This window comes from Acidithrix ferrooxidans (assembly GCF_000949295.1).
GTDB lineage: Bacteria > Actinomycetota > Acidimicrobiia > Acidimicrobiales > Acidimicrobiaceae > Acidithrix > Acidithrix ferrooxidans.
Genome location: NZ_JXYS01000061.1, coordinates 1 through 57,671 on the forward strand (window position 1 = coordinate 1; position 57,671 = coordinate 57,671).

A 57,671-nucleotide genomic window follows, 5' to 3' on the forward strand; every position below is an offset into this window, starting at 1 on the left:
TGCGTATCTGGCAATAATAGGATCTGATTCAAAGAGTGAGGTTACTCCAGAGAGTCCCAGGTAATAGCATTGGCCAGAGCTGGCCACAATGACTTATCCAGGTCCAGTTCGGTCAAGGTCATTACTATACGTTGACGGGGACCTTTTTCACAGCGGTAGGACTCAACGAGTTGGTACTTACTGTAGCTAACGCCGGTCTTTTTATTAACTGTTGGAGTTTCACGGATAAACACAACAAGACAATAGCACCATGTCAGAGCTAATGCAAGTCATAATCAAAACTACTCAAAAATTAGGACACTACATTCGCGACCCAAAAAGACCTAATACCCATCTACCAGGGCATCTATAAATCACCCAAGTCGAAAATCCTCAAAAATCAACTCAAAAAGGCCAATTGGGGCGATTTTTCGGGAAATCAGCGAAAGAAGGGCTAAGACCATAGGACTCAATCAGTGCGATGTTGTCATAAGTTGCTATCCCTCTATCCATGATAACCGTTGGGAGATCTTCGCTAAAGAGTCCCTGTCTTAGGTGACTAGAGATACTAGATAAGACATCACCAAGGGTTTCAGGCTCTGACTGGTTACCAGGATATATGTGGCTATAGATCGGTAGTCCACGATCATCCACCAAAAGGGCAAGACTTACTAAAGTACAGTCGAAGCGCTTCTCTTTGGAGTGGCCATATTGGGCTAGATCATTACCAAGTGTTCGTCCCTCAAAATAGGCATTGGTAAGATCAAATAAAAAGAGACGCTTATTAGTTGGGTAAAGCTCATTCTCGGCTTTGATAAGTGCCATCTCGATTGAGTCTTTGGCTTCGTAGATAGCATCAGCTATCTCATAAATAGCATCTTTACCGATATTGCTAAGGTCTTGGTCTACCAATTCATAGAGTGCAGAGTCCTCTTTTAGGAAGCGATGTGTTTCAAGATCAGAAGAAGGAGCAACCAAACGAGCACATATTACAGCTTTAGCAATTGCTGTCTCTTTTTCACTAAGGCCACAACGTAGTAGTTGCTCTTTGATCTTCAATCTGTCATAGAAGCTACTAGCTATTAGTTCAGGACCTAAGCGCCTAATATCAGATGCCTCTAGAGATGATATATTGACATTTAGGAACTCGGAATCTTTTGTGATTACTTCACGATCAGAGCGAAGTGTTTGAGTAACAGAAAAGCTAGATAGAACTTTATCGGCTATCGACTTTAGTTCTAGATCACCTTCAAACAGAGACTCAGAGCCAGCTAGTCTCATCGTCAATATCTGAGCTAGCTTCTTGTAGTCCTTAGGATCAATCTCAAGTCGTCCTAGATCCATAACTATCTCTTGGCGTACTTTGTCTCCTTCGCGATAAGACCTAACTAACTGATGCTTTATATATTTAGTTCCAGTTGCCTTATTCTTAGTGGTCTTCGCGCGAATGAACATATAACAAGTATACCAGATGAATTACCTTGTAGGTCAATATTCGCAGCTAACTCTCAGCTTAGGGCACTACATTCGCCACTTGAGAAAACCGAACTTCATCTACCAGCATCTCCAAATAAGGGTTACCCCCAAATAGGGGCTAAAAGGGGGCTTAAACGGGGTCTTGGGGGCAATTCAGCCGAAACTGGGGCTAGCTTCCGTATCCGCCATAATCTCCGAAACTTCACCCATGGCCGTTGAAGCTCGTTCTGCAGAGGCAAGTCCGACTTTAGCTGCATCCTCCGCCCCCTTCGCGCCCGTTGCGGCCTCCTGGGCACCTCTGGCCACTTCATCAATTGCGATACTCATCTGATCAGTAGCATTTATTATCTCAGAGACTTCATTCCGTGCATCTAGCCGATAACTACTCGAATCTAGGACAGCCATGAACCCCTCCAGTCGGGAATTCCCGAACATTACGATCAAACATATTTCCCTCGGTTAATTTTCGACCTAATCCCTGGTCACCTTGAATGCATTCTTAGATGATCTACTATTGGTACGAAAAATTATCAAATCACGAAATATTGCCGCTCTTGCGCTCAGAAACAGGTTGTGTCTTCCGCGAAATCCCAACCGAAACGACCGTTCATAACTCGTAATACTCATCTCTAGGCAGCGATTATCCAGAGTTAGCAATCCAACGCAGTCAAAAAGTCCCGCCCTCGAGAGACAACATAGGGACGAACCCCAAAGAGATAAAGGTCACGTCAGTTTGTGGGTAAGAGATTAAGAGCCAGCGGTTATTAGTCACTTCGCCAAAGAGGCAACAGATCTAAAAGTAGAAACTAGGCGGAGCGGCTCATTCGCAAACCATATGATTTTACAATCACATAGATAAAGATCATTTGCTAAAGGGTCTTCTAAAACCCAATGAGCCATAGATCCTTTTATCGCTATCTGACCAGTTCAGATCACAATCGCGCGTTCGTCCAAATTCTCCTTGGGCCAACCTGGCAGTGCTAGGGTCAATAAAAACGTAAGTACAAATACAGCGATTTCAAAGCTCAAAGTATCTCTCAGGCTAACCAAAAAGTCCCCTTGTGCTGCATTTTGAGCCGCATTGAGAAACATTGAAACTAACTGTTTCTTCTCTTTAGGAGCAATCGGTGCTATTTGGATTGCACCACCAACTTCTATGCAACTGTGTGGAAGTGCGCTCGGATTCTTCTCCGTTGCGCGGTCGTGAATGCATGTCACAAAGAGGTTGGTACCGACCTTTACCAGTGGAGCTGGAAGTCCAAGTGATGTCAGTTCTGCCGTGATTGGCGGTAATTGCGCTCGAGCAGCTTGATTGGCGTTCGCACCTAGAAATCCAAAAAATATAATTGCAATAAGAGCCACTCCGAGTGCCCCACCGATCTGCTGTACCGTAGAGAGACTCCCAGACGCACTACCAATTGCCTCCTCTGGGACTCGAGCGAGCACCAAAGAGGAGGCTGGCCCTACGAAGAGTCCCACCCCAATTCCAGCTATAAAGAGAGGAACGATCAACTTAAATCCGCTAAGTTGAGCACCGACATGATACAACAGACGAATCAATAGCCACATTGAAATAGCCAAAATCAGCGATCCCGCGAGCATCAAAATTCTCGCATCTTTCGACCTAGTCCGAGTTGTCAAGAACGAAGAAAGAACAGACCCAATCGCAAAAGGAGCGGTCGTTAGCCCTGCTGCTAGAGGCGAGAACCCATTCCCCTCTTGAAGAAAGATAGAAAATGCGAAAAAGAAAGGCGCAATACCAAGGAAAAATATCAGGAATAAAATCAACCCCACCCCAAGGGAACGGGTACGAATTGCCTCAATTGACACAAGCGTAACGTTTCCATGGCGATATCGCAAATATTGATGGACTCCAAAGCCCCCAATAACAAAGACCGATCCAATCAACATCGCAACCATCGAATTCGGCCAAGAAGAAGCCCTGCCCTCAATAAGTGGATAAAGTGCCATCACCAAGCCAGCGGTAATCAAAAATGCTCCCATGGAATCCACACTCGAGGAGGTCGAGGATTTTGATTCACCAAGCAAAAATAGAGCCCCGACGAACGCAGCCACGCCAATTGGAACGTTCACATAGAAGATTAGGCGCCAATCAAGATTGGCGATATTCGCCTTTATAAGTAGTCCACCGATTAAAGGACCTGCGATAGTTGCAAGCCCAATCGTGGCTCCGTATATTCCAAAGACCTTACTTCTTTGACTTGACGGAAAAGTCACCTGGATAATCGATAATACCTGGGGAAACATCAATCCAGAAAAGAATCCTTGCACCACGCGACCAAAGACCAAAACGCTAACGTATGGCGCTGCCCCACAAAGGCCAGAGGCTATTGCAAAGCCAGCCATGCCAATCAAAAAGAGACGTCGCCTCCCAAAAACATCCCCGAGACGACTAGCCGTCATCAAAGTCGCTGCAAAGCTAAGTTGGTATCCTGCTACAACCGCCTCAACCGATCCAAACGAAGCATGCAAGTGACTTTGTATCGAAGGAATGGCAACATTTACGATGCTCACATCCAAAAGTTGCATAAAAGTTGCCGCCAAAATAATCGGCAAAATTGCTAGAGAAGTACGCCCTAATGGCCCCTTTTCTACTTCAACTCCCAACTCAACTCCAGTCATCACCTTGACTACCATTGACAAAACTAGCATCTTTGATTTAGTCGCAATATTCATTAAACGAATTAATCTGTGACGTAGCAATGAGTTGGACTCTTGCGAATTCGCAAAAAGTAAAGCCCCTGAGTCAAGTCGAATCTTTCATAGCCCAAGAGATCCACCTTTAAAAAGATGCAACCTAAGAATATGACAGATAGCTAAGAGCAAATGAAAACATCAAAGAGGACGACCAACCAAAACCAAGGGCGGAATAGGTCGAAATAACGCCATTGCAAAACTAGCTACAACGACACATGAGCAAAGGCGCAACTACTGACCCGAAATCCTGCTGGGAAACCCAGCGATTCCAACGGCCGAAAGCCAACAGAGAAAAGCCTGCGAATTTAGGGCAAATCTACGAAAGTCCTTGGTTCAAAGGTGATATGCGTATTCAATGAATTCCCAGTCGGTTACGTAGCGACTAAATCGCTCAATTTCATCGCGCTTTAGGCAGATAAAGGCATCAACAAACCCATCGCCTAGAAGTTCGACTAGTTCTTCGTCATCGCGAAGTGCCTCAATTGCATCTCTTAAGGTTCTAGGCAAAGCAATAAGGTCCCTCGGATCTCCTGTTCTTACTTCTGGGAGCGTTAGCTCCTCTTTGATTCCCAGATATGCCCCAGCAAGGAGTCCTGCGATCGCCAAATAAGGATTTGCAGATGCATCGCCAAGGCGAAGCTCCATCCTTGTCGAAAGCCCTCGCTGTGACGGAATTCGAATCATAGCACCCCGGTCGTTCAAACCCCAATCCACCAACCATGGAGCAAATGTTCCTGGAGCAAAGCGTTTATATGAATTAATAGTCGGGCTGCACAGGGCGGTGACGGCTCGGGCATGACGTAAAACTCCAGCGATTGCACTCCTTGCGAGATCCGAGAGTCCATCGGGACCCCCTTTATCCTCGAAAAGGGGACGTCCGAGGTCATCCAAAATGGAAAAATGCAGATGAAAACCAGATCCACTCTCGCCGTTGAATGGCTTAGCCATAAATGTCGCCAGCTTGTTAGTTTGACGGCCCATCTCCTTTATGGCAGATTTGAATCTAAAAGCACGATCAGCCGCTTCGGTAGCTATGCAATGCCAAAGATTTATCTCAAATTGTCCCGATGAAAACTCGTGATTGGCACCAAAAGCACCTATCTCGAACCCCTCTAGCATCCTAAGGCTATTCAATAGAAAATTCTCCGGATCTCCCTTTAGGCCCGAAGAATAAATATTCCCACCGCCCGACCCATATCTTTGCCACCCAGAATTGCCATCGGGCTCTAGAAGATAAAATTCGAGCTCTGGGCCAACAAGAGGCACTAGTCCCATCGCAGTTAATTTTCCTTGGACCCTTCGCAAAACCTCTCGTGGATCTTCTGCAACTGCTGTCCCATCGAGATTGTGTAGGTCTAATATTCCATGGGCAACACCTGCCTCCCAGGGGACAGCCTTCAATGTACCTATATCCAAATAGCCCAGGATGTCGCCTGCCGTTTTCACAGCTTCGATCCGGCTTTGGCCCATTGCGGCCCCATCGGTCCTTCGATAGATCTCAGACGAAAATGGTACGCCATTTGAAAGTACGCTCACCATGGACGATACAAGTATGTCCCGACTTCTCTCAACTCCCGTCAAGTCACAAAAGGCCAATCTAAGCACGTCGATCCGATTATCTTTTAGGCGAACCACAAGCTCGCTGAGTGCACTAAGATCGATCTGACCCACATATCCTCCACTTCCAAAGTCGCCCTTGGCGGGGAAAACCCCCAAATTTTTCTTTCCCAGACAAAGATCAAAGAGACACTCAAACCATAGGAGTAATACCTTGTTGGACGTAAAGACTTACTCCAACGACAACACCAACTATACAGGGCGCCTTGTGAAACAATTGGCCGACTTTATCGATCCAAATCAAGTCAATAATGAGGGTGATACCAACTGAGAAGTTAACTATGTGCGACTACCATATAAGTGTGACAGGCCATTACACGCTCGCAGAGACAGAAAAGACCATGGAAGCCCGATTGAGCGGCCTGCCGATTGACTTTGTAGCGCAAAGTGCCATTGCAAACCTCTATCGTGCCGCTAACTCAACTCGGAAATATTTCACAAACACGGTTCTGCGACCAATTGGACTTTCGTGGACAGGTTTCGTCGTACTCTGGGTAGTTTGGATCTGGGACGGAATCGAAGTACGCCATGCCGCCGAGGAAGCTGGCATTTCAAAATCTACTCTTTCTGGCGTTATAAAGACGATGGAAGCACGCGGGTTCATTGAGCGAATTACCGATCAGACAGACCGTAGACTCGTTCACCTCAAGGTCACCGAATCAGGCACCGAGATGATGACTGATCTCTTTCCCAAATTTAACCAGCAAGAGACCTTCGCAGTCTCGTGTCTCTCACGCTCAAGTATTGAAAGCTTTGCAACAAATCTCAGGCAGATCATCTCGCACCTAGAAGCACAGATGGTCGACGTCGACGTCTACAACCACAGCGAAGAACTTTAGGCTAACAACTAGAAACCAAGCCATTTATTTTAGATAACTACCCATAGCAATTAGCCATAAAAGCTTGAAATTAAACTGGCCTCTTAAACCTCAAAAACCTTCAATACTAGTTCGCCAACCCTATCATCTCCCATACTTTCCAATTTGACTACCAAACAATGTGTGATAGGATGCTCCATCACCCGTCTGCAGAAGAACCATAATTGGTTGCTATAGTGTTATATGTCGGTTGAGCTCATGTGAGACTCTGGACATCCTCATTTTTTCCGCTTCGTATCGGAATCGGCGAGGCCTTGTCCCCAATGCCGAACTGAAAAAAACGAAGAACAAGGAAAACAAATATTTTGACCACCTTTGAATCACTAGGTGTGGCTAGCCACATCTCTAATCGCCTGTCCGAAAACGGTATGTCAACGCCAACTGAGATCCAAGCAATCACGATCAAAGACGCCTTGGAAGGCAAAGACATATGCGCAATGGCAGGTACGGGTTCGGGAAAGACTTTGGCCTTTCTCATTCCAATCCTACAAAACTGTGAACAAGCCAAGCCTATGAGCCCTACCGCTCTTATCTTGGTGCCGACTCGCGAACTTGCAACACAAGTTCGAGACGTCTTTATGACCCTCCTTACTCAACCTAGAAAAGGCCAGCCAAGAATTGCGGCCATCTACGGTGGCAGTTCAATGGAACGACAGATCCGCGACCTCACCCGAGGCGTAGAAGTTGTAGTTGCCACACCTGGACGACTAATCGACCTTATGGATCGACGTAGGATCAATCTTGAGAACATTAAAACCGTAATCATCGACGAAGCCGACCGTATGGCCGATATGGGTTTTCTTCCACCTGTAGTTGAGATACTCTCGAAGACAGCTGCAGATCGCCAGACAATGCTATTCTCAGCTACCTTAGACGGTGATGTTGAAACTCTAATCAAGCGCCACATGAGCGATCCAATTCGCCATGAGACGACCACTAAGGTTCGAAGCATCGACAATATGTCCCACTTCTTCCTTGTGACCCGAGAGACCGATAAGCTCGAAATTCTAAAGAAGATCACCGCAGGGGCTAGAAAAACAATCGTCTTTGTTCGTACTCGTGACAACGCAGATACCCTTGCCGGTCATCTCTACGACGACGGAATTCAAGTAGACGCCCTTCATGGTAATATGCGACAGAATGCACGTGAACGCGTTCTTTCGAAATTCACCAAGGGAAGAACCTCTGTGCTTGTCGCAACTGACGTAGCAGCAAGAGGTATAGACGTTGTCGGATTGGATCTAGTTGTTCACTACGAACTTCCAGATGACCACAAGGCTTACATCCACCGTTCAGGACGAACGGCCCGTGCGGGTTCCAATGGAGCTGTCGTAACGCTTCTAGGTAGATCACAGATGAGAACCGTCCAAGGTTTGCAGAAGAACCTGGGCCTTCCTCAGCAGATGTTCAGAGGCAATCCCGAAGAGCCAACTCTTGGAAATATCCCACTCTTGGAAGAATTCAATGGCGAGGTAATGGAGTTGGACGAAAGTCGCGCACGAAGTGGTACTGGGATGAACTCAGGACGACGTGGATTTGGATCATCTTATGGCGGAAACTCCTCACGTCCATCGAGAAGTTATCGTTCATCTTCCTCTGGATCATCGGGATCAGGAAGATCCGATGAATCTCGTTCCTACGATAGAAGCAGCAGCTTCGGACGGCCAAGTGACGCAAGCGGAACTGAAAGCCGTGGATACGGTGGACGGGGCGGATATGACCGCGAGCCACGACGAGGCTATAGAAGCGCTGGCTAACTAAACCTTTTATTTGAAGTAACTTCAGATCGACGAGCGACCCTTTGGGTCGCTCGTTTTGCTTACATCGCCTTTGTTGGAGGTCATCAAGGTGTAGGTGACAACTAATATTGCTTTAGCAAAACTCAAAGACTAGGAAATCTTGAACCAAAACAGCACCTATCAAGACAACTTCGAACCTACGCCAACCTCTAAGAATTGGAAGACGCTGATAGTCGTGTTGAGCGGTACCTTCATGGCTGTAATTGATTCAACCATCGTGAATGTCGCACTCCCATCGATTGCAAACAATCTCCATGCAACGTCTAGCGATATAGAGTGGATCGTATCGGGATACCTATTGGCATTCGGGCTTATCCTGGTGCCGGCTGGTCGTTTTGGAGATCGCATTGGCCACAAGCCAATCTTCCTAACAGGTATCAGCCTCTTTACAATCGCTAGTGTCGTATGTGGAACTGCAATAAATCCAACCGAACTAGTTATCGCCAGAGTAATTCAAGGCCTTGCAGCTGGGCTCTTTGGCCCTTCAGTCCAAGCGACAATTCAACTTCTATTTATAGGCAGGGCCCGAAGCAGAGCTTTTGGAATTCTAGGAACGATGATTGGGGTTTCATCGGCACTCGGTCCGATTCTGGGTGGAGTAATTCTATCCTTAGCGGGTTCAGCCTTGGGTTGGCGCCTTGTCTTCTTTGTAAACCTCATCATCGGCGCTATAGCCATCCCCATGGCGGTTGTGCTCATCCCTAACAATAGACCCAAAATCACCCATAAGCTTGATCCATTTGGTCTGGCTTTAATCACCGTTGGACTGGCGGCCATCTTCATACCATTGATAGAAGGACAAAGTATCGGATGGCCTCTGTGGACTTATCTTTCGATAGCCTTCGGAGCCATAATATTTATATCTCTGACCAAATGGGAGCAATTCGCATCCAGAACGGGCCGTGAACCCATTGTTGATCCCAAACTAGCACGCCAACGGCCCTTTTCGGGAGGGGTTGCTATAGCGATGGCCTATTTCGGGGCTTTCTCTTCTCTTTTCATTATCATCTCTCTCATTTGGCAGGTAGGTCTAGGGCGCTCACCCCTTGCCTCGGGTCTTACCGTCGCCCCTTTCGCCTTGGGAACCTTAATCTCTGGATCAATTTCTGATAAATTCTCAGCGCGACTAAAACGTAGAGTTTTGACTCTAGCTGCCTCGATGTTAGCGACCTCGGTAGTTTCTATTGCGCTTATATTCCACTCATCTAATTCAAATATCTTATCCATCACGCTGGTTATTCCACTCTTCATAGGGGGCTTTGGAAATGGAATCTTTATCGCTCCGAACCAAGACTTCCTTTTGAGATCAATCCCACGAAGCCAAGCTGGCACCGCAGCCGGTCTTCTTCAGACTGCTCAAAGAATCGGCAGTGCATTTGGCGTCGCACTGACTGGAACCGTATTTTTCACCGTGCTCGCAGGCCAACTCCCCCACACCAAGAACGGAATTATCTCTCAAGATAGATATATTCATGCTGGAGCGATTGCCTTCTTAGTCAACATAGCTCTAGTCATAGCAGTGCTCGCCCTAATAACAATCCTTCCAAGAAACCCAGAGGTCTCTAGCACCAATTGACACCAAATCAAATCTAAGACAGAAATTACAAGCCATATGCAAAAGTCACCTTATCCTCTAGATGTCTGCTTTTTTTGATCGCGACAATCTAGTGTTTCCTTTGGAAATCGCTCTTTCTTGTCATTTTCCAAAGGATTCTCAATCAATAGAACTTGACATCCCGCTCAGCCCGATAGCCTTGCTGAATCCCAATTTAGAGAATCTTTGGCACATCATTTCGAATTCTCCCAATCACTCCAATAGAGGTGAAAAAGCAACCCTTGAGAAAAAGTCGCTTAGACCTGCGCTTGCTTGACAGAAAGTGAGAACTTTAGGGAGCCAAGAACTCTTGCACACTTTTGGCCCCGGCGTGTGCTTGGTCACACTCAAAAAAATCAAATCCTCGGTCGCATATCGCTCCGAGGCTCATATGCCTGATATTCAAGTCCGATGACACAAAAAGAGATCAAGCGTAAAACAACCTAAAGCCTAAATTGTTGCCTTCCGGGCGCATAACCGTAATCAACTTAGGTCAAAGATCTATCCCGATCACTGTGATAGAGTTGGTGTGATATAACGTCGGCCTATATACCTTTGAACTCTTTTAGGTGGTAAAGACAACATGCTCTCAAATGAAGCTAATATGTTCAGAGATCTTCTTCTACAAATGAAACACTCCGATCATCCACCTCAAAGCGTTGAAGAGATACGTGTCATGACCGACTCCGTTAGCGATTTTAGCCCCGTGCCTGATGGTGTGGTCATCACCGAAGCAGAGATCCAAGGGGTAGTCGTTGAATACATCGATCCACTCAATCGCTCTGGTAAAAATGTTATACTCTACTTTCATGGAGGAGGATACTCGGCCGGCTCACTAAAAAGTCATCGTTCACTAGGGGCACGCCTAGCCTTAGCCTCCGAATCCAAGGTAGTAATGGCTGACTACCGACTAGCACCGGAAAACCCCTTTCCGGCGGCATTAGAAGACTCATTGAAGGTCTACTTGGGACTGTTATCAAATGGTGTCGACCCTCAAAATATCGTCATAGGAGGCGATTCAGCTGGTGGGGGACTGAGCCTTGCAACCGAAGTCGCAATTCGCGATGGAGGCCACAGCCTCCCAGGTAAAAGCTTCCTTTTTAGTCCTTGGACCGACTTAACCGCATCTGGCGACTCTCTCCGCCTGCGAAACGATATTGATCCAATGCTCGATGCTAAAGGGATGAAACCAGCCATTCAGATCTACCTAAATGGAGCCGATGCCAGCGATCACCGCGCATCTCCCCTCCTTGGTGACCTTTCGGGCTTACCTCCACACCTTGTCTTCGTTGGAACCGATGAAATTCTCTTCGATGATTCATTCCGACTTATAGAAAAATTCCACGATTGCAACGTAGAAGCAACCCTAGAGGTTGGCGAAGGGCTCTGGCACGTATGGCCAAGCTTTCCAATGCCCGAGGCAGATCTCGCCTTGGAAAGAGTCGGAGAGTTCATCCTTGGGTGATCGCCCGATCGCAAAATATCTTGTGATAAAATTCGCCTACTTGGACCCTCAAGGTTCAACAAAGGCTTAAACAACACCCTATTTTAACGAAAGCCACTGTTGTTCAAGGTAATTTGGCCCGGACCAGAGGGTAAGTTTAGGCCATTCCACAAACTAAAAACAAGAAGAATCTAAAAAACTAGTTAGCACTTGAAATTGCAATCACTCCAGAAGAGCAATCAAATAAATAACAAGGCCGATACTTACGAAATAGCTAAATAACTCATCAATCTCAGAATCGATGAAACTCATGCTAAGTAGGCAAGATCGAAGTTAAAGTCGAATCTATATATACAATCACAGCAGGAGAACCTCCGCTGATCTCAGCCAACATCACAAGCGGCTAGACGATTCCCCAGAAATGTCCGCTTATATCTGACTCTTAGGGAAAACCATGATAGTAGTCGACTTGGCCGAGCTATAGAGAAGCGCCTTGAATCGTAGATTCAAAAATACCGATAAGAGCGATCGAACCACCTAAAACTAAGATCCTCTACTCTTCATACCTCGCATAGGTTGAAGTACAAAACTCATATCTTGTATAGTAAGTTTGATTGCCACATCAGAGCGGCAGAAGTGACCATGGCCAGAGCTGAGCCATCTCACGTATGAAAAACTCCGACTCAGCTGATAACTCGGGGATGTGATCCAAACCATCCACTTTGCAATCTATTAGGCCAATAGTGGTTTCCAAGCGCGACAATATACGCATTCACCAGGATAAATCTTACGGCACAAACGCAATCAAAGCCGAAAGGACGCAGCGAAGTAATCTCGTATTATTTCATCTTGAGGAGCAATTTATTGCAAAAGGCCGTCTAATTATGACAAACCTGATTAGAATTATCGAGAATTGAAAATGCGAAAGGAAGTGTGAATGGAAACCGATATACAAAAGACAATCAAAAACATTAGTGCGGTGGAAAAGGTCAAAGAGAACTCTAACTCTCTTCGAGGCACGATCGCTTCCGAACTCGAAAACGATGATCCAAAATTCTCAAATGAAGCAAGTCAGATCTTAAAGTTCCACGGGATCTACACCCAAGATAATCGTGACTCGCGCTCAACTCGACTGAAGGCTGGACTAGAGATTGAGCATTTAGTTATGGCCCGAGTCTCAATACCTGGTGGACGCATCTCCTCAGAACAATATTTAGCACTCAACCAAATCGCCAATGATCTTGGGAACTCGACCCTTCGCCTCACCACTCGCCAGGGAATCCAATTTCACTTTGTGACAAAACAAGACGTTAGAGAACTACTTTCTCGCATCAACGAGACACTATTAACGACATGGGGTGGATGTGGTGACGTAATCAGAAATGTCACAGCATGTCCAAACGTGGAGGATCCCCGGGTGAAGACGGTCGTCGAAAGAGTCGCCAACGAGATATCAAACCGTTATAAAGCACCATCGGATGCCTATTTCGAATTTTGGATCGACGGAGAAAAAGTAGCTGAATCCATCTCAGGTGCCAAGACACAAGAGCGATCTATCTATCGGGCAAACATGCTACCTAGAAAGTTCAAGATCGGGGTGGTCTCTTCGATCGACAACTGTATCGACGTGCTCAGTCACGATCTCGGGATCGTAGTCGATAACGAAAATTCCCAAATAATAAGACTCTACGTCGGAGGCGGCCTGGGCCGAAGTGGAACCGATGAAAGCACATTTGCTCGCCTCGGTGATCTCTTGGGAGAGATTGATATTGAGAGTCTCTTCGCCTTCACAGATGCAATAATCGAGCTCCAGCGTGACCTTGGAGATCGAAATGATCGGGCCCATGCACGCCTAAAGTACCTAATTGCTCGCATTGGAGTAGACGAATTCCGCCGACTTGTAGAGGAAAAGGTAGATATCCGATTCCAGCCGGCCGAAAAAGACCTGTTCTTGGCCACAAACGATCATCTAGGGCTAACACGAAATAAGTTCAACAATAGCTATGCCCTAGGTATAAAGCTACCCTCTGGTCGAATTGCCGACACAGCCCCAATCAACCATAGGACTGCGATATCGACAATAGTACAAAGGTACCGTCCAAATCTCGCAGTAACCGCCAAAGGTGACCTTATCCTTACCGACTTAGCGTCAGAGATCGCACCAAATCTTCAAGATGATCTTGAAGCTCTAGGGGTCCCATCCCTGAAGCGGCAAAAGCCAATCTTTGTCTCTTCCTTTGCGTGTGTAGCCCTTCCCACCTGTGGATTAGCCCTCGCCGAATCCGAAAGATATCTACCGACATTCCTGGGCCAACTCCAAGATCGCCTCGAGCTCCTTGGCATCGGAGATGATGATATCGAAGTTCGAATGACTGGTTGTCCCAATGGGTGCGCTCGTCCCTACTTGGCCGAGATTGGTATAGTTGGACGCACCAAGAAAAGCTACGACATCTTTCTTGGCTCCGATCGCGAGGGTACCCGCCTAAATCAACTCTTTGCAGAGGACGTCGAAAAAGAGTCGATAGTCGACTCTCTCGCTCCGTTACTAATTGCATGGCGAGATGAACGAAAAGAGTCCGAACGCTTTGGAGACTTCATCTATCGTCTCGAGCGATCGAGACTAACTGCATATGTTCCTGCCCCAAGGCGCCAACGCATAAAGGTGTCGGCAAGCTCGAAGGAGTCGTTGTGATTATCGCTCTAGAGCTGCATTCCCGTGACGTCTATATTATAGGAAGCTCAAAACAAGCTCTAATGCGGGCTCGCGTCGCCATGGCGGAAGGTGCGATTGTTACACTTTTTAGGTACGGACAGACCACGGAATCAATCAATACCGACGAGATAGATGACGATATCATAGTTGTTGATCGCAGGCCCAAAAGACGCGAGCTACGAAAGCCCTTCTTGGTAATAGCATGTGACCGCGATAAAAAGCTAAACCGTTGGATCCATCGCCAAAGCCTCAAAAAGAGATTCCTTTTAAATACCTTGGACGAGCCAAAGACCGCCAACTTTAGCCACGTTGCCACTAGGCGACTCTTTGGCTCAGTCGACATTGCAATTTCGACGAATGGTACATCTCCAGCTTTCGGCGGAATCTTTGTCGACCATCTAAAAAGTCGAACACAAGATACAGACCAACTGGTCTACGAGCAATTTAAAACCACCCGAAAAGAGTTGAAGGAAAATGGATATTCGACCTTCGACTTCGATTGGCGAGAGTTGGACTCCACGCTAAGGTCAAAGGAAAATCCGACTTCGAAAAATCACCACCAGGTGAACCTTTGACCAACGCCGAACCTGCACTCAAATAGCAGACTAAGGTCCGCCAACAAAGAAATGATATGCTACCTAGGGCCCTAATGGGCGAGAAAAACCCGTCATAGTCTTGGAAGCTAAGAATCCAAAGCTTCTACAAAAGAGGTAATTGATGTCAAATGCACAATCGAAAAAGAAGTTACCAGGAAGATAATATGCCACAATTTCCAACACACGCGCCCGTTCTTTGGTTTACTGGCCTATCTGGCGCAGGCAAGACAACGATCGCCAGGGAGATTCACCAAGAACTGACCAATAGAGGGATCAAAGTAGAACTGCTCGATGGCGATGAGATTCGCGCCGTTCTCTCTCCAGACCTCGGTTTTTCCAGGAAAGATCGCGACTTACAGGTTCAAAGGCTTGGATATATCGCCTCGCTCTTGGCGAGAAACAGAGTGGTGGTACTCGTCTCGGCCATCTCGCCATACGAAAGCTCAAGGAACCAAGCTCTTTCAATGTGTGAACGTGGCCGCGAAATCCACGTACACGCACCCTTTGAGACCGTCCTTCAAAGAGACACAAAAGGACTCTACAAAAAGGCGCTAGCTGGTGAGATAAAAGGTCTTACTGGATACGACGACCCCTATGAAGCTCCAACCCAACCCGACCTATTCGTTCCGACTGCAGAATTAGAGCTAGATCAAGCCAAAGAGCTAGTAATGAGATTTTTAGAGAAAGAGCTCGCCGATGCTGGAATCTAACTTCCAAGAAACTAAAGAGATCCTGAGATCCGCCATAAAAGACCACATCGACCTAAAGATAACCACCGGTCTAAATATCGCTGGCACCGTACTAATTGACCTTGCCGTCTCACAAGGGTTCGACGGTGACGTCGTCTTTGTTGATACAAATTACCATTTTAGTGAAACTCTTTCATTCTTCGCCTACCTCAAATCTCGATACCAGAGTGCTAACTTCATCACACTAAAGCCAAAAGCTCCCTTCGAAGACGGCTATTTGATTGATCCAGTCGCGTGCTGTAGTCAAAACAAGGTAGAGCCGCTTGAGGACTTTCTCGCGGCCACCATGCCAAGCGCCATCCTAAATGGAAGGACTCGCGAAAGCGCCTCAACACGAAATACTCTGGGTGCACTTGAAGATGGCAATCCCATCAGGCTAAACCCGTTATATCGATGGGAGCGAAAAGACCTAGAATCCTATGCCAAGAGTTACGATCTCAGACTTCACCCTCTCTATTCCCAAGGCTATCTATCAATGGGGTGCTGGCCATGTACCGCAGCTGTCAAGGCAGGCGAGGACATACGTGCTGGCAGATTCGTTGGCCAAGGTCGCACTGAATGTGGAATTTGGACTAAGACAAAGCCGCCCGCTCAAGAAGCCTAATTGTATCAAATACGACTCCAAATACCACGACACAACCGTCTAAGGTTACTAATGAAAGAGACAAGACGTGAGTTTTAATCCAAGCGACCCAATCGCCCCGCCACATGGCGGAGAACTAATCCACTTTGAGATTACCGCGCCATTTAAGGTAGATAAATTCATCGATATCGAACTTTCGCCAAGACAAAGAGCCGACCTTGAGATGATATTCGTTGGTGCTTACTCTCCCCTTTCTTCCTTTCTCGGACGAGATGACTACCACTGTGTTCTGGATTCGATGAAATTAAGTGATGGGACACTTTGGCCACTTCCAATCACCTTTGTTGTCTCCTCAGGGGAACTAGCTACCGGAACCGCCGCAGCAAAACTACACATTCAGAGTGTTCACGTGGCTACGATGATTATTAGAGAGCGTTTCCCAGTAGAACTCCATCAAGAAGCGCAGAGTGTCTACGGTACCACCGATAGCGCACACCCTGGAGTGGCTACTCTCATCAACGAAGGGGACATTGCCATTGCTGGGGAACTCTTTTTTCATCAACCCGTACGAGACTTTCGTGGTAGCGAATATCTAACGCCAACTGAGACCCGCAGTTACTTTCATGAACAAAGATGGAACTCCGTCGTCGCCTTCCAAACTAGAAACCCGATCCATAGGGCGCATGAATACCTCCACAAAGTAGCTCTGGAGTTGGTCGATGGCCTCTTTATTAATCCGTTGGTCGGCCATACCAAAGATGACGACGTACCTTCTGAAGTTCGAATGGAAGCTTATCGAACTCTCTTAGATAACTATTACCCGAGGGATCGAGTACTCCTTGGAGTTTATCCAGCAGCGATGCGATATGCAGGACCTAAGGAGGCGATCCTTCATGCCCTCTCCCGCAAAAACTACGGATGTACCCACTTTATCGTTGGCCGAGATCATGCGGGGGTTGGAGACTACTATGGTACCTATGCAGCCCAAGAGATCTTTAGCACCTTAGATCCATCTCAATTGGGAATCGAGATAATGAAGTTCGAACATAGTTTCTTTTGCCTTGTCTGCGAACAAGTGGTCTCTAAAAGAACCTGTCCCCATCCAAAATCAAGCCATTTGATACTCTCAGGCACCAAGGTCAGAGAACTGCTCAGCAGAGGAGTGGCACTACCTTCCCAGTACTCTCGACCCGAAGTCGCATCAGTCCTAGCCGCGGCTTATCTTTAATAAGAAAAAAGACAGACCGCCATGTTGTAGACTCACAATCAAAGATCGATAAATCATGGTATTTGGTCAACCTTCATAACCCAACCTAAACCAACGAGACTATCGAGAAAATTTCGATCTGACATTTGAATTCACCGTCGTACCTAGCATGTTTACTAGGTACGACTTATTTTCTCGACTAATGCTCGTGGGGCTAAGGACGGATAGATAAAATCACTGCCATTCCAAGGGCTCTCGGCTAGGCACACAAGATACCACTTTGGCTGTATACACATCTGAATAGGCAAAGACTGGAAACGCGTGACCACAATGGCCCCAACACGTTTGAATTAGTGGTCCCACTCAATTTTCGGGCTATCTAACATAGCCGCGAATCAAGCAACACTCTCGTAAGGGAGCATCAGGTCATTTGGACCGCATGAAACCATCACCAATGCAGGTGTTTATTTTGCCCACTAAAGACCATAGCTTCTAGCAATGCACCGGAGATTCCCAAAGGCATTTCCATCTAGGATCAACTAAAGCCAAATCTTGGATAAATTGAAAGCTCCTCCGCAACCAAGCGTCCAGCGATCAGTCCCATCCACTCCGCTCATGCCAAGGCAGGTCAGTTTTTTCTCGTAGGCCAGGCATCTAGTGGTCCTACAATGCGCCAAAAAATTCACCATAGCAACTTAGCGCTTCATCTAGCACCAGGGGCTCGGGCTTTGGATGGTGAAGACACGCATCAACAATTAAACCTTGAGTGAAAGCCTCTAGAGCAAGTAACTTGGATGCGCTCAAAGGGAGGCCAACAGCCTCAAGAACCTTACCAAGTGCCTCTCGCATCTCACGTCTGTGGATATTGACCAATTCAAAGAGATTCGGGCGATTAGTAGCCGCCAAAAAAACCTCGAGACGAGCCCGTTGTCGCAAAATTCCCTCTTGGGTTGTAGAAGTTAAAGACAAGAGATCGCGAAATATAGCCATCGCTCCCTGCCCGTCGGAAGGATAGAGGGAAGCCTTTTCGTGTACCATGCGAATTGAGATGATATCCACCTCGCAAACTCTCACAAAGATCGCGGCCTCTAGTGCTTGGCGAGTCCTGTAATAATTTGAGGTTGATCCCTCTGGTAATCCTAAGAGTTGATCAACCGCCCTATGAGTCAACCATCGTGAGCCATGGCTACCTAAGACCGTGATAGCACCGTCAACAATAACCAGACGACGTCCATCTATTACAGAGCTTGCAAATTCCACCAGACCACCCCGTCAAGTAGTGATTCGTTCAAGGCTAAAAATCATCGGGACAGCTACACATGCGGAAAAAGTTGAGAAGTCAAAAAAACATGAGAAGTCAGTTTAATTTTCATCCAAACGTTCAAGATCAGTAACTTGCCCTGCCCAAAGAGAGCGAACTTAACTAAAGCTTAGTGCCAATCTGGCCAAAGGTTTCCATAATCAGGGAATGCCGCTTCGCCTTTTCCGGGAATCCTCCAATCAAAACCGGGCTAAGTTCCCATTAACAGATTTTCAAAAATCGAATTATGTAAATAAAGCCACCTAACCAAGGCCAAAACAATAGCCCCCTGGGAACGCCGTAGCCTATTGAATAACCATTATATGGAATAAAATAATTCGCCAGCCGAAGGAAAATTATGTAGAGTTTCCTCAGAATCCTACCCGCCCACCACTGGCTGAATGAGGCTCGAACTGATTCAAGGCTATCCGTCTGCGAACTCATCCAGATGAAATAAATCAGTAACTCGATCTAAGCAATTGAGTTGTCCAATAGATGTATCTTACCTACAAATCCCTATACACTGAGGTTTTCGACAACCCAACTATCACCCACCACTTCATCTAGGCACTCAAATGCATTAGCCACAAAGCTCATAAATGATACGTTGGCTATGCGATCACGAACCTCGATCGAAGGATACCTCGAGATACCAGTAAGATAAGTGCCACCATCCATGGAGTCAAAAATCAATGTTTCTAAGGTCTCTTCCCCACTCTTTACGTCCAATTCGCGTGTAAAAACCAAACAACGCGGCGGCTGAAACTCTAAGATCTCTCCCGATGCTTGGCGAAGAATGCCACTGGGGTCGCTATAGGCAATGTCGTAACGACCCCCAACCGAAAGATCGATATTAAAAAGAGCCACCTTGTAGCCGATGGTATCTCCCCATATCTCTATATAAGACGGATCGGTTAGAGCCAAAAAAGCGTGGGCGGGTGCAACTTTCAAGAAGTTATGGTAGATAACTATCGGAACATCAACTGGGGAGTTTATTTGAAGTCTGCGTTGGTACATGAGCCTTTTCCAATCCTTTATAATTGAGCGATTACATAAAATAAATCAGTTCGATAAAAGGGTAAAAGCCTATGTTTACGGGCCTTGTAAGACCGAGTCCCAGTTGCAACAGCCCGCTGCAAAACGTGCCCACTAAGTAAGCTAGGCACCGCGGAACCATTGAAGTGGTGCCGTTTCGTCCATTCGATAGGCAATCTATCCGCAATCTTACGTGAAAACTGCATAGATTGATTTGTAAAATGAATTTCGATTATATGAGATAGCGATACAATTTTATTTGACCTGTGCATATTGAGATCCTTACGTTACTCAACAAAGTAACTATCTCATTTTTATTCAACAAAGTCAAGAGCACCAAGTTAAATATTACCTATCTCCCCAGGTAGGCCAAACATTCCAGATCAGAAAAGTCTCCAACAGATATGAATTGAGACCAATCACAGAGACAGACAACCTAAAATAGAAACAAATTATCTAGCATTGTACTTATGATTGGATTCATACGATAGCACCCCAACCGCAGGCTCGAAGACACGCATGAAGTAGATCAATTTGTGGGCGAGGAGCCATTGAGTTCAATTCTTTTGATCAAATCTTTGAGCGTCTGGTCTTGAGCGTCGAGGTGTCGATGCAGCTCTAAACATTCATGCAATATCATCTCGGCATCGTTATAGGTTTGTTCAGCCCTTCGATCTGATGCCGCACTTTGTAGGTTCTGTCCTACCATAATGATAGACAATAAGACCAGCTGCAAAAAGGTCTGAGCGACCCATGCTACGATAGCTTGAATCCCAGTTCGCATTGCAGATGGAAGGCTCAGGAGATCAAACAGGCCAAAGGCGTAGGCACACCACATCGAACCCACAATCTTGGTAATCCGCATAGCCAATTTACCGTTGAAGCCAACCGCATTATCGGAGACTTTTACGGGCTTGGTATTCTTCCGGTCGACTAAGCGAGGATGCGCAACATGGTTGTAATTCATGGAAATATGATAGCGCTCCGTCGGAGCGCGAAGATTGTCCGAACTTAGTTAATCGTCGAGCATTACAAGCCAACTCACAACTACTCGGCATGCTAGAGGAGATGCCAAACAAGTGGAAGGCGAAAAATAGCCATAGTATTAGAACCGATACTAAGTCGAAATATAAAACTCTGGTTTGCCATCGGCTATTGTTACTTAGATAACAAGCAAGACTTCGCATTCGAAGGAAGACCAGATGTATACACCAAAAGAATTCAAACAGGATAATGGAGATCTCATCTTCGAATTAATAGATTTATTTCCACTTGGGCTCCTGATCACAACCTCGGAATCAAAAGTTTCACTCAGTCACCTCCCCTTTCTTTTTGAACGCGAATACGCTCAACACGGAAGGCTACTGGGCCATTTCGCTAAAGCAAATCCACAATGGCGAGAGCTAGAAGATATCGATGAGGCAATAGTTGTCTTTAGTGGACCGAATTCCTATGTCTCGCCATCCTGGTACCACCTCGAGAGCGTTCCAACCTGGAACTACTCGGTAGTGCACATCTATGGCAAACCCACCATAATTCACGACCGAGGCGAAAAACGCGAAGTCCTGGATAAGCTTACCGATCGCCATGAGTCCTCATCAATAGAGCCATGGCGAAGTGACTTCGATTCACCGATACAATCAAAGATGCTAGAGGCCGTGGTCGCCTTTGAGATTGTGGTGACCAAAGTTGAAGCCAAGTTCAAACTCAGTCAAAATAAAGACGAAATCGATCAATTAAATGTCATCAACCATCTCGCGGCCTCCCCTTCGACTCGTTCGCAAGAGACCTCACTCCTGATGAAAAAGGCTCTGCCATTTAGCGTCCCGGAATAATCCCTAAACTTCAGACCAAATCTACACCCAAGATCAGGACCGACAACCTTGCAAGGCAATATAGCGCCTCAAGGCCCGATCGAAAGGTACCAGATCAAATCGTCTTATCCAACCAAAATGGATCCATAAGTCTTTTATTTGGCTCAACCGCTCTTGCTTTGGCACCTAAGTTTCGCCAAAAGTAACTTTGGTCGGCATCTTCAAATCGACATCGTCAACATGTCCAAGACCACCGATGTTCATCGCCAAAGCTCACCATTTTCGGTTCTCCAACAGAAATGGACTTAATATTTACCGAATAACACAAACGCCACAGGTGGCCACCAGATCGATCTATGGTCCATTGAACGGAGACGATTACCATCTTGCACAGGAATCGACTTAGGAAATCGACCTAAGACTCGTTAGCGAAGTCGATTGGAACCCGTTTAAAACGAAAATATAGCGAGATATCGTAGATTACCTTTAGCCCTCCAGCCGCAACGAACGGTATGCCACTCAGCGAAACCGACAGCATCAAACCCGCCAATATTGGGGTAACTCCCGTTCCAAAACTTCGGGCTCCATTGGTCCATGCCGCTAGATATCCTCGATCATCGGGCGAGACCATCGCCATTGAATAAGCTGCTCGCGTCGGGACATCCATCTGAGAGAGCATATGCCTCGCCAAAAGCATCGCCACTGCAAGTGTGGCATTTGGCATAAAGGGAACCAATATCAGGAGGATGTTCGATGGTAAATGAGTAAAGACCATCGTATTCAAAAGACCGATCTTGGAGGCCACCTTAGCGGCGGCGAGCGACGAGAGCGCTGAAAGCATATTGGTACCAAAAAAGATCAACCCTAACTGAGTTAAATCCGTATGGAAATTTACTCGAAACCAATAGACGATCAAAGATTGTACGACTAACCCTGCCGCAAAAGAATCCAAGGCAAAAAGAGCCGAGAGTTGATAGACCAGCGTCCTTACGCTTTTTTGTGGCCGATATCCACTTTTTTCATCGATGGGCTTTTCGTGCTTTTGCTCTACGACATCGTCAACAAGAAAATAGATAACCAGCTGGATTACCCCGGCAAACGCATAGGCGATGGCCACCCAAATGAAAGTGTTCTTTTGGCCCGAGCCAACCGAACCAATTCCCACTAGCGCAGCGAGTAAGGCTCCCAGCGCCACTGCACCATATCCAACAAGATTGAACCATGCGTAGATCTTCGTTCGATTGTGACCCGCGAATAGCTTTGCAAGCATGGCTTGCTCCACACCCTGATAGATTCCTATCTCTTTACCAGTTGGCGATACGCTGCCAAAGACCATTATCAAACATAAGAGATATATATCCTGAGTAAAGGCCAAAAAAGGAGTGACTACCGCCCAAAGAAGACTGCTGACGATGAGAATTCGCTTACGTCCAATGACATCGATATAACGCCCTAAGAGTAGCGTTATCAATGCCGAACCAATCAATGCAGCACTATACAAAACACCGATCGAAAAGATAGAAAGCCCTTTACTCTGCCAATAAAATGGCAGAGTAATTGAGATGAATCCAAATGCCACTTCGCGTACGGTACGAGCGCCAAGGAGGGCGATCGCGGTTTTTTGTGGGTTACTTGCTCCGATAGTACTAATGACACTTCCATTCGCTTGCTTTGTCCAAACAAGGCTAGCTGTTTCAAGTTGAAGATTTTGACACCATTTGGGAAATACAAAGTTAACTCTTGGCATGAAAACGGGCCAAATCAGATTCCAATTGATCCATAAACTGCCAATCAGAGAGCAAAAACAGATAAATGAATTCGGCATTCTACGTCGGACAGCTTTGTGAGCCATATACCATTGTCGCCATCAAAGCCAACCCACTTGGTAGGCCGCTCCATAAAATCAGCCATCAAAAGGATCGCATCTGAAAATCTCACTTAACAAAACCGTACCGATAGTCCTTCGTTTGACTCGTATTCCAGAGGACAATCACCCGGCTTAAGTATCGACTATCGCTATGGGCACTCGAAAAGGGGCTCAGCCAACGAAAAATAGCACAAGAAAAACTTCCCGATCATCGTAATGAGCAAACGAGATTTATATTGCAACTGCTGCCTTTGCGGAAAAGAACAAGCTCAAATAAGCCGTAAAAGGCGTCACACGAGCGACTCTCTTGAACCTATCTCTCACTCTCGGAGTCATCGATCAAACCGCACATCAAGCGAAAAATCTACGACGCCCAGAGATGATAACCGCGTCACCCGTAAAATTCAAAAACCCTAAATCAACTAAATCCAAAGGCCGCATCTTTATGATCTTAGATTATTGCCAGATAGCCAAATCAGAAAGTTGCTTTATCATTTCTCGGTGATTGATCCGACAAAGACCACAATTCTCTGACGAACTTCGTTTTAATCAAAACAGGTCGCTCTTTTAATCAGCGCCCTTTGGCATCCATCAAAAGACTATCTCAACTTAGCCATTTGAACTATTTGAAATGGCACTCTCATGCGATAAGGTCGTCGAGTTTCCACGTAGGGTGATCATTCTGGAGCCGTGCAAGCCAGTAGGGACTTTCAAAGAGTGCTAAAAGGGTGCCATCGCGACGAACTCTCACACGAACACCGCCAAGTCCTCCGAGTTCACTGGCCGTTGCTTGGTCAGTTCGCCGAGCGACCTTGTGGGAGGTGCGAGTCAGTTCGACTTCAGCACCAAATTCGAAATGCATACGATGAGAAAAGACGTCGAATTGCATCTCACCAATTGCGGCAACCATAGGCGTGGGATCTCCAGAAGGATCAAAGAGGACCTGTACCACTCCCTCCTTTTCAAGTTGCTCGATGCCCTTTCTAAATTGTTTAAAGCGTCCAGTGTCGCGCGCCCTAGCTAGCGCAAAAAGCTCAGGCACAAAAGTCGGAATAGGTGGAAATTCAACTCGATCACCCACATAGAGTGTGTCACCAATCCGCAATTCGTTGGAGTTTACTAGCCCTACTACATCTCCCGGAAATGCCTCTTCGACGGTGTCACGGTCCGATCCAAAGACCGAGGTCGCATACTTGGTAGAAAGTATACGACCGCTTTCCGCATGGGTAACTCCCATTCCACGTTGAAATTTACCGGAACAGACGCGCACGAAGGCCAAATGATCTCTGTGAGATGGGTCCATATTCGCCTGAATCTTAAAGACAAATCCCGAAAACTCACTCTCTATTGGCCGCAAATTCCCATCTAGATCATGTCGATCACTCGGAGCGGGAGCTAGATCCACAATTGCATCCAAAAGGTGACGGACTCCGAAATTAGTAAGCGCCGATCCCACAAATACAGGACTAGATTGACCGGCCAAGAAAGACTTCTTATCGTAGGTCGCCCCTACTTCGTCAAGCAATGACACGCCGTCTACCGCCTGCTTCCAATTTTCACCTTCCTGGTGACTTGCGGCCGTTGGATCAATCTCTTCTTCTAGAGCCTCCTGGGCACCGTGAGCAGTTCGAGAAAATCTGATAAAGTTGCCACTTCTACGATCGATCACACCTCGGAAATCCCCTGGAATACCAACAGGCCAAGTAATCGGCGTAGGTCGAACCCCGATCTTTGATTCGATCTGATCCAAAACCTCAAGTGGATCGAGCCCGGGCCGATCTAGTTTGTTCAAAAAGGTGATTATTGGCACCTCCCGTGTTCGACAAACTTCAAAGAGCTTGAGAGTCTGAGGTTCAATCCCTTTGGCGACATCTAAAACCATCACTGCGGCATCGACTGCAGAAAGTACTCGATAGGTATCTTCAGAGAAGTCACGGTGTCCAGGAGTATCCAAAAGATTAATAACGTGATCGCGATAGCTAAATTGCAAGACAGTAGAGGTAATTGAAATCCCTCGCTGTTGCTCCATGGCCATCCAGTCAGAGACCGCTGCTCGCCCACCAGAGCGAGCTTTTACTGCCCCCGCTTGAGATATCTGCCCCGAATAAAGGAGAAACTTTTCCGTCAGCGTAGTTTTGCCAGCGTCAGGGTGGCTAATAATAGCAAAGGTACGTCGACGTTGCGACGCTTGAACAATTAGGTCTTCAGGCGTACCCAAAACGCACTCCTATCAAAAAAATTACATGAAAATCCGCACACGACAACCATGCGCTAGACGAGGGTTTAATAAGCTTCAACCACTACATGCCAAAAAATGAACAGCACTAAGAGATGGTCAAAGCGATACTTGCCCATCCAAGTCTGCCACAAAAGTAACCCCAGACAGATAGTGGTGGAATCATCTCTAATTGTCGCTTCCTTATTAGGCGTTGACCAATTGATAAAATATTGACCAATTGCCCAACCTATCGGGCAAACGACCCATGAAACCTATCTTTTACATTGAACAGAGATTCTAGTGGTCGCACCAGACAACAGATCATACGATCAGAGTGCTACACGTCAATTGATTTGGAATTTTCCTGAAGCTCCGAAATGCATCTAAACGAGGCGGATATTCACAAGTCCACCTTATTGAAGCTATAAAACAAAGACGACGATCTTTCGAATCAAAGAGGCGATCAAAACAGCCACTTGGAGTCCATCCATCCATTTCACCAAGGGCCATAAAAATCAGATAGCCTCCGGGTAATTCCAACAATTCATCGGCCAAATAGCCCTATCGGCCAATATTGATAAGGATCCACAGGAAGATGGTTTTGCTCACCTCGCAGTTTTCATCCTAAATCTTTTCAATGGCTGCTTGCAGTAAAAGCTCCTAATGAATTAGTAAAATGCATTAGCAAACCGTGGATTTTCAAAGACATATCCTCGAATTCAGCCTCTCATGATAGCTAGCCATATTGTTGTAGCATAATGAGGATCCATCAACCGAGTTTGCACTCTGAACTATTAGCCGCCGTAGAGACCCGTAAAAGGTTTCAAAACAAAAGGAGATCGCCAGCAATGCCCTGGTATGAAATTTGGCTCCAATCTATCGTCGACTTTGAGCCCATTACCAACCAAGAGAAAAACGCCCAGCACATAATCCTAGAAGAAGCCGAAAAGCGACGAAATATCTTTGATCGCTACGCCGATCCGCGCCATTGCACGGCATCGGCGATAATAATTGGCCCCAGAGGCATAATTTTGCATCGGCACAAAAAACTCCAAAAATGGATTCAGCCGGGCGGCCACATCGATAACGGCGAGAGTCCTTGGGATTGCGTCATCCGAGAGGCAAAAGAGGAGACTGGACTGACAGTGATCCATCCATCAAACGGCCCACTGCTCTTCAATCTCTCCTGCCACGATGCTTTTGATCATTACCATTTGGACATCAGGTATCTCCTTCTGGGTCAAGACACCGAACCGACTCCTCCTCCTGGTGAGAGTCAAGAGGTTGAGTGGTTCCAATTCGAAGATGCCCTCAAGATTGCGGACGAAGTGATACCCGACGTTATCTTTCGCATCACGCAATCGGGGCTAGCCAACTACCTAACCCAATTTGACTCAGATGGCCAAAGATAAGATCAAAGCGACCCTCGCTGCACCAAAAGGTACAACTTCTAAAGCTTTAAAGATCAATTACCTCGCTGGATAAAATCCTCACCGTCAATCTTGGACCGGGCATTAATCTCGGACAACTTTCCAGCGCTATCAATACCCCTTATAGGAGTCGAAAAGGCTAGATAAAGTAGCGACCTTCCTCGATACGAACGACTATTTAGAAAGGTATAGCTCAGACAATCCCTCAAAGGCCGATTTGGCTCAATCAGACCGCAGCTTTAGCCAAATCGGCCAAGAAAGAGAGATCGCTCACCAAAAGGTTGTCCCTATTTAAAGACCAACCATAGTTTTCACATGATGATCGATCGAGTTCTATTTCTTCAACCTTTGCGCAATAGGTAAATCCTTGTTGGCCATCTTGAAACACTTGCCGATCTTTCTGGAACATCTTCTAAAAAGGACCATCGAACTTCCCGAAAAACTCACGAATCCACGCTATGGACGCAAACTCACGCCACAATGGATCGAAATTGTAGGAGCCGTCCAGGTAGATTGCTGACTTCGAACAAGTGCTGCTAATAAGAAATAGAGAATTTAAAATACTTACCCCCAAAAGCCAAATCAAAATATCGCGTGCTTAACAAAAGTGGCGTGCTATTACTGCGCCGGGAGATAGAGATGCCAAGACCCGGGTGGAGAAGACAACCAGATAATGCACTACTCGCTGATCACATTTCAATCGGTGTTCTCACGAGGACGTTTATTAAAGATCTGATCGACGATATCCTCAACGAGACGGATAAATTAGAACAACGAGTGCGCTTAATGCCCGCTCGCATGGTTACTTGTTAAGTAATAGCCATCCATGGCAACGTTCCCTCAAGCTTCTTGCGAAGAAGTAATGCGTCATCTCACTCAAGGTTTAGCATGGCAGGGCACCTTTAGTGATTCTTGGCAGGTCCAGTCCAAGGCTGGTATATACAAAGCGCGGGTGAAACTTGGTAGTGCCCCGATGGCAGAACTCTACAAAAGAGTTGCCAAGCTCCTTGCCATCATCCAAACAAAAGGAACCTTCTAATTAAACCTGGGCCCTAATTGCCATCGATTCCACCACTCTGGACGTATTTGAATCTCCAGAAAATACGGCAAATTTTTCAAAGCCACCAACTCAATCTGATGAGGCAGTCTATGCCAATGCTCGTATAACCGCTATTGGCAAATGCGGCGCGTGTGCGGTAATAGCTGCTCTTCCGGAACCATCTTCACAATCTGAACAAATGGCACTTCGTGAGATCATTGGGGTTCTTACGCCAGAAATTTTATGCTAGCCTGATCGGGATTTCTTTAGCTATGGCCTTTGGGAACAAGCTCTTGAGACGGGTTCTGAGCTGCTATTTGAAGCTAGTGCCAATCATGAAATTGAAACTGTAGTTGAATTAGCCGATGGATCTTATCTTGGCAATATCTATCACCACCAAGATCGAAATAGACTAAACTCGATTCAGCTTCGAGTGATCGAAGGCACGTTCGAATAAAGCCCCCAATGCAACAACCCAGATACCTCCTACCGTCTTTTCACATCAATCACGAATCCTAATCTGGCCCCAGCATCGCACCTAGGAGCACTTATAGTCAACGCTGGCGGATAAAGTCGCTCTTTGAGGAGCTCAAGACCCACAATCCCGCGACCTTGTCTACCAAGAGATCTGGCGAATCCTTGGCCTTCACTATGCCATAAGGGCAACGATGTGGCGGGTCCCCATTTAATGGTCCAAAATTAATGTGATTTTTGGATAGGGTTGTTTTTAGGGGTTAGCGGCTCTAAGGGAAACCCATAGAGCCTTTTGTTAATTAGTAGTAGTAGCTGGTTGAAAGAGCCTGTGGGCGAAGATCGTTGGATTGTGCGTAAACGCGAAGCGTTTTCCACATTCCAACTATCGCTTGCGAAAAATGAGCAATGTTAGGTCTGATGCATTATTCAGCATGGTTCGTGATTGGTTCCCACCTGGGAAAACAGTTTTGAGCAGTTCTATAGGAGTTTGTCCATCGCGCACCAAAGCGCTGGTGGGAATGGATATATAACACCTGTAGTCAGTTAGATGCAATAATGATGCATCTAATAAGTTGGGTCAGAGTGCATAATGTTGTATCTGATGCCATAACAGGGAGGAGCACGAATGAGACGACCGTCTAGATCTGCACTTTTGCGTTCAGGTGCTACGGTACGCTGCGTAGAACGATTTTGACCTGCTACTTTGCAGGCTCGTCTCTTTAGAAACCCCGAATCGTATCTGTAGTTTGCGAACTACTATGCGACGACGATTCGGGGTTAGAAGTTTCTTATCGTCACCTCCTTGGCCATTGAGACATCAAGAGCTAGGTCGACAACGATGCTCTTTAGACGACGGTTCTTTAGATTCAAGTTCCTTGAGTAAGCTTTACTTTGGTTCCCTTCAATGCAGCGTAGGTACTCTTCCATCGGTGCCAGGTCGTCTCGGTAAGTGCAGCGCCTTAGGGCTTTTATGGCAAAGCGGCAACTTCACTTATGGTTGCACCGTCATTTAGCATCTTATCCCCTTCGGCGATCTTCTTGCGCACCTGCGCCCTGCTTACCTTGAGTAGAACGGGTATGCCTTTTGGACTTCACAATAATTTCCTCCATCTACATTATGGATACAAAGCTCACATTAGTAGCGGATCAATTAAATGGGAGCCTTCCAATAGCGTCTTATGAAAATATGAGGCTCGAGATAGTGCTAGAAGCTCTAGGTCAGGCAATTAATACCAGAGGTAGCAATTGCCGAGGAGCGGTGTTCCGTAGCGATCGAGAAAGCCAATTCTTAGATCGTCGCACAGAACCTCTCTGTAAAGAAAATGGAATCATTCGCTCCATGGCGCAAATGGGATCCTGTTACAATCACGCCAGTGCTGAATCCTTCTGGTCGGTCTTCAAGCATGAATACTTCTTGAGACATGTCTTCAAAGACATCTCTGAATTAAGAGCTGGAATAAAGTGGTAAATGAATTTTTACAACAGCAAACGGCGACATTCGAAGACCTAAGAACATCTCACCAGTCAATTATGAGTTAGCCTTAGAAGTAAGAGCAAAAACTGCTTAAGTCAGTGTCTACTTTTAATGGGTGACCTCAAACTTCGAAGATCGGCTAGAGGCGCCCGACACCCAATCTTGCGCCTCAACACCTCCGACGGTGAATTCACGAGTCACTGCATCGATTCCACTGCGGACACGCCTTTGTCGGATTCGGTACTCCTTAGGCTGTCGACCTTCGAAAGCCGCCGTTGGTGCCTCAACGTCGCAGGAGAAACCAGCGACGTTGAGGGGAACGCTTTTGACGGATCGGTGAGCGGTCCGTTAGTCTCCTACCATACGACTCCCTGGGTGGCCGTCCCAGCGACCACGATCGCTGTGACAAACAGCGAAGCGACCACCACACCGGAGTAGATCCGCCCGGTTTTGTAGAAGAAGTATCCGAGGATTGCACCGATAAGGAGATATAGCGGGATGAACTGGAACGCGACAATCGCCAACAGCGGTTGACTTGAGGTCAGCAGTTCACCGGTGGCAAACAATACTCCGTATTCTAAAGCGATGAAGACCGCAAAGCCGATCACCAAGAGACCTATCGTCTTGGCCATAAACCCTGCGAGCGAGTGTGAGCGCGGTCGTAATTGGCCGAAAATGATCACCGAAAGCCCGATGAAGTACAGGGCAAAGAACAAGACGTAGTCGAGTCCAATCTTTGCGTGAGTGTAATCGACGCGCTTGATATTGAAGATCCACAGCCTAACGTCAGAGTTAAATGCCCAATGGAAGAAGTAGACCGGTATATAGGTCACAACGACCGTAGCTAGACCAAAGACCACTGTCTTTGCAATCATTGGCCACTCGATCTTCAAGTTCGGCTCCGCTAAGCCGTAGCTATGGAGGTCGCCTCGCTTATCAGAGTGCGTAGTGAAGTGCCAGATGAGGAACAGCACCAGACCAATTATGATGTCACCGATTGCCCAGACGATCACTCCAGTAGGGATATTCTCCGGAAAGAACGGGCCTGCCTTGAAGGTGTTCTCGCCCCAAGTTTGAAAGTCGAAGAAGGTAAGCGGTCCGAGAATAGCGAAAATCAGTGCTCCAAGCCACCATCCGCGGCCCGTCAACGAGCGACTTGGCGGCAGCTTTCGGATGATCCCTGCGAAGTAGTCCAGTCTGAGGAGTTCTCCCGCGGCTCCGAAGAGGAAGAGGCCAACTCCAATAAGAGCAAGGAAGGTTCCAATTTCATCCCAAAGCCAGATCTGATTTGAATTGGAGAGTGGGCTGACTCCGGTGAGAGTTGCTTGTTCCCAACTTACCACGTGCGAAATTACCGCTGGATCAAATGTGATCCCAGGGTGAGTTGTCGATTGGAGAAAGAGCTCACGCCCTGTTCCTGCGGCAATCGAGCCATATACCTTGCCCGGCACTACTGGGGACTTTGTCCCAAAGAGCGCCATGAGACGAGGAGAGTCTGGTATCAGGGAACCTTTAGGTACGGCCCACATGAGCTGGGAGAACTCGGAATACTTTGCCTCGACGACCTCGATATTTCGCGGGAACGTCGGCGTACCAGGCAGGGGCTCGAGTCCCGGGGTGCTGGTGGACGAACTCAAGAGGTCAACTGAACGATAGCTGCCCTTGGGACTGAGGCCTGCAGCCAGGACCGACGCCCAGCCCCCCATCGAATGTCCCACTAGCCCGATATCACCCTTCTTGACGATCGGAAGCGAATTCAGAAATGCTAAGCTTGCTGGACCGCCATAAGCGTCGGCAAAAGCTGGGCCTTGCGAGGTATCGTGACCGGTTTGGTCCGCAGCCAGCACTACGCAACCACGCCGAGCCATCTCCACCGCAACACCATCCATGGTGTCATGAGAATTGATATATCCATGGATTGCGACAACTCCACATGCCGGGGTCTTGGCTGTTGCGTTAGGCGGGACGTAGAGCAGGCCAGCCTCGATTAGACCGGACGCTGTCGGATAGTGAACGTCAACAATCCGGACCTTGCCACCAGACGTCTGCGCAGTATTGGCGACCAACCCACCGACCACGATCAGGAGTACAGCACCTAGCAGGGCGCTACGCGTCGTCCATCGCCGTTTTCGAACCGTCTGTGCTGGTTGTTTTGACCCCTGTGCGGATACCTCGGTACCGGGGTTGTTGTTAGACGAATCATTTGTTTCTGTCATACTTGCCTCCTCATTTTCTCCCTATGCGGCTTCTCGCCGGCACCTGTTTGCTTAGAGCCAGCATTGCGAACAAACCTGAGCGACGAGGACTGTCAGAAACCTCACCATCGCGCTGCGGTTTGTACAATGACTGGCGCTACCTGACAGACCCATCTTTATTTGGTTTGAAGACCCCCTTCTTTACAATGCATCTGATCGTTCTCGAATGCTTTTCGCCTCGCTCCGATCCAACAACACCCAATTGAGCGTGAGGATCCGAGCTGGCCCGATAACGGTCTAGGACTTCGATGTGAACGTCGGAAAGCGATTTCCACTTAGCCGAGATCGAAACGGCAATGGCCCGAACTCGGCCAGCTCTGGCCCACATCGATCGCTGCCGATCGACACAGTCGTCGAACACCGCTGATCCGGCTGCCCGGGTGGCAGAGGCGGGCAGAAGTGAAACTCCTGCGCGGGTATCGATCACGCCCAGGTGTCTTGGGCGGCGCCATATCGCTCTGCCCTTTGAATCTCGGACATGCCCCGTCATGGGATGAATACGCGTAAAGTACGTCGGCTACTCACAATTACCTGACCCCCCAGTCGGCTGCTAATCACAACTTACCTCAATTTGCACAAAGTGTCAAGGATTTTGCACATAATTGCAGTTTCTTTTTCAATGTTCGATTTGCCATGGACAGATACGTTCATTAGGTGATATAACGAGATGGTGAACAATCAGAAGTTAACCGACGCTCTCAGAGCGGCACGCCAGTACTACGTCCAGGACAGGACGATGCAAGAGATCGCTGAGGATATGGGCACTTCCCGATCGACGATTTCCCGACTACTCGCGATGGCGAAAGCGGAAGGACTAATAGAGTTCCGCCTGCATACTCCAAATGCCCAGGCAAGCGAACTTGAATACCGACTACGCGAAAGCTACAGTATCGAAGCTCAAGTAGTCCCGGTGCTCCAGAACACGACCGAAGTCGAAGTTTTAGATCAGGTAGCTCGTTCGGCCGCTTGGCTGTTTACCTCGCTGTGCGAATCAGACATGGTCATCGGTGTGGCCTGGGGCACCACTATTGCCGCGATCAGTAAGCACCTCACGCGAAAGGCCACCCGCAGGTCGATCGTGGTGCAACTCAACGGTGCTGGGAATACATTTACCACAGGAATCGACTACGCCAGCGATATCCTCGGGCGCTTTGGAACGGCGCTAGACGCTCGGGTCCAGCAATTTCCCGTTCCGACCTTCTTTGATTTCGCCGAGACGAAAGAGGCGCTCTGGCGGGAACGCAGCATTATTCGTATCCTTAAGCTCCAAGAGCGATCCGATGTTTTGATCTTTAGTGTTGGCGCTGTACAAGGTGGGCTACCAAGCCATGTCTATTCGGGGGGATTTCTTGAGAAAGCAGACCTTGATACGATAACCCGATACCAGGTGGTCGGCGATATTGCCACGCACTTTCTGCGCAGCGATGGAAGCGCTGACAGCATCCCGCTCAACGCGCGTTCAAGCGGCCCACCGCCGGAGGTCATCCGCAAGGCGGCGCGGAGGCTGTGCGTCGTCTCTGGGGCGCATAAGGCGAGGGGGCTCAAGGCAGCGATCGCCGGACGCTTAGTCACTGATCTGGTTGTGGATGAGCAAACCGCATCTGCCCTTTTTAACCTCCGTAATCTCGACGGCTGAGGCTTCTCCAGCAAGTCCATCCGAGATAGCAACTGGGTCCTCAGTCTTGCCTTGCGTTGCCTAATGGCAACGGCCATTAGGCAACGCATGAATATGTTTATATGGATTCAGTTCTAACAACTTCTCTCGTACTTTGCCTTGAACGAAAGCGTAAGCGACGGATTCGCAGATGCGGAGAACTTGCCAATGGCACCAGTTCGCTTCAGTGACGCGTTCTGGGTGTAGAGCGTATTGAGTGGAATTTCTTCAGCATTAGAAAGCTCGGTAATAGCACCCTCTGCGCATTTCCACCATCGCCAAGCTCTAAGAGCTTCCTCAGCACTCGTTTCTTCTATTTTATTGGGTATACCTTTTTCATGACTCCTCTATCCTCGCCCTATATATGACTGTAGTAGATTTTTCGGCACGGACTCTGAGGGCTAGGGGTTCCCTTTCCTCTTTAGCCTTCACCATGACTCTCACCACCCAAAAAGAACTCATCTACCTGTATGTTTCCTCCAAGTTTGTATAAACCATTTCGCTCAGCCATTGCCTTAGGTAGCTTATTTAGCATCAACCATCCAGTTGAATAAGATACTTGAACGAATTTAGCAAGGGCTCTGATGGCTGGGGGAGGTAGTAGCTGAAAGACCACGCTTGTCGTTGGACAATAGATAGATAGCAGAAAACCACTAGGAAAAAGAGATATGACTTCGATGAAAGATAGTTCCGGAGGTAACGCTAGTTTGGCGGTGAAAAGATTTACATTGAAACAGTGGAGCTCGAAACGCTGCATTTCTTGAAATGATTTGGCCTTACTAAAGTAAATTGATCGAAGTTACACTTTGGACATCTAAACCCCTCATAGCATAAGCCATTTGATCAAATGATCTTCACATGCTTCTTGCGACGCGGAAGCGTACCATAAAGCCTGAGATATCTACCTAGACAGCTTTATTGAGCATCTGTTCTACTATGGATTAGCTCCAATCTGGTCTCGGTGGAGGCGAAACTTACGAAAGTTGATAAGTATGAAAACCTTCGCTAACGGGCTTACCACTCCTTCACGAAAATACATTTTGCGACCTCGCGCGTTAATTGTCCATTGCTATCAACACCAAGATCACCAGGGTGCCAAGGCTCCTTGAGCGACTATGAGCTCCCTAAACTGAGATGAGTTAGAACCTTCGGTCCCATCGACTAGCTAAAGACCCCACATGGTTTAGGCTCTTTTGTCATCAGCACAATCTCGTTACCTATAGAGCTAGATCCACCCGTCATTGCTGCTTTTATGACCCGCAAATGACTCAATTGACCGCCTTGGATGGTCGCTATCTTTAAATATTTCTAGCCCCCAAATTACCCAAAATGAGCGCTGGGAGCCAGAAAACATAGCGAGGTGAAAGGTCGTACCAGATGATCCGGGCAACCAACCACTTCTATCTTGTGATTGTTACCAATTTCACTAAACCGTAGGCTATTAAGGCATATATTGCCATCGCCACTAATGTAAACATCTCAAATTGAGATACACCGTAGTGAATGGAATAACCAAACAGGCTAAAGAATGGCGAGACAAACGGATGACTAGCTGAATAGATGAAATTGGCAAATGCATTAGTAGGATTAGCACCGAGTAGTGCTAAGACAAATCGCAATCCTAGAACGACCAACAAGACGCCGGTCACGTATCTAATTACCCTAGGAATTATAGTTTTAGTCGGGACACCCTGTCGACGAGGGACAAGGACCTCCTGTCGCTTTTGAGTTGTATGACCCACAACGGTAACCGTCTCTTGAACTTCTTGACGTGGTTCTTTCATAAGAAATCACCTCTTTCTTGAGTTAACCACTATTCTAGTCCATTGGAAGGTGGCTTAGTGATCACAAACCCCAGCACCACCAAAGAGCACCATTACCGCCATCCGACACCCCACCGAATAGCTCTCGCTACTCCTGCATTGCTAAAAGTCAGAATCCAGACCAAGACTGCCCTATTATATAAAAAACCTTTTAATCTCACAATTACGATTAGTTCACAGGCCCACACGAAGCACTCTTTATAGCTGAAGCGATATTCACCCCATGGCGAGTGGCCAGCTGCCAGAGCAGTCAACTTTAATTCAAGATCGCACTCCCAACAAAGAGACCCCTAATCCAACTTTTCGTGCCATCAGATACCCGAGCTGACTCTTTAGCCACGGAGATCCTTACTTCTAAATGGTTGTTCAATCAAAAGAGCCACATATTTGTGCACATAAAACGACAAGCTCTAGATCTCAATGGTCACGCGCCACCGAGGAAGAGCCTGTCTTTTATTGTATCTTGTTAACTGTATAGCCGCTTATGAACTGCTATTGGTCATAGTCTCGATCGTGCTACCGATCAAACCCACGACCAAACCGCCGCATCTTTCGACTCAGGAGCATCCGCTCGTTGTACCACAGCTTGTGCAGACATAACATGATCCAGCTCGCTGCATAGCGTTTCCGCACTGATAACAATATGGAGCATCAAGGCCCGCAGTTCTAGATATCAGCTGTGGTGTATCTTTTTCCTTAGAGATCTGCTCCGCTCCAGACGATGATCCTCCGGTCGCGCCGTAGCTAAAGTCAACATCTTCAACATTGGGGAAAAGGCTAGGTTGCATTCTCTCACCGGAGGTCATGATACCCAGATCCGTCCTCTCGTCAAAAGAGAGATAGTCGATCGCTAAACGTCGAAAGATATAGTCCACCAGAGAAGAGGCAATTCGAAGTTCTGGGTCATCGGTCATTCCGGCTGGCTCGAATCTCATATTCGTATATTTTCTAACAAAGGTTGCCAATGGCACACCATGTTGAAGACCAAGACTTACAGAGATTGAAAAAGCATCCATGATTCCGGCAAGTGTCGAACCTTGCTTAGAGACCTTCATGAAAACCTCACCGGGCCTACCGTCGTCATATTCACCGACCGTAACGTAACCTTCGCAGTCAGCAACTCTAAAAGCAAAGGTAGATGAGCGGCGCCGACGTGGTAGACGTTCGCGCACAGGCTGGCGAACTCCAGGCGCCTTTGATGCTGCAATCTCCAATTGCGCAATTCGAGTTTCTAGGGCGCTTCGATCGTTTGACAACGGATCGATCTCCTCAATGATGGTTTCATTATCTGACTTCTTGGAAGTGGATAGCGGCTGTGCCACTTTGCAGTTATCACGATAGATAGCGACCGCCTTGACACCCATCTTCCAAGCATCTATATAAAGGGATTCGATCTCCTCTAAAGTTGCATCCTCTGGAAGATTCACCGTCTTAGAGATAGCACCAGAGATAAATGGTTGTATTGCCGCCATCATCTTCACATGTCCTAGATAGTGAATTGTGTTATCCCCCATCGAACAGGCAAAGACTGGAAGATCTTGAGGGTCCAGACCGGGAGCTCCCACGATCGTTCCATTCTCATTAATGTACTTGACGATTCCATCTGCAACCGAGGTCGAATATCCAAGTTGGTGAAGGGCACGACTAACACCCTGATTAACGATCGACATCGTTCCACCGCCAACTAGCTTCTTCATCTTGACAAGACCAAGATCTGGTTCAACTCCAGTAGTGTCGCAATCCATCAAGAGACCGATGGTCCCAGTTGGAGCCAGAACAGAAGCTTGAGCATTTCGAACTCCATATACTTGGGCTAGCTCGGTTGTCTCCTTCCATATTGACCTAGCGGCATCCATCAAAGGTTGAGGAACATGTGACGAGTCGATCTTCTCAACCGCGTCAAGGTGCATTGAAAGAACCCGAAGCATCGCATCTTTATCGTCTGCAAAGCCTGCAAAGGATCCGAGTGTTCTAGCCATGCGGGTCGAAGTCAAATAGGAGTTCCCTGTAAGAATCGCAGTAATAGCTCCCGCATAAGCCCTTGCTGGATCTGAATCATATGGGAAACCGAGTGTCATTAGCAGTGCGCCAAGATTTGCATAGCCTATCCCTAGCTGTCGAAAACGTCGCGAATTCTCAGCGATCTTATCAGTTGGATAATCTGCATTTCCAACGAGGATATCCTGTGCGATGAAGGTTAAGGTTGCGATGTGCAAGAAACTCTCAAGATCGTAACTGTTATCATGGCGCAAAAACTTCATTAGGTTCAAACTTGCCAAGTTGCATGCCGAATTATCCACGTGCAAGTATTCCGAGCATGGATTAGAGCCACTTATACGGCCATAGTTAGGGGCGGTATGCCAGCGATTGATAGTCGTATCGTATTGCACTCCTGGATCGGCACACTCCCAAGCAGCCTTGGAGATCTGCCTAAATAGATCGCGTGCGGCCATCGTCTTTACGACCTCACCAGTAGTCACCGCCTTAAGGTTCCACTCTCGATCTTCAACTACAGCGTCCATAAAGTCATCGGTAAGACGTACTGAATTATTTGCATTTTGGTATTGAATTGAAAACGAATCCTTACCGTCCAAATCCATATCAAAACCAGCAGCCTTTAGGGCCCGCGCCTTGTGTTCTTCTATAGCCTTACACCATACGAACTCTTCAATGTCGGGATGATCAACGTCCAAGATCACCATCTTGGCTGCCCGACGAGTCTTACCGCCGGATTTAATAGTTCCAGCAGAAGCATCGGCCCCACGCATAAACGAAACTGGACCAGAGGCGGTTCCGCCGCCTTTGAGATGCTCCTTGGAGGATCGAATTCGAGAGAGATTTATTCCTGCGCCTGAACCACCTTTGAAGATAACGCCCTCTTCGGCGTACCAGTTGAGGATTCCATTCATATCGTCGTCTACCGCTAAAATAAAGCAGGCTGAAGCTTGCTGAGGCACCCCTTGAACGCCAATATTGAACCATACAGGCGAATTGAAGGCAACCATTTGGTTTACAAGCGCAAACTTCAATTCATCACTGAAGGTCATGGCTGATTCATCATCACTAAAATAGCCATCCTTGCGACCCCAAGCAGTGATCGTATCGACGATTCGATCTACGACTTGGCGCAGACTCTGCTCTCGCTCTGGGGTTCCTAGGGTTCCTCTAAAATACTTTTGGGCCAAAATATTGGTGGCATTAATGGACCAAAAAGCTGGAACCTCCACATTTTTCTGCTCGAAGGCAACCGAACCGTCTCGATAGTTCGAGATCTTTGAGTCTCGATTCTCCCAAAGCACATAAGAGTAAGGATCAACCCCGGCCTCAGTAAAGTGTCTCTTTATGCCAAGCTTCAAACTTTGTGGAATTGTTGACATCCCTCATCCTTTCAATCCAATTTCGTCATCTAAGTGTCGAACTAACCGTGGGTCATCATACGAAAAACCAAATGGACGAATCATGCCACCGTAGCGCCATAACGGGTCCAAAAACTCAATCATCGAGATGCGCATTAGCACCTCGGCTCTAGAATCGCTCCAAAATCTCTTCACAATAAATCAAAAGACTCGAGCAACTAGTGTGAAAAAGTTGACCCTCAATACACTATTCGAGAGATGGCCGCCTCGATCCTCAAATCACTCTCTAGACACAACATATTGTGATTACACAATGATCAAATACTACATGTACGCAATAGGGCTATAATGACAAAGATGTAATTTAATTTAAAGATTGGATCGCCGTAAGGGAAAAATTTAAAGATTTAGCCATTGGATCGCCCAAACATTCACATCGAACCAGCCTTCACAGCAAAAAGACCACGGAGCTTTCTAGGCGAACCTATCATTGTAACATTGCATCATGAAAGAGAGCGCCTTGGGGTCACCTATACTAGAGAGCAGGCATTTATTGCATTACTAATTCAATCACAACTATATCTCAGCTTCAAATGTTTCGATGAAGGTAACTGATATCTCACAATTGACATCTCATTTTCGGTATACGAAACACCATTGAAGATAGGTAAACTGAAGATCTGGCGGTCAAAGGAAGATTACGAAGGCGGACGGATCTGTATATGAAATTTCCAAAGACTCTAGGCAAGCTTGCGGTTGAGCGAGATGAAATTGAGCAAATCATGCATCAGCAATTTTCGTCGATGCTCCCTAACGGCACTCATTCTCCATATCTCATCGTTATTCCAGCCTTTAACGAAGAAGAGTCCCTCGCCTATGTAGCTTCAAAGCTTCCCGAGGAAATAAATGGTCATAGGCCGATGATAGTTGTCATAAATGACGGATCTACCGACAAGACAGAAGCCATAGCTAACCAATTGGGGCTAAATGTTATCACTTCTCCTATAAACCGGGGTCAGGGCGCATCGCTACGAACAGGTTACTTAGAAGCCATCAGCGCCGACTTTGAAGTTGTAGCCATAGTGGACGCAGACGGACAGTGGGACCCAAGAGACCTTGAAGCCGTCATGAAACCAATCATCACGCGAAACGCTACGATCTCCCAAGGCTCAAGAAGTCTCGGCGAAACGCGTGTCGGAGATCGATTCAGAGACTTTGGCGTCGTCTTCTTTGCGAAGTTAATTCGTCTTCTAACAAAGACAATGGTAACCGATACGTCAAGTGGCATCAGGGCAATGTCTGTAGAGATGCTCAAGGAGCTACGGTTGAACCAACCGCAATACCAGTCCTCGGAACTTCTGATAAGTGCATTGATCTCTGGCGGCAAGCTCGCTGAAGTTCCAGTTGTGATGGAACCCCGTTTCGGCGGCGTCACGAAGAAGGGCAAAAATCTCAGATATGCATTTTCCTATAGCGCAGTGGTGCTAAAGACTGCCCTTAGAGAGCACTTCATCACCAGCGTCCTAGCTCATACCAAAACAGCCAGAACGCAACCGGAACACGTATAATTGCGTTATCTGCGTGTTCGCCAAGACCAATACCGAGTCCTTAGCTTTGGGCTTATTCTTCTTGGCTTATATTTAGCTATAAATGGTCTGCCTGCCCTTTTGGGCCATCCAGTAATCGTATCAGATAACCTAACGCAAAATAACCCGCTTAGATTTCTTGCCGGTGAGATCTATCGAAGTGGGCACCTACCAACCTGGAATATCTTTGCATGGTCGGGTACGCCGCTACTGGCGGGGTTCAACGCTGGAGTCTTCTTTCCTCTCGAAGTTCTCTACCTAGTCCTTGCCCCAGTCCCAGCCTTCATAATCTTTATCTCTATCTTAGAATGCACCTTCGCAATCGGGATGCTCCGCCTCTTTGAGCGACTGCATTTCAACCCTCAAGCCTCAAGAATAGTTGCCTTTTTTGCGCCAATTTTGAGCTACTTTGCCTCGCAAAGCGTCCATCTCGATATGCTTGGCGGCCTAGCCATGCTCCCATTCATGGTTAGTGCAATATTGCGACTTTCGGAGGAACCAAGCGCTAAAAATTCACTGAGGCAAGGTGTCATCTTTGGCACCTCATATGCACTAGTGGTTCTTTCCGGAGCACCAGAAGCGATGCTGTATGAGGGCATCTTTGTGGCTTTGGTCCTATTGATGGTGGCCATCTCCTTCAAGATACGAGTCAAACGCCTGGTCACCTTCTTGGCGATTGCAGCTTTAGTGGCGATTCTACTTTCCAGCGCACAGTTGATACCGGGTTACTCCTTCATCACAGCATCCCAAAGAGGCAGCCACCCTTTCAACTATGCCGCCGCAGGACCCTTCTATCCCATCTCATTTATCTCCCTTATCGCACCCTTCCTCTTTGGCGGACCAGGATCAGTCCTACCCAATTATTTTGGGCCATATGTCTTTGAAGAGATCACCATCTACATCGGAATTATCTTTTTAGCGCTAGCTATCTGGACCCTTCTCAGAATCATCATCCCTACAGGATCCATTTCTCCTGCAATAGATCTTGGAAGCGAGGAGCAACAAACTAGGCGGTACCTTCGGATTCTTACAATAGCAGCTGTGATCTCCACACTATTGGCGCTAGCGGCTTTTACTCCGCTAGAAAGTCTCATGCTTTATGTGCCAATCTACAATCGCCAGCGACTTCCTTCAAGAAACATCTTCGCATTAGACTTTCTTCTGTCCATCTACAGCGTCCCTGCTCTAAGTAATCTTTTTGCGAGACGTCGAATCGATAAAACACTATTTTGGATCGTCGGCGGTCTCGTAGTCGCCATCGCCATGGCCAACGGACTTCTTTTAGCCTTCACCAAGACATTCGTGGCCGCAGTTGACGGTGGCGGTAGGACGCACTACCCACTCAAAGCCATCCTCCTGTCAAGTCTCTTCGAGATCCTTCTCTTAGTTGGCTTTATTGGCATCTTTGCCACAAAGCGCCCGAGATTAAAAAAGGTAATCCAAAGGAGGCTTCTGGTAGGGCTTTTCATCTTGGATAGTGCTGGATTTGCCTTTCAGAGCTACCTTGGAGAACATACTCCGACTAGTACCATAATGGCAACCAACTCCTACGCCAAAACTTTTGCCAACATCGTCAAAAAAAGCTATGGTCGCTATGGACTTTATGACCCCAACCTTTACTACTACGGCGACCTCCTAAAGATCGGAACGCCCAATCTCAACGTCTACAATTCGATCTCCAGCATTCAGGGCTACTCATCTCTATCTTTGGGAAACTACGAGGCCGTCACTTCGTCTCATCAACAAGCCAGCTTCGATCCCACGCTATTGGTATCGCCGTTGGGTAAAGCAATCGCGCTTTCCATTGTCGCTACGGGATCGCTATATCTAAATAACTTCAATACAGGTAGCCCGAATCCCGTAACAATTCCAAATGCATCACAGATGACCCCAGGGCTAACAAACTCGCCACTTACCACGGTGCACGAGTCTAACTTTGTTGGACAGACGATCAAAACCAATCGAATCTTGATAGATTTCGCAGTTTTCAATCCTGCCACAGGATCGCTAGAAAACTCAACCACGCTCTACGATCGTTCTATAAAGTCGATCGGAGTCTCGCTAAATGGATCGAAGAAGATCCACTATGGCCGCTTAACATCACAATCGGCCATTGGCACCACTGGCATTATTCAATACACCTACACCTTAAATCAACCGACGACCTTCAATCAAGTATTGGCAACGCAAACCATACCAAAGAGTGGAAATCTTGGCCAAAGCATCGAAGCTGGGATCTCGTTTCCAGTGGCAAATGGCTATATAACGCTAAATTCACCCCTGACGCAATATCTGACTCCACAACATTACCATTTAGTTACCACGTTGGGAAGCCTAGAAATCTACCAAAGAAACACCGCTCCTCTAGTAACGATGCCTGCGGTTGCAAATCCATCCAATCCAAGTGAATTTGCCGCACCACCTATTGTCAATGCGTCGAATATGCCTCGCCTGATCGCTTCATCTATAAAGCTTGATGGTTCTATGACGTACAAGTTCTCTGCTAGCAAACCAACTGTCGTTACAATATCTCAAACCTGGGCCAAGGGATGGATGATAGCAAACCAAGCAGCTAGCGGTTCGAGTGGGTCACAAGCTATGCCTGCCCAAGAATGTGGGGTATTTATATGTTTTAGCATTCCTGCAGGAGTAAGCAATATCCACGCATCCTACAAACAGCCCCATTTATCTCTAGCCTTGGCCACTTCCGGCCTTGGGCTAATCCTAATAGTAGTCCTGTTGCTACTTTCTAAGGATAGCGATAGCGGTGAATCAAAACGAACTAAGAACAAATCGATCAAAAGACAAAAATAACCACCAAAACCCTGGGCGATTCAGGCATACGATCCAGAAAATACTTTCCTAGACCCACGGCAATAAAAGAGGCTCGAGCCGACATTGCAGTAATATCAAAGAAATATCATGTCTAAAAATATAGGTGGAAATATTTCTCGACGCACACTAGAGACGAAGTGCTAACGACACAACGATGCACCAGGATGGACTTAGACGCACAAAGGCACAGCTAAAGACGATCTGCTGTAGACGATATTGGTAAAGCCCCGAAAAAAGCCTCCTTTTAGAGGTGAATCGGACTGGGCAACTAGCAGGGTTGCCAAACTTTCAAGCAATCCGCTGGGTTCCATCCTCACCGAAGTTCTCTCCCGCCTGCGTCATAGAGCCAAACCAAAGAAGGATTCTCATCTGCAGGCCTCATTGGACAGAGGCGGCGATAAAGAACCTTCGGTACAATCTCGAATTGGGACCTACGATATAGAGACCCACAACCACTCCACACCAGCCAAGTGTCTCCTAATTCCAGCGTGTAGATCAGTCCATACGGACAACCAACGTAGAGATAGCTTTGGCTGGCGCAATCCCTATTCGGAGCGCAACCGGCAAGCTGATACAGATCACATGACCGCCTTTGAACATCAAATCAAGATCGACGATTCCCATGGCACAGCAAGAAAGACCCTTGAATAGAGTCGCCTAAGCCGAGTGAGTGGAAAGCCGAAATTGATAGTCCAGCTAACGACGACAACATAACCCTAAGGCCAAATCATGACAACGCAAATTGTCCCCAGATAATGGCTGTGGGGATACAGCGAGATCGTTGTTAGAGAACCACACAAGATAACAGATCGCCTGGCACTGCCTTCGAAGATCTACCAAGACTTCAAAGACTAAAGCCACACTCAAATTTAAGACTACTAGTTAGAGGTGTCGACCACGGGTTGGCTCTTTTTTTGGTCGCGTCCAAAGAGAAACTTCCTCAAGAAAAAGTATTTAGCCACCCAAAGTACAGCAAAGGCACCAAAATAAGCTCCATCTACCCAAATTATCTGAGCCAAACGACTATTTCCCACAATGCTACGATGAGAGTCTGCAAAGTCTGACGACCAGGTGGAAGCGACAAGACCCAAAACCGCCATTATAAAGTATGGAACCACCTCAGAAAAGAAGTGATTTCTCTCTTTTTTCTCAAACGCCCAATAACGATTTAAAAAATAAGAAGGAACAGCGCCGATTAGGGTGGCGCTAATGGACGAATACTTAGCACCAAGGATCGATAGTCCATAAAGGGCAAGAAATGCAAGCTGTGAAATAACTGCCGAAATTACCGAGGTGAGACTATAACGAAAAGCCTTTTTACCTTCTTCAGTCTTGATCCATGCCAAGAGCGTCACTATCCGCCTAATCACAACGATTATCCTAATGGTAAGTGCCGCATTTGCTCAAACGAGATAGCCTCGCTAGGAAAGATTTAACGTTGCTATAACCAAAGGGCGCTAAAGATTCGATCTAATAACCGAAAAACAAACGGGTAGCATCGACCGGTAAGACTAGGAATTGTCAGACAGACAAAGGGAAACCAATTGACTAAACGAATTATAGTAACAGGCGCCAGTGGCTTCATAGGATCCCGAATTGCACTTCGCTTTCGAGATCTGGGCTACGACGTAATAAATCTGGATCGCAACGATCGAGATTTGCCAGGAATTCAAAGTGTCAATTGCGACATTCAAGACTTCGATAGCGTTTCAAAAATAGTCACTAAAGGTGTCGATGCGATAGCGCACTTCGCTGCCAAGACATCCGTACTTGAGTCGAAAAAAGACCCTATGGGCTTCTTCTCCACAAATGTAATCGGTACTCAAAATCTACTCGAGGCCGCTCGCCTTGGAGGAATCACGACCTTTGCCTTTGCATCTACCAATGCCGTAGTAGGAAGTTCAAAACCCCCAACTCAAGTCCAAGAGAGCAACGGCGCCATTCCGTCGCTGAGCGATTCCTCCACAGTGGCCTCCAATGAACTTCTCAGTGAGAAAAACGTCCTTTATCCTCTCACGCCATACGGAGCCACTAAGGCGGCCAACGAAATGCTAAGCGCCTCATATCAAGACTCATACGGAATGACTGTCGCTCCACTTCGCCTCACCAACGTCTATGGAACCGACATGTTCAAGAAAGATTCGATCGTTCCCCGTATCATGCGCTCCCTTTTGGGAGGTCCACCATTGGAAATCTACGGCGATGGCTTGCAGTGGCGAGATTACGTATACCTAAGTGACGTGACCGACGCCTTCGAGCTAGCAATTACCCGCAATTGGGTTGGCCCCGTCTCAATTGGCTCAGGTGAAAGTTTTAGCGTAAAAGAGATAATAGATTTCACCCAAGAGGTAACAGGTATAGAGGTACCAGCGAACTTCGGCCCGGCTCGAACCGGAGAGATGCGCGGTGTCAAGGTAGACATCTCAAAGGCAAAGGCACTCGGGTATGCCCCTAAAGTGGATATCAGACACGGTCTCAAAGAGGTCTTTGAAGATTTTGCAAATAAAAAAAATAGCTAGAATGTCATCTCTTTCAGGATGGCCTTGACTTGTATCTAGAGTCAATGGAGCCAAGGATACTTCGGCCACAGTCTTTTTTATCAGCTATGTACCTTATTCTCAATCCTTGGCTCTTACTGTCCATCTCGGCCTATCTCGACTTCGCTCAAAATTCAAGACAAATGGCGCGACCACTTGGCCTGCTATGCCCAAAAAGAGCCACTTTAAGAGATCAACATTGACAACTCAAAAGGTGGCTTAAGGCCATTGGTTAGCTCATTCGATGAACATGAACCGCAGGCGTCGCCTCGTCTGAGCGCGATAGAAATTCCACTGTTTTTAGCGCCCGATTCCACTGAAGTGATAAATCAACAGCTGATTAGTTCGCTTTGATTCCAAGAACATCGAGGGAGAATTTCGCCAACTTCCTTGGACAGGGGGAACCATATAGTCGAAAGACCTCTACTCGTTATAAAACAGAAACAATTCTCCCTGAAAACGCCTAAAAAATCGGCTATCTTTAAATAGCTATAATGGAAAGTCCACTTCAGAATTATTCACCGCGTATCGGCATCTTTGACGAGATGAAAAACGATTCAAAAGACGGCATTGACAACTGGGGTCTATTGACACGAGCAATCGAATCCATGGGCATAGATAAGCTCAAAAGGCGCACCTTGGAGTGTGAAGAAAGCTTCAAAGCCAGAGGCATAACCTTCTCACTCGGTGGCCAGGAGCGAACATTCCCACTGGATCCAATTCCAAGAATTGTCACCTCCACCGAATGGCGCAGCGTTGAATTAGGACTAACGCAACGGGTTAAGGCGATCGAAGCATTCCTAGACGATATCTACGGCGCAAAAGAGATACTAAGGGACAGAGTTATCCCTCGCCGTTTAATAGTCGGATCATCCCAGTATTCGCGCAAAGCTGCAGGAATCTCCGGGCACAATCAAGTTCGAATAACAGTTGCTGGCCTTGACTTGATTAGAGATGAAACTGGAAAATTAGTAGTTCTCGAAGATAACATTAGGACGCCTTCGGGGATCTCCTACGTCCTTGAAAACAGAAGAGCAATGGCCCGAATCTTGCCAGAACTATTCGAAAGCTACGAGATTGAACCGGTTGGCGACTATCCTTCAAAACTCCTATCAGCACTACTCGATCAGGCCCCAGCTGGGGTAACTGACCCTTTAGTAGTCGTATTGACACCTGGCGTTTACAACTCTGCATATTTTGAACACTCATTTCTGGCGCGCCAAATGGGTGTTCCTCTAGTTGAAGGCAGAGATCTATTCTGTCGAGGCAATGAGGTCTTCGTCAGAACCACAGAAGGTGACCTAAAGGTAGACGTAATCTATCGTCGAATCGATGATGAATATATTGACCCTACCCAATATCGCCCAGATTCGCTTCTGGGGGTTCCTGGCCTTTTGAATAGTGCACGTGCATATAACGTAGTTGTAGCCAATTCGATCGGCAATGGAGTGGGTGACGATAAGTTGCTTTACACATATGTACCTGACATAATCGACTACTACCTACATGAAAAGCCCATCCTATCCAATATTGATACCTATCGCCTGGAAGATCCAGACGCAATGAAATATTCCCTTGAAAACCTCGACAAGCTGGTCATAAAACCGGTGGACGCGAGTGGAGGAAAAGGAATAGTGATCGGCCCATCTGCAAGCGACCGCGAACTTAGTGAAGTAGCCGAGGCAATGACAAAAAATCCTCGGGGATGGATAGCTCAACGCGTCGTCAACTTCTCCACGATACCTACGATCGTCGGTTCCGGCCTTGCCCCAAGACATGTGGACCTTCGACCATTCATTGTCTCTGGTCCAGATGGTCGTTGGGTAGTACCAGGAGGACTTACGCGTGTCGCACTGCCAGAGGGATCCATGGTGGTAAATTCCTCACAAGGTGGTGGGTCCAAGGACACCTGGGTGCTTCGAGATAGACACAATAGAGATCGCATTCACATTGAATCCCAAGCTACATCCGCCCTAGCTTTAGCCGATATTGACATCCTTTCATCAATTCCCAATTCGGGCCAGTCAAAGGCACAATTACAGTGAAAAATCGCTTCAACATTGTATTAGCACGGACCGCCGAGTCGCTCTTTTGGATGGGACGCTATCTAGAGCGATCAGAGGCAACGGCACGCCTTTTGGATGTCCACCTACACGATCTAATCGGAACTACCACAACTCAGCAAAAACGGTGGACCAACGAGATTCAAGCGATGGTCGCCATGGAACAGATCGACGAACCATTCGAAGCACTAGCAATGAGACTCTCAATAGATCGAGACCATCCAAGTTCCATAATATGCTGCATGGAAAAGGCATGGGAAAATGCGAAAAGCGCTCGAGATGCGATATCCCTGGAACTTTGGGAGTCAATAAACGTAACTTACTCACGCCTATTACGTACATTCATTACCGATCTCGGCCATTCGCCTCACGCCTATTATGCCTGGATCAAAGATCGATCAGCGGCAGCCCGAGGCCTAGGGGACACTACCATGAATCGTGATCAAGCCTGGCTATTTCTGCATATGGGAAGGGCCATCGAACAGATTGACCTGACGACACGCCTACTGAGAGTAAAACTTCTAGATCCAAATGAAGAGGACTGGGTAGTTGTATTACGGTGCATCGGAGGTCACGAGGCCTACATACGAGCGGTTCAACGCCCTGTGGAGAAAGAACTGGCAATAACCTTTTTACTCCGAGAGACTCTTTTCCCCAAGTCGGTTCTCTATCTAAACCTTCAGCTCGAGAGCGCGCTTCTATCTCTATCTCGCAATATCAGGGATCTAAATGCAAGCGACATTATACCTCCTTCGCTCGCAAGGCTCATTGCCCGTCTGTCATATCCTCGTGTTGGCGAGATGACCGGTAGTAGCCTCTTGGAGAGAATCGATGAAATCACCGAGACTCAAAGCGATCTCTTCAACCTATTCAATTCAACATTCTTTTCCCCCCTTCGAGATCTGTCAAAAGCGATTCCCCAGCGATCGGAGGTTTGGATTTGACCTGGCGTCTTGAAATAACCCACAAAACAAGGTATCAATACCAAGAGCCCGTTTACTCTAGCTATAACGAAGTAAGAATGATTCCACGATCTGGTGGCAATCAACTCCTCCTTTCTTCTTTGGTAAATGTCTCACCTCGAGCGACTCTTTACACCTACCGCGACTACTTTGGGACAGCGGTCACAGCCTTTGACTTCCACCGAGTGCATGATCACCTTGAGATCACCGCCGAGTCCCATGTGGAGGTACGGAATTACAGTGGCCCTTCATCCGAAGTCTCCTGGGACTTCATTGGATCTGAAGCAATTCAAGATGACTTTGCCGAACATTTAATGGTGACCCCCTACACCACCGTGAGTGCCGACCAAGCGAGCGAGATTCGTGATTTAGTAAGAGGCCAATCGACACCCATAGACGGCCTAAATAGAGCAATCGAATGGATCACTGAGCATCTTTCCTACCAAAGCGGCATTACCTCGGTCCAATCAAGCGCTGCCGATGCACTAGCTGTTGGGCTCGGAGTATGTCAAGACTTTAGTCATGCCACAACTGCGGCCCTTAGGGCCAGTGGAATTCCAGCCCGCTACGTCTCGGGCTATCTTTTTCCCGGTCGAGACCCAATCGTAGGCGAATCATCCATCGGCGAAAGTCATGCATGGGTCGAAGTTTGGCTCGGAAGATGGATCGGAATTGATACCTCCAACGCAGTCGAACGCACAGATCAACGGTACGTTGCTGTGGCCAAAGGACGCGATTACAGCGACGTTCCTCCGTTTAAGGGCATCTACTTTGGAGGTCAGTCCTCTACCCCATTTGTGACAGTTACGATTACTCGCCGTCAGTAGGTTCATAGTTAAAAAACCTACATCGCAGGCACTTCATTAGACTATCGTTTATTCCATGGATCTTTTAGTTGCTTTAGATATTGGAACATCTTCGGTACGTTCAATCGCTTATGATCTCCAGGGACAAGCGCAAGCGGCCTTTGCGAAAGAGATCGGCCTCTCTTTCCCAGAGCCCAGGTATGTAGAACAAGATCCAGCTGAAATCCTCAGTGCGGCCCTTGAAGTTCTCAGACTGCTCGAGAACGAGCTCAAAAAAATGCCAGCACGAGCAATTTCCATCGGCATCACCAATCAGAGAGAGACTGTAATAGCCTTCGACTCTGAGAGCGGCAAGGCTTGCTACAACGCGATCTCCTGGCAAGACGGTAGAGGTTTAGATCTCTGCAGTGACTTAATCGATCAAGGTCTGTCACCCCTCATACGGCAAAAGACCGGCCTTGAGCTCAACCCCTACTTCTCTGCAACAAAAATGACTTGGCTGACGAAGAACGGTTATCTTGCAAGTGCCAGAAGGCCAAAGCTAGTAACCGTTGACGCCTTTATTGCCTGGCATCTGATGGGGGCAAATCCAGCAATCGAACCGGTTACTGATCCTTCGAATGCCTCGCGAACACTCCTTTATAATCTAGATTCGCTGGCCTTCGACGAAGAACTAACAGAAATCTTTGGCATTGACTTCAAACACTTGCCAAACCTTGTAAATACCGCTGAGATAGCCCTTGCGATCGCCCCTGGTATGCCGTTTTCCGGAGTCACCATTGGTTCGATAATCGGTGATCAACAATCGTCTCTCTTTGGTCAAGGCATGATCACGCCGATGTCGACAAAGGTAACGCACGGAACTGGAACCTTCGCAGTTGCAAACGTGGGGCAAAAGCGTATCTCACCCAAGACAGAGGTTCTTGAATCGATAGCCTGGAAGATTGGCGATCAATCACCAACCTACTGTCTAGAAGGGTCTATATTTACTTCGGGTGTCGTTATGCGTTGGCTCCGAGACAGTCTGGGACTTATCTCGAACTACTCTGAGATCGACACAATGGCTTCCTCTGTGCAAAGCAGTGACGGTGTGGTTGTGATACCAGCCTTTCAAGGGCTTGGCGCTCCATATTGGCGGACCGACGCTCGGGGCGCAATCTTTGGAATCTCGACTGCTACTACCCCAGCCCATATCATCCGAGCTAGCATCGAAGGCGTCGTAATGCGCACCCAAGAGGTAATCGAGGCGATGGAGAGGGCCTCTGGATCAAAGGTGGAGACCCTAAGTACCGATGGAGGCTTGAGCACAAGTAATTTCGTATGCCAACTCCAAGCTGACCAGACACGAATTCCTACTGTACGAGCCAAAGCCTCAGAGGCAACTGCCTTTGGAGCAGCGCTTTTGGCGGGTATCTCACAAGAAGTGATTGACCTGCCTCAGGTAGCCGAGATAACAAGGTCAACTTCTACCTTTAACCCTAGCCCAAGCGCCTACAGCGCTAAGGCTAGAAGGGAAAACTGGAATAAATATATAGCAAAGATCCTCTAGCATATAGACTTTGGCCACCTCGCAAAGACTCATAAAGATACAAAAACCCGCCGCGAAGCTCAACGAGGAAATATCGCCTTGGGTGCCCGATAAAGCATAAATCTACGCCAAAAAAGCGCCTTCAGCGATTAAGATTCTTGAAGAGTATCTTGACTTTAGACGAGATCTAATTGTACAAGGTATCTTCACACGACCTAAGACTGCCTTTAGGTTAGAGTTGATCAACAACCCACCAAGCAAGATGCACAACACAATTTAGGCGGTTATAGAACCCGAGTTAGCACTTGGTTCATTAATTGATTGCCGGGCGAAAGTACCTTTTGAAATCCTATCTAGTTGGAAAATCATTCGATTTGCATATATGGCATGAGCCATGGCGGCTCGTTGTCTCTATTTATTAGCAAAGCCCAAGGGCAATCGGTAAAGAATTTAAAGCATTGGCCACAAAAAAAGTGACTACATGTCAAAAACGGATAGCAAGAAGTAGCACACCCTAAATCTGGATAGCAAAAACTACCTAAACCTAAAGTCAGAGCGATACGAGTCTTAGAAGCTTGGCATGCTGACCACATATCCGAGCAATCATCCAAATCTGAGATCTCTCTAGAGCTCTAAATGGTCGCCCTTCGCGCGCGACAACAAACTTCAAACCGTCATAGTCCAGACCATATAGCATGATCTCCTCAGAACCTGAACTAGAGATATCCAGAGTTCCACGCGCACTTCCGCCTAGCGCGTATGCGCATATCCAAGTCAAAGGCGGTGCCTGACCATTGAGACCTGTCACTATCTCTTTTTCAATATCTACAACGCCGCACCAAGTAAGTTCAAAAACCTCTAGGACATTCTTAGTCAAAGACATAAGCAGGGAATCAACCTCCTGCTCGTCTATCAACCTCGTAGCTATCTCCAGTGGCGCTAGGCGGATATCATGCTCGTCGTGTGGCCACGGTCTAACGTCTTCCACATCTACGCCATCGACCTCATGTATCTCCCTAATCACCAAATCCAAAAGGTCAGGGTTCGAGATCTCGACGATAATTTCATCGATAGCCTTGCCACCTCCTCGTTCTAAAATCTCTATTCCGACAAGATCGCCCTTTACCGAGCCAATTCGTGATGCAACTGCACCTAAGGCGCCGGGTCGATCATCCAACCATATTCTCATCACATATTTAGCCACGATTTAAAACCTTATATCCCTACTATTACGAACAGATTTCACCAGCCATCGCAAAACGGTGAATCTTGTTCATCAATACCAACCCCTTGATGGTTAGTCTTATCCGCCAAAGATTAAGAGACTGACTCCCATCACAACAATCAAAAGACCCCCGGCGCCACTTAGGTTAGCCAGTCGACGGCTAGAACCCGAGAGCCAGCCTCTAAAGGTACCTGCTAAAATACCATATACGCTATCGGAGATGAAGCCCATGATCCCAAACTCAAGATTATAAGCTAGCATCTGCCAGCTGAGATTCCCATAACGTGAATTTGCGAACTGAGGCAAGATAGCGGCCATGAAGACAGCCGTCTTTGGATTGGCAAAACCAACCCAAACACCCTCTGCAATTACCTTAGCCATGGGCATTTGGGTGGTACCATCTATCTCAACATTTACCCTATCGTGTCGATGACGCCAAGTTCGAACTCCTAAATAAGCAAGATAAAGAGCGCCGCCTATCCTTAAAATCGTTCTTATTGCGGGAGAGTGAGTCAATATTGCCCCCACTCCAAAAGCCACAATAGAGCCCTGGACAAACACTCCTACCGAGTTCCCTAGAACTGTCCCCACAGCAGCCCTAGAACCTAAAGCTATGCCTCTTCCGATGGTAAATAAAACACTTGGACCAGGAACAACGATAAATACAATCGCCACCGCTCCAAAAGAAACAAACTGCGAAACTGAAATTACTCGTCCACCCTTTTACAATAGAGGCCACAAAGCAGTCAAAACCGATACTAAAGCGCATTAGCCAGGTGATCTACTCGAGTAACTCACCCAAGTGCGCTGCTCGATAGTGCGTCAGTGCCGCCATCAAAGAAAGCTACTGCACAGAACCGATCTATTCAAAAACCAAAAAATCGATCAATCATTTACCCTTTTCGAACTGCCAGGCAAAACACCCCATAGATCAATTCCTTAGTTAAAAGGACCCCAGCTGACTCTAGAGGTCGAGGCTATCCATAGATGATTAAGGCTTGTATCGCCCTGGCTAGAGCAAATCTATCTGACCGTCTGGAAGCACCCTGGTTCACCACCCGGCACATCGGCTCGAACTCTAAAGTTTCACAAGGGCTCGCTTGAGATTTCTAATTCCTTGGGCAATCCTAAGCTCGTTTTCAATCAGCGCAAACCGCACGAAGCCTTCGCCACCAGGACCAAAACCATTGCCAGGCGAGGTAGCCACATTTGCCTGAGTCGCTAAAAATTTAGCAAACTCAAGCGATCCGTACTCCGCATACGGTTCTGGTATCTGCGCCCATACGAACATAGTCCCGGCTGGCTTTTGTATCTCCCAACCGATCTTGGCTAAACCATCACATAGCGCATTTCGACGTGCTAGATACTGAGCATTCACCAGTGGCGGATATTCATCCAACTCATTTAAAGTCACTGTTGCCGCGATCTGAATCGGTTGAAATGCCCCGTAATCAAGATAGCTCTTCAACTTGGTCAAGGCAGCAACGACATCCTTATTGCCAACCATAAATGCAATCCGCCAGCCCGCCATCGAGTAAGCCTTGGTCAGAGTGTAGAACTCGACCGCGCACTCCTTAGCTCCTTCTACCTGCATAATCGAAGGTGGCTTGTACCCATCAAAGGCGGTATCGGAATACGCAAAATCGTGAACAATAATCACCCCACGTTCGCGAGCAAAGTCTACCAACCGCTTCATCCATGGTAGATCTACGCACATTGTCGTTGGGTTATGAGGAAAGGAGACAACGATTACTCTAGGCTTAGGCCAGGTGGACTCATATGCCTCCAGCAAGTTCTCCCAAAAAGTTTCGGGTGACGACCCGGGCTCGCCCAAACGAACTTGACGAACCTCCGCACCCGCGAAGAGAGGAGCCCAAATATGAATGGGGTACGATGGCGACGGCACTAATGCTGTATCTCCCGGTCCCACAAGGACCCACATCAGATGAGAGAGACCCTCTTTGGCGCCAATCGTGGCAACGACCTCAGTATCGGGGTCAATCTCTACGCCATATTTTCGCAAATAGAGGCTAGAAACCGCACGCCTCAAATTGGGGATACCCTTCGAAGAAGAGTAACGATGATTCCGCGAATTATGTGCCGCCTCGGTCAACTTTGCGACTGCGAGCTCGGGAGAAGGTATGTCTGGATTTCCAAATCCTAGATCAATTACATCTTCGCCAGCACGGCGCAGATCCTTCTTTATCGAATCGATAATCCCAAAGACATACGGGGGCAAACCATTAATTCTGCGAAATTCCATTGTATTAGTTTAGTATGGTCACTTTTGATCGTTCAGCTTGAAAATATGGCTGAATAATTATAAAATCAACTCTAAGGAGGTCCATCCTCTTGTCACATGCCCCCCCAAACCCTTATACGACCAAGACTGCCTCATTAAAGTATGATTAGATGGCGACCATCAAACAGGCCCACGCATACAGAGACGGAAATCCCCTGCGAGCATCATTACGAATCACCGATAAAGAGTTCTAGGTCGCCACGTTCAACTCTTCCTCAAAAACTCATCTTTGTGATCCCCTGGGTTCGCTCACCCAGGAAAAGACTAAGCCTTTTGGGATAGAGCCTTTTCGGATAGATAATGTAATCTGGAATGGGTCACCACAAAGCAACAAAAAGTAGAAGAAGGTAACCATAAACCTGGAGGCCCTCAGCCACAACCAAAGAATCAAACCGCTCAATCGCCTTGGGAAAAACGCTAACCAAAAAGACGCCACAGGTAAAAGACGGGTGTCTACTATAGATTTAGGGTTCGTCTCGAGACGGCCAACTGACACCTTTTGTGTGGGGGGGGGCAATTGCATCATCGCAGGGCTAAAAGCTTTAAGAATTCACAAAGCTCAATTCACAAAGCTCAATTCACAAAGCTCAATTCACAAAGCTCAATTCACAAAGCTCAATTCACAAAGCTCAATTCACAAAGCTCAATTCACAAAGCTCAATTCACAAAGCTCAATTCACAAAGCTAGGGAGTTATGGATATGAGGTTACGCAATTGCAGCCGCGCCGATAGCGCCGGCCAATGGTCCAAATTCAATCGCTTGAAAGACAATATCTTGCCTAAGGCGATCGCTGGGCATCGCCAAGAGATAGGCATGGTTCAACTGTTCCTCAAAGAGATCAAATGAGGCAGAGACTCCTCCGCCTATCAAAACCATCTTGGCATCTGTTGCCTCAATTAAGTTAGAGATGACTACTGCCAAATAGGAGCAGAACTCTTCAACAATCCGATTTGCGACCAAGTTGGTAGCAGCAATCTCAAAGATACGTTTGGTCCATGTTATTGACGTTGCGTCCGCATCATCGGGTATTTCATTTAGACGGCCCTGCTCCATAGCCCGTCGAGCTCGTGAAGCTAAAAAACTACCCGATGCATAGACCTCCGCACAGCCACGTTTACCGCAGACGCATTGGTCTCCGCCTACGGCAATCACCATATGTCCAAATTCACCTGCAAAACCTCTAAAACCCCGTCGCAGGTTTCCATCTTCAACGAGCGCACCACCGATACCCGTACCAATAGTCAAAAGCAGAAACGAACTACCGTGATTCGCCATCGCAGTTACAGCTGCGCAGTTGACGTCATTTTCAAGATGAACTCTCCACCGACCTGCACTTTGTATCTCGTTTTGAATGTCCATGCCAACGAGGCTAGGAAGATGAGCACAGCTTTGAATGGCTCCGCCTGGGGCTATCAAAGCGGGCAAGCCGACACCAACGGCCTCGATCTGTCCTGGAACGATCTTGGCGGTCATACATAGGCGCCCAATTACGTCCATCATCGCCTCCCCTAGCCACTGTCCATGAGTGGGGGCAGGCACGAAGCAAGAAGCAACAGGCTTCAAATTTTGATCGACCAAAACTCCAGCGAGTTTTGTCCCGCCCAAATCAAAGCCAACCCTAAAAGATAACACTAATGTCGGTTTGCGCCGTCATGATTCGTCTTTGCCTCTACGCGCGTCTTAAGATCCTTTAGAGCACTATGGACAATCTTTGCCTCGGCACGACGCTTCACGAACCCTGGAATTGGCACCAATAGATCAACTTCTAGAGAGTAACTTACCTCAGTCATTCCATCCTTGGTTGGAGTAAAGAGATAACGACCATCCAATTTAGATGTGAGGTCTGCCTTCTCTTGCGACCAAGTTATCGTAGGAAGATCCGAGTCACCATATGAATAAATCAAGGTGTATGCAGCGCTACGGCCAAAGGCAGCTGCCCTGAAAGAGACGCGCTTGCCGCGATTTAATTCATCACGCTCAAGTACTTCAACAGACTTGATATCGCCAGCCCACTCTGAATATCGTTCAAAGTCAATCGCGATGTTGTAGCAATCGCCAGGACTTGCTGCTACAATCGCGGTCTCAACAGTCTTGTCCATAAAACACCTCGCCGTTCCAGTTTAAACCTATTGGTCACACATCAATAAACATTGAGCGGACTCTTACATATCGCTGATAATGACGCTTCATTAATCACGCCAAAGCTATCATAATCAATTGTTTCAAAAAAAACCTGTTACCAAGGACCCTTGTTTGCCAAAATATCTCTATATCTAGCAAACAAGACCCTACCACACGACCGAATAAACCTATAACTGAAAATATTTACGCCATTTATCGGCAAGCATCTCATAGTTGAAGTCCCTAAGCGACCTCTCTCGAGCCGCCGACGAGACTTGGCTGCGTAGATTAGGATCTTTATAGAGTTCAATGATCTTTTGTGCAACAGCCTTGGGGTCTCTTTGATCTCGCAGAACAAAGCCAAAGCCTTGGCCTCCAACTGCTTCTGCTGACCCCCCGGAATCACCGGCAATTATCGTAAGACCCGATGCGGCTGCCTCTAAAAATACGATGCCAAACCCTTCTTGTTCTAGTCCAAACCACCGGTTGTAACAAAGCATCGAGAAGAGGTCGGAAAGTTGATAAAAACTCACCAATTCATCGTTGCTCACCCGTCCAAAGAATCGAATTGGCGCAGAAGACTCCTTTGCCAGCGCTTCAAGTCGGCGACGTT

General features: G+C 47.3%; 43 protein-coding genes and 1 pseudogene (1 of these 44 running past the window's edge). 22 read left to right on the plus strand and 22 right to left on the minus strand.

Annotated features, from left to right (window positions below; translation table 11 throughout):
• Positions 1 to 41: 41 nt before the first annotated feature.
• From AXFE_RS19325 to AXFE_RS09130, 5 genes are all read right to left on the minus strand, one after another.
• Complete coding sequence (locus AXFE_RS19325) at positions 42 to 233, minus strand: hypothetical protein (RefSeq protein ID WP_152625990.1); 192 nt, start codon at positions 231 to 233, stop codon at positions 42 to 44.
• A gap of 151 nt (positions 234 to 384) precedes the next feature.
• Positions 385 to 1,434, minus strand: a complete 1,050-nt coding sequence (locus AXFE_RS09115) for an IS1634 family transposase (protein ID WP_052605558.1) — start codon at positions 1,432 to 1,434, stop codon at positions 385 to 387.
• Positions 1,435 to 1,608: 174 nt separating this feature from the next.
• The gene (locus AXFE_RS09120) at positions 1,609 to 1,890 is read right to left on the minus strand and encodes a hypothetical protein (RefSeq protein ID WP_160291798.1); all 282 of its coding nucleotides are present in this window, start codon (positions 1,888 to 1,890) and stop codon (positions 1,609 to 1,611) included.
• A 492-nt stretch (positions 1,891 to 2,382) separates the two neighbouring features.
• Positions 2,383 to 4,113 (minus strand): MFS transporter, encoded by a 1,731-nt coding sequence (locus AXFE_RS09125; RefSeq protein WP_235347726.1) that lies wholly within the window; start codon positions 4,111 to 4,113, stop codon positions 2,383 to 2,385.
• Positions 4,114 to 4,506: 393 nt separating this feature from the next.
• Positions 4,507 to 5,889, minus strand: coding sequence for a glutamine synthetase family protein (locus tag AXFE_RS09130; protein ID WP_200891244.1), 1,383 nt, complete (start codon positions 5,887 to 5,889; stop codon positions 4,507 to 4,509).
• 182 nt (positions 5,890 to 6,071) lie between these two features.
• Here AXFE_RS09130 and AXFE_RS09135 point away from each other — a divergent pair, with 182 nt between their 5' ends.
• The 9 genes from AXFE_RS09135 to sat all read left to right on the plus strand — a co-directional run bounded on the left by AXFE_RS09135 (position 6,072) and on the right by sat (position 17,374).
• The gene (locus AXFE_RS09135; RefSeq protein WP_200891245.1) at positions 6,072 to 6,629 is read left to right on the plus strand and encodes a MarR family winged helix-turn-helix transcriptional regulator; all 558 of its coding nucleotides are present in this window, start codon (positions 6,072 to 6,074) and stop codon (positions 6,627 to 6,629) included.
• 344 nt (positions 6,630 to 6,973) lie between these two features.
• Entirely contained in the window at positions 6,974 to 8,425 is a 1,452-nt protein-coding gene (locus AXFE_RS09140; protein WP_052605561.1) for a DEAD/DEAH box helicase, read from the plus strand.
• Between the two features lie 142 nt (positions 8,426 to 8,567).
• A complete protein-coding gene (locus AXFE_RS09145) occupies positions 8,568 to 10,043 on the plus strand; it encodes an MFS transporter (RefSeq protein ID WP_052605562.1) in 1,476 nt (491 codons plus the stop codon).
• Between the two features lie 646 nt (positions 10,044 to 10,689).
• Entirely contained in the window at positions 10,690 to 11,526 is an 837-nt protein-coding gene (locus AXFE_RS09155) for an alpha/beta hydrolase (protein WP_160291800.1), read from the plus strand.
• Between the two features lie 916 nt (positions 11,527 to 12,442).
• Positions 12,443 to 14,197: an NADPH-dependent assimilatory sulfite reductase hemoprotein subunit gene (locus tag AXFE_RS09160; protein WP_052605565.1), complete on the plus strand. Its 1,755-nt coding sequence runs from the start codon at positions 12,443 to 12,445 to the stop codon at positions 14,195 to 14,197.
• Entirely contained in the window at positions 14,194 to 14,793 is a 600-nt protein-coding gene (locus tag AXFE_RS09165) for an NAD(P)-dependent oxidoreductase (protein ID WP_052605566.1), read from the plus strand. The genes AXFE_RS09160 and AXFE_RS09165 overlap by 4 nt, the downstream gene beginning before the upstream one ends.
• Before the next feature lie 185 nt (positions 14,794 to 14,978).
• Positions 14,979 to 15,524, plus strand: coding sequence for an adenylyl-sulfate kinase (gene cysC / locus AXFE_RS09170; RefSeq protein WP_052605607.1), 546 nt, complete (start codon positions 14,979 to 14,981; stop codon positions 15,522 to 15,524).
• Complete coding sequence (locus AXFE_RS09175) at positions 15,511 to 16,167, plus strand: phosphoadenylyl-sulfate reductase (protein ID WP_052605567.1); 657 nt, start codon at positions 15,511 to 15,513, stop codon at positions 16,165 to 16,167. The genes cysC and AXFE_RS09175 overlap by 14 nt, the downstream gene beginning before the upstream one ends.
• A gap of 67 nt (positions 16,168 to 16,234) precedes the next feature.
• A complete protein-coding gene (gene sat / locus AXFE_RS09180; RefSeq protein WP_082058621.1) occupies positions 16,235 to 17,374 on the plus strand; it encodes a sulfate adenylyltransferase in 1,140 nt (379 codons plus the stop codon).
• 642 nt (positions 17,375 to 18,016) lie between these two features.
• On the opposite strand, the gene AXFE_RS09185 is transcribed toward sat, so the two are convergent.
• The 3 genes from AXFE_RS09185 to AXFE_RS09195 all read right to left on the minus strand — a co-directional run bounded on the left by AXFE_RS09185 (position 18,017) and on the right by AXFE_RS09195 (position 20,655).
• Entirely contained in the window at positions 18,017 to 18,613 is a 597-nt protein-coding gene (locus AXFE_RS09185; protein WP_052605568.1) for a TetR/AcrR family transcriptional regulator, read from the minus strand.
• 556 nt (positions 18,614 to 19,169) lie between these two features.
• Complete coding sequence (locus AXFE_RS09190; protein WP_052605569.1) at positions 19,170 to 19,670, minus strand: SRPBCC family protein; 501 nt, start codon at positions 19,668 to 19,670, stop codon at positions 19,170 to 19,172.
• A 547-nt stretch (positions 19,671 to 20,217) separates the two neighbouring features.
• Positions 20,218 to 20,655, minus strand: coding sequence for a DUF1003 domain-containing protein (locus tag AXFE_RS09195; protein WP_052605570.1), 438 nt, complete (start codon positions 20,653 to 20,655; stop codon positions 20,218 to 20,220).
• Positions 20,656 to 20,890: 235 nt separating this feature from the next.
• Here AXFE_RS09195 and AXFE_RS09200 point away from each other — a divergent pair, with 235 nt between their 5' ends.
• A complete protein-coding gene (locus AXFE_RS09200) occupies positions 20,891 to 21,523 on the plus strand; it encodes an FMN-binding negative transcriptional regulator (RefSeq protein ID WP_052605571.1) in 633 nt (210 codons plus the stop codon).
• A 394-nt stretch (positions 21,524 to 21,917) separates the two neighbouring features.
• Here AXFE_RS09200 and AXFE_RS09205 read toward each other — a convergent pair whose 3' ends face one another.
• Both AXFE_RS09205 and AXFE_RS09210 read right to left on the minus strand, forming a co-directional pair.
• Positions 21,918 to 23,249 carry an MFS transporter gene (locus AXFE_RS09205; protein WP_052605572.1) on the minus strand — a complete coding sequence of 444 codons (1,332 nt, stop codon included), beginning with the start codon at positions 23,247 to 23,249 and terminating at the stop codon, positions 21,918 to 21,920.
• A 760-nt stretch (positions 23,250 to 24,009) separates the two neighbouring features.
• The gene (locus tag AXFE_RS09210; RefSeq protein WP_052605573.1) at positions 24,010 to 25,587 is read right to left on the minus strand and encodes a peptide chain release factor 3; all 1,578 of its coding nucleotides are present in this window, start codon (positions 25,585 to 25,587) and stop codon (positions 24,010 to 24,012) included.
• Positions 25,588 to 26,435: 848 nt separating this feature from the next.
• Between AXFE_RS09210 and AXFE_RS09220 the strand changes: the two genes are divergently transcribed.
• The 3 genes from AXFE_RS09220 (at position 26,436) to AXFE_RS21465 (ending at position 28,056) form a co-directional block, all read left to right on the plus strand.
• Positions 26,436 to 26,999 carry an NUDIX hydrolase gene (locus AXFE_RS09220; RefSeq protein WP_052605575.1) on the plus strand — a complete coding sequence of 188 codons (564 nt, stop codon included), beginning with the start codon at positions 26,436 to 26,438 and terminating at the stop codon, positions 26,997 to 26,999.
• Between the two features lie 657 nt (positions 27,000 to 27,656).
• Positions 27,657 to 27,830 (plus strand): transposase domain-containing protein, encoded by a 174-nt coding sequence (locus AXFE_RS21460; RefSeq protein ID WP_152625991.1) that lies wholly within the window; start codon positions 27,657 to 27,659, stop codon positions 27,828 to 27,830.
• Between the two features lie 13 nt (positions 27,831 to 27,843).
• Entirely contained in the window at positions 27,844 to 28,056 is a 213-nt protein-coding gene (locus AXFE_RS21465) for a transposase domain-containing protein (RefSeq protein WP_052605576.1), read from the plus strand.
• Positions 28,057 to 30,360: 2,304 nt separating this feature from the next.
• Here AXFE_RS21465 and AXFE_RS09235 read toward each other — a convergent pair.
• Complete coding sequence (locus AXFE_RS09235; protein WP_052605578.1) at positions 30,361 to 32,220, minus strand: dienelactone hydrolase family protein; 1,860 nt, start codon at positions 32,218 to 32,220, stop codon at positions 30,361 to 30,363.
• 136 nt (positions 32,221 to 32,356) lie between these two features.
• Positions 32,357 to 32,749, minus strand: a complete 393-nt coding sequence (locus AXFE_RS09240) for a hypothetical protein (RefSeq protein ID WP_152625993.1) — start codon at positions 32,747 to 32,749, stop codon at positions 32,357 to 32,359.
• 177 nt (positions 32,750 to 32,926) lie between these two features.
• Here AXFE_RS09240 and AXFE_RS09245 point away from each other — a divergent pair, with 177 nt between their 5' ends.
• Positions 32,927 to 33,895 carry a sugar-binding transcriptional regulator gene (locus AXFE_RS09245; RefSeq protein ID WP_052605580.1) on the plus strand — a complete coding sequence of 323 codons (969 nt, stop codon included), beginning with the start codon at positions 32,927 to 32,929 and terminating at the stop codon, positions 33,893 to 33,895.
• A gap of 442 nt (positions 33,896 to 34,337) precedes the next feature.
• On the opposite strand, the pseudogene AXFE_RS09250 reads toward AXFE_RS09245, so the two are convergent.
• From AXFE_RS09250 to AXFE_RS09260, 3 genes and pseudogenes are all read right to left on the minus strand, one after another.
• Positions 34,338 to 34,800 (minus strand): annotated as a pseudogene (locus AXFE_RS09250) (IS1595-like element ISAxf1 family transposase); the annotation flags it as partial.
• Positions 34,801 to 35,313: 513 nt separating this feature from the next.
• Positions 35,314 to 35,697 carry a YggT family protein gene (locus AXFE_RS09255; protein WP_082058625.1) on the minus strand — a complete coding sequence of 128 codons (384 nt, stop codon included), beginning with the start codon at positions 35,695 to 35,697 and terminating at the stop codon, positions 35,314 to 35,316.
• 596 nt (positions 35,698 to 36,293) lie between these two features.
• Positions 36,294 to 39,113 carry a vitamin B12-dependent ribonucleotide reductase gene (locus AXFE_RS09260; RefSeq protein ID WP_052605582.1) on the minus strand — a complete coding sequence of 940 codons (2,820 nt, stop codon included), beginning with the start codon at positions 39,111 to 39,113 and terminating at the stop codon, positions 36,294 to 36,296.
• A gap of 701 nt (positions 39,114 to 39,814) precedes the next feature.
• Between AXFE_RS09260 and AXFE_RS09270 the strand changes: the two genes are divergently transcribed.
• The 3 genes from AXFE_RS09270 (at position 39,815) to AXFE_RS09280 (ending at position 44,164) form a co-directional block, all read left to right on the plus strand.
• Positions 39,815 to 40,660: a glycosyltransferase family 2 protein gene (locus AXFE_RS09270; RefSeq protein ID WP_052605584.1), complete on the plus strand. Its 846-nt coding sequence runs from the start codon at positions 39,815 to 39,817 to the stop codon at positions 40,658 to 40,660.
• Positions 40,661 to 43,492, plus strand: a complete 2,832-nt coding sequence (locus AXFE_RS09275) for a glycosyltransferase family protein (RefSeq protein ID WP_052605585.1) — start codon at positions 40,661 to 40,663, stop codon at positions 43,490 to 43,492.
• 237 nt (positions 43,493 to 43,729) lie between these two features.
• Complete coding sequence (locus AXFE_RS09280) at positions 43,730 to 44,164, plus strand: hypothetical protein (RefSeq protein ID WP_052605586.1); 435 nt, start codon at positions 43,730 to 43,732, stop codon at positions 44,162 to 44,164.
• 227 nt (positions 44,165 to 44,391) lie between these two features.
• Here AXFE_RS09280 and AXFE_RS09285 read toward each other — a convergent pair whose 3' ends face one another.
• A complete protein-coding gene (locus AXFE_RS09285; RefSeq protein WP_052605587.1) occupies positions 44,392 to 44,883 on the minus strand; it encodes a GtrA family protein in 492 nt (163 codons plus the stop codon).
• A 174-nt stretch (positions 44,884 to 45,057) separates the two neighbouring features.
• Here AXFE_RS09285 and AXFE_RS09290 point away from each other — a divergent pair, with 174 nt between their 5' ends.
• The 5 genes from AXFE_RS09290 to AXFE_RS09310 all read left to right on the plus strand — a co-directional run bounded on the left by AXFE_RS09290 (position 45,058) and on the right by AXFE_RS09310 (position 51,430).
• A complete protein-coding gene (locus AXFE_RS09290; RefSeq protein ID WP_052605588.1) occupies positions 45,058 to 46,032 on the plus strand; it encodes an NAD-dependent epimerase/dehydratase family protein in 975 nt (324 codons plus the stop codon).
• 512 nt (positions 46,033 to 46,544) lie between these two features.
• The gene (locus AXFE_RS09295) at positions 46,545 to 48,095 is read left to right on the plus strand and encodes a circularly permuted type 2 ATP-grasp protein (RefSeq protein ID WP_052605589.1); all 1,551 of its coding nucleotides are present in this window, start codon (positions 46,545 to 46,547) and stop codon (positions 48,093 to 48,095) included.
• Positions 48,092 to 49,057, plus strand: coding sequence for an alpha-E domain-containing protein (locus tag AXFE_RS09300; RefSeq protein WP_052605590.1), 966 nt, complete (start codon positions 48,092 to 48,094; stop codon positions 49,055 to 49,057). The genes AXFE_RS09295 and AXFE_RS09300 overlap by 4 nt, the downstream gene beginning before the upstream one ends.
• Positions 49,054 to 49,902: a transglutaminase family protein gene (locus AXFE_RS09305; RefSeq protein WP_160291802.1), complete on the plus strand. Its 849-nt coding sequence runs from the start codon at positions 49,054 to 49,056 to the stop codon at positions 49,900 to 49,902. The genes AXFE_RS09300 and AXFE_RS09305 overlap by 4 nt, the downstream gene beginning before the upstream one ends.
• Before the next feature lie 55 nt (positions 49,903 to 49,957).
• Positions 49,958 to 51,430, plus strand: a complete 1,473-nt coding sequence (locus tag AXFE_RS09310; RefSeq protein ID WP_052605592.1) for an FGGY-family carbohydrate kinase — start codon at positions 49,958 to 49,960, stop codon at positions 51,428 to 51,430.
• A 529-nt stretch (positions 51,431 to 51,959) separates the two neighbouring features.
• On the opposite strand, the gene AXFE_RS09315 is transcribed toward AXFE_RS09310, so the two are convergent.
• From AXFE_RS09315 to AXFE_RS09340, 6 genes are all read right to left on the minus strand, one after another.
• Complete coding sequence (locus AXFE_RS09315; RefSeq protein ID WP_052605593.1) at positions 51,960 to 52,613, minus strand: ACT domain-containing protein; 654 nt, start codon at positions 52,611 to 52,613, stop codon at positions 51,960 to 51,962.
• A 99-nt stretch (positions 52,614 to 52,712) separates the two neighbouring features.
• Positions 52,713 to 53,309 (minus strand): LysE family translocator, encoded by a 597-nt coding sequence (locus AXFE_RS09320; RefSeq protein WP_052605594.1) that lies wholly within the window; start codon positions 53,307 to 53,309, stop codon positions 52,713 to 52,715.
• 403 nt (positions 53,310 to 53,712) lie between these two features.
• Complete coding sequence (locus AXFE_RS09325) at positions 53,713 to 54,897, minus strand: aminotransferase class I/II-fold pyridoxal phosphate-dependent enzyme (protein WP_052605595.1); 1,185 nt, start codon at positions 54,895 to 54,897, stop codon at positions 53,713 to 53,715.
• A gap of 745 nt (positions 54,898 to 55,642) precedes the next feature.
• Positions 55,643 to 56,569 carry an ROK family protein gene (locus tag AXFE_RS09330; protein ID WP_052605596.1) on the minus strand — a complete coding sequence of 309 codons (927 nt, stop codon included), beginning with the start codon at positions 56,567 to 56,569 and terminating at the stop codon, positions 55,643 to 55,645.
• Positions 56,569 to 57,036, minus strand: a complete 468-nt coding sequence (locus AXFE_RS09335; RefSeq protein WP_052605597.1) for an SRPBCC family protein — start codon at positions 57,034 to 57,036, stop codon at positions 56,569 to 56,571. Before AXFE_RS09335 ends, AXFE_RS09330 begins: the two co-directional genes overlap by 1 nt.
• A gap of 210 nt (positions 57,037 to 57,246) precedes the next feature.
• Positions 57,247 to 57,671 carry the final stretch of a glycosyltransferase family 4 protein gene (locus AXFE_RS09340; RefSeq protein ID WP_052605598.1) on the minus strand. The gene runs 757 nt beyond the window's last position, so the window shows 425 of its 1,182 coding nt (coding positions 758–1,182); its start codon lies off the right edge, out of view — the gene reads right to left on this strand; it ends in the stop codon at positions 57,247 to 57,249.

Excerpts from the sequence above, each read along its gene's own strand:
- AXFE_RS09115 (WP_052605558.1), bottom strand. The coding sequence starts at position 1,434 with ATGTTCATTCGCGCGAAGACCACTAAGAATAAGGCAACTGGAACTAAA.
- AXFE_RS09120 (WP_160291798.1), bottom strand. The coding sequence starts at position 1,890 with ATGTTCGGGAATTCCCGACTGGAGGGGTTCATGGCTGTCCTAGATTCG.
- AXFE_RS09125 (WP_235347726.1), bottom strand. The coding sequence starts at position 4,113 with ATGGTAGTCAAGGTGATGACTGGAGTTGAGTTGGGAGTTGAAGTAGAA.
- AXFE_RS09135 (WP_200891245.1), top strand. The coding sequence starts at position 6,072 with ATGTGCGACTACCATATAAGTGTGACAGGCCATTACACGCTCGCAGAG.
- AXFE_RS09155 (WP_160291800.1), top strand. The coding sequence starts at position 10,690 with ATGAAACACTCCGATCATCCACCTCAAAGCGTTGAAGAGATACGTGTC.
- AXFE_RS09160 (WP_052605565.1), top strand. The coding sequence starts at position 12,443 with ATGGAAACCGATATACAAAAGACAATCAAAAACATTAGTGCGGTGGAA.
- cysC (WP_052605607.1), top strand. The coding sequence starts at position 14,979 with ATGCCACAATTTCCAACACACGCGCCCGTTCTTTGGTTTACTGGCCTA.
- AXFE_RS09175 (WP_052605567.1), top strand. The coding sequence starts at position 15,511 with ATGCTGGAATCTAACTTCCAAGAAACTAAAGAGATCCTGAGATCCGCC.
- AXFE_RS09190 (WP_052605569.1), bottom strand. The coding sequence starts at position 19,670 with ATGTACCAACGCAGACTTCAAATAAACTCCCCAGTTGATGTTCCGATA.
- AXFE_RS09195 (WP_052605570.1), bottom strand. The coding sequence starts at position 20,655 with ATGAATTACAACCATGTTGCGCATCCTCGCTTAGTCGACCGGAAGAAT.
- AXFE_RS09200 (WP_052605571.1), top strand. The coding sequence starts at position 20,891 with ATGTATACACCAAAAGAATTCAAACAGGATAATGGAGATCTCATCTTC.
- AXFE_RS09205 (WP_052605572.1), bottom strand. The coding sequence starts at position 23,249 with ATGCCAAGAGTTAACTTTGTATTTCCCAAATGGTGTCAAAATCTTCAA.
- AXFE_RS09220 (WP_052605575.1), top strand. The coding sequence starts at position 26,436 with ATGCCCTGGTATGAAATTTGGCTCCAATCTATCGTCGACTTTGAGCCC.
- AXFE_RS21460 (WP_152625991.1), top strand. The coding sequence starts at position 27,657 with ATGCCAAGACCCGGGTGGAGAAGACAACCAGATAATGCACTACTCGCT.
- AXFE_RS21465 (WP_052605576.1), top strand. The coding sequence starts at position 27,844 with ATGGCAACGTTCCCTCAAGCTTCTTGCGAAGAAGTAATGCGTCATCTC.
- AXFE_RS09235 (WP_052605578.1), bottom strand. The coding sequence starts at position 32,220 with ATGACAGAAACAAATGATTCGTCTAACAACAACCCCGGTACCGAGGTA.
- AXFE_RS09240 (WP_152625993.1), bottom strand. The coding sequence starts at position 32,749 with ATGACGGGGCATGTCCGAGATTCAAAGGGCAGAGCGATATGGCGCCGC.
- AXFE_RS09245 (WP_052605580.1), top strand. The coding sequence starts at position 32,927 with ATGGTGAACAATCAGAAGTTAACCGACGCTCTCAGAGCGGCACGCCAG.
- AXFE_RS09255 (WP_082058625.1), bottom strand. The coding sequence starts at position 35,697 with ATGAAAGAACCACGTCAAGAAGTTCAAGAGACGGTTACCGTTGTGGGT.
- AXFE_RS09260 (WP_052605582.1), bottom strand. The coding sequence starts at position 39,113 with ATGTCAACAATTCCACAAAGTTTGAAGCTTGGCATAAAGAGACACTTT.
- AXFE_RS09270 (WP_052605584.1), top strand. The coding sequence starts at position 39,815 with ATGAAATTTCCAAAGACTCTAGGCAAGCTTGCGGTTGAGCGAGATGAA.
- AXFE_RS09295 (WP_052605589.1), top strand. The coding sequence starts at position 46,545 with ATGGAAAGTCCACTTCAGAATTATTCACCGCGTATCGGCATCTTTGAC.
- AXFE_RS09310 (WP_052605592.1), top strand. The coding sequence starts at position 49,958 with ATGGATCTTTTAGTTGCTTTAGATATTGGAACATCTTCGGTACGTTCA.
- AXFE_RS09325 (WP_052605595.1), bottom strand. The coding sequence starts at position 54,897 with ATGGAATTTCGCAGAATTAATGGTTTGCCCCCGTATGTCTTTGGGATT.
- AXFE_RS09335 (WP_052605597.1), bottom strand. The coding sequence starts at position 57,036 with ATGGACAAGACTGTTGAGACCGCGATTGTAGCAGCAAGTCCTGGCGAT.